Source organism: Xylanibacter ruminicola, assembly GCF_900142525.1.
GTDB lineage: Bacteria > Bacteroidota > Bacteroidia > Bacteroidales > Bacteroidaceae > Prevotella > Prevotella ruminicola_A.
In genome coordinates this window covers 115343-173013 of sequence record NZ_FRBD01000001.1, presented here as the reverse complement: position 1 = coordinate 173013, position 57671 = coordinate 115343, and the positions used below count along the sequence as shown (strand labels likewise).

Below are 57671 nucleotides of genomic sequence, written 5' to 3'. Positions count from 1 at the left end.
AGATGCAGCGTCTTGTCTTACAGGTCAGACTTTAGTTTGTAATAATGGAAAAACTATAAATGCAAGAGTAAAATGAAATATTCTAACGATAAAAACGCCCAGATATTATTGTCTTTGCTGAAGGCACATCATATTCGAAAGGTAATAGCATCGCCAGGCACCACCAATATCGCCATCGTTGGTAGCATGCAACATGACGAATATTTTGAGATGTATTCATCAGTCGATGAGCGTAGTGCTTGTTATATGGCCTGTGGGCTGGCCGCAGAGAGCGGAGAGCCTGTTGCCATCATTTGCACAGAGGCAACAGCATCTCGCAACTATTTCCCTGGTCTTACGGAGGCTTACTATCGAAAACTACCCATATTGGTTATCGCCGGCTCTCATGGTGAACACGCTATAGGTCATTTACATTCACAGGTCATCGACAGGACCCAGTCGCCTAAAGATACCGTAAAATATAGTGCATACGTCAATAAAATCGGTAACGACAAGGACGCACAGCATAATACGACAATCATCAACAGAGCCTTGATAGAACTGTGGCGACATGGAGGCGGACCAGTACTCATCAATATTGATGCGTCACCACGTGGTTTTGATACAGAGGAACTGCCAAGTGTGAAAGCGATAAAATATTATAACATAGAAGCATCCTTTCCCTCTATCGAAGATGTGAGGATAGCTATATTTATTGGTGCACATACCAGCATGTCTGAAGAACTGTCACGGGAAATAGACAAGTTTTGTGCTGTACATGATTCCGTGGCCTTTTGCGACCACACAAGCGGTTATAGGGGGAAATATGAGGTAAACTTTGCTCTGGTATGTTCGCAGAAGAACTATAAAAGCAAATTATTATCTCCAGATTTGTTGATACATATAGGAGAGGTGTCTGGAGATAAATATACAACGCAAGCATTAAAGCCCAAGAAAGTATGGCGTGTAAGCGAGGATGGGGAGATACGGGATTTGTTCCATTCATTGGATAGCGTTTTTGAGGTTGACGAGCTCTCATTTTTTAAGCATTATTCAGCAGGTGAGGGAGATAAAACAACCAATTTAGATAGATGTAAGGCAGAGTATCAGGAATGTCTGTCTGCATTTCCAGAGTTGGGATTTGGAAACATATTCGTTGCCAAACAGCTTTCGTCTTGTCTGCCAGAGAACTCCGTTATCCATTTTGGTATCTTCAATTCCTTGCGTTCGTGGAATTTCTTTGAACTGGATTCTTCCATACAGAGCAGTTGTAACGTTGGAGGGTTTGGTATCGACGGTGCGCTCTCCACGCTGATTGGCGCATCTTTGGCTAATCCACAGAAGTTACACTTTCTGGTAGTAGGTGACTTGGCCTTCTTCTACGACTTGAATGCCTTAGGCAACAGGCATGTGGGTAATAACACCAGAATACTGTTGATAAACAATGGCCGCGGAATAGAATTCAGGAAGAAGGACCACCCTGGCTACCTGTTTGGCGAGTCGGCCGATTTGTATATCGCCGCTGGAGGGCATTTCGGAAACATGTCAAAAACGCTGGTGAAGAGTTTTACCGAGAGTCTGGGCTTTGAATACCTCACCGCCTCTAACAAAGAAGAGTTTGATGCCACGTATGAGCATTTTGTGACCGAAGAATTGACCGAAAAGCCCATGATCTTCGAGATATTTGTGGAAACAAACGATGAGATAAAGAATCTGGATTCTGTCCGTAATATTAAGGCCACCGATGTTCCCATGATGGAGCGGATAACCGACACAGCTAAAGCCGGCGTAAAGGCAATTCTTAAGAAGATAAAGTGAATGGCCCATAAGATTTCTGCCTCTAGCAATAAACGCCTTGCCAAAAACACAATATTGCTGTATATGCGTACCGTTGTGGTGATGATTATTTCCATCTTCACCTCAAGGGTTATATTGCAGTCCTTAGGCATAGATGATTATGGCACTTATCATGTCATTGGCGGCTTTGTCGCCATGTTTTCCATGCTCGGAGGAACGTTGGTCACAGCCACCCAGCGTTTCATCAACGTAGAGTTGGGCAAGAAAGAAGACGGAAATCCTAATGAGGTGTTTTGCACTGCAATGGGCATTCATATTGCCCTGGCTGCTGTGCTGTTATTAGCGTTGGAAACATTTGGCTTGTGGTTCCTTAACTGTAAGATGAACATACCTGAAGGAAGAATGTTTGCTGCCAATGTGGTGTTTCAGTGCTCTATACTTGCATTCCTCCTCAACATTATTTGCATGCCCTATAATGCAATCATCATCGCGTACGAGCGAATGAAAGCCTTTGCCTACATCAGTTTGTATGATGTTATCGTGAAGCTCCTCATCAGTTATGCCCTGTTCATGTTCTTATATGACAGGCTTATCATATATGCAGTATTGTTATTGGTATTGGCTATTTCAGAGCGTTCTATATACAGCATCTATTGCAGGAAGAACTTTCCAGAGGAATCAAAGTTCCGTATTGTCAGAGACAAACAAGCATATATACGACAGACAAGTTTTGCCGGTTATACATTTTTAGGTTCTTTTGCCGCTATTCTATCCAATCATGGGGTAAACATTGTATTGAATCTCTTTTGTGGCGTAGCAGTAAACGCGGCTCATGCTATCTCCATGCAGGTCTTTCATGCTGTTTCAAAATTTGTAAACGATTTTACAGTCGCGTTAAATCCCCAAATAGTAAAAACTTACGCAGCAGGAGAACTAGACAAGTCTATGGAACTGGTATATCGTGGAGCAAAATTCTCCTATTATCTGATGTTCTTATTCTCCGTTCCAATCATATTCCTGACACCGGAAATCCTAAAGTTGTGGTTAGGACATTATCCAGAATACACTATCATATTTGTTCGCCTGACATTAATTTACGGACTTGTGACGGTTTTAAGCAAAACACTGACGACACAAATTCTGGCAACGGGTATAATGCGAACCAATGCCTTCATTATAGGTGGGTTGAGAATATTGATTTTGCCATTAAGCTATTTAGTGTTATGGTTGGGCTATGAAGCGTATATGGTGTATTATGTTATGATAGTTATCGACGGCATTTCTATTTTTACCCGCCTGTTCATCTTGAAAAGTATAACTGGAGTAAGAATCATGGGATATGTAAAGAATGTCTTGCTACCCGTAATGTTCGTATCCATTCCGTCTGTTGTGTCTTGTTACATAGTTTGGAAACTAATGCCCAGTACTATGCTATATGATGCGCTGTTCATTTTTGCCTCTTTAGGAGTGTGTACAATGTTAATTGCTACTATAGGAATGTCATTGGCTGAAAGACAGATGGCAATGTCTGGACTAAGGAAAATCGCAAGAAAGGTCAACTAATATGAAAATAGGTATAGTAACTTATCATCGTACGCTGAATTATGGTGCTGTCATGCAGTCGCTTGCCACCCGTTTCGCCCTCGAGGAAATGGGGCATGAGGTGTATTACGTTGACTATTGGCCAGACTATCATAGGAAAATCTACGAATGTTTTTCATTTCGTAAATTTGTAAAAAACATCTTTAAACTTCATGCCGTCTCCTATTTGAAGATGTCTGTTTGGAAAAAGAGACGGCATGACAATTTCGATGCTTTTTTTAAGCTCTATATTTATCCGTATTGCCGTCCGATTGACGAGAACTATGATGTCGTGATATATGGCAGCGATCAGATTTGGAGAAAACAAAACGCCTTGCGCACATATAACCCTTTCTATTTTGGAAAGAACAACATAAACGCTAAACACCATGTGTCATACGCCGCCAGTATGGGAATCTTACCTGACAATGATACTGACAAAGCAAAAGTAAAAGAACTTATTTCGCATTTAGAAAAGATTTCAGTACGTGAAGATGATTTGAAACGGATGCTCATGGATTTAGGATACGGAAACGTAGCTTTGTCACTCGATCCCACATTGCTGCTTAATAGTGAACAGTGGAACAGACAAGTTCCAACGCCTCCATACGATAAAGAAAAATATGCCCTGCTCTATACCATCAAGACAAATGCTTTTGACTTGAGAGAAGTCAGGAGATTTACAGACAGCAAAGGAATGAAATTGATTATCCTTAATGGTTATGCCACATCGCAAGAGACTGACACTAACCTGACCACTGTAGGACCCTCAGAGTTTCTGCAGTTGTTCAAGAATGCAGACTATGTGTTTAGTTGCTCTTTTCACGGGTTGGCATTCTCTATCATTTACAGGAAACAGTTTTTCGCCTCTTTCGTGAAAAATGCCGGTAGAGCAGAAACTTTGCTGAATTTAGTTGGAGCCTCTCACAGACTACTCGCACCTATGGGAGTCATTCCTCAGGATATTAAGCCGATTGACTTTGAAGATGTTCAGGCCCGGTTGGCAGTGGCAAAGCAAGAATCCCTCAAATTTCTTTCACAATTGCAATGAATAGTAATACAGGAAAGGTAAGTGCTGTCATAACAACGCATAATAGGTTGGGGCTCCTTAAAAGAGCAATAGACAGCGTTCTTTCGCAGACGTATGCGAATATTGAATGTATTGTCGTAAGCGATGCGTCCACAGACGGTACGGATGAATACTGCAAGAGCAGGGACGACATAAGATTTATCTCTATACCAAAGAGCGATAGTCACGGGGGAAACCATGCCAGGAATCTGGGCATCAGGGCTGCAAGCGGTGAATATGTCGCATTCTTGGACGACGACGACGCCTGGTTGCCGACAAAAATAGAGAAGCAGGTTGTCTTGTTGAAGGAAAAGAGCTGCGAATGTGTGTATTGTCTGCGTAAAAAACAAGTCTATATAAATAATAAGCTCATTAAGGTATTTCCAGAAACCACAAAGTATGCCTTTGAGGGAGATTTGTCAAAAAAAGTTTTCCGCCATTTTATTACAAGTACTTCATGTATACTCGCAAAGAAAAGTTTGTTGGAGGAGATTGGCGGTTTTGACGAGAATCTGCTGAAGATTCAAGAATATGAATTACTCATTCGTATAGCTCAAAAGACAGAGATCTATTATCCTCATAACGAGATGCTGGTGCTTTTTACAAAAAACTTATCTGACAAGGCTCGCATATCCAATGACCCGAAGCGTCTGCCTGTCGCAAAGAAATATATAGAGAAAAAGCATAGTGAATTGCTTCGGCAAGCCGGTCTGCTAAATAGATTTTTGCATTATGCCTGGATGTGGAAAGCATTATACATATCCGCACGCATGGCCGGAGACAATCCGAATAGAATAAAGTATGGCGTATATTACCGTTTGGCCTACCCCATAAAATTATTTTTTGAAAAGCTTTCATGAATATATGAAAATTGGTATACTTACATTCCATAACGCGCTGAACTATGGCGCTGTGCTCCAGTGCTATGCGTTACAGCATTACTTGCAAGAGAAAGGTCATGACGTGGAGGTTATCGACTACAGGATTCCGTTCATTGAAGAGCAGAAAAAGCTGTTCAGCAAAACGGAACTGCGCCGTCGAGGCTTTATTGCCTTTTTGAAATTTTTCATCGCCAGACTATTAGCTTGGCCTGCTTGGCGAAAGACCATCCGCGTGTTCTATCATTTTATGGTCAGTCAGTTGCACCTTTCGCCTCGGGCTACGACTGCTGCTGACATTCCTACAGGATATGACTGCATTCTTTTTGGCAGTGACCAGATATGGAGCCCCAAACTGTGCCGGGGCTTCGACCCTGTGTTCTGGGGACAGTTTGAGAAGCATGGCGCACGCTTCGTATCCTACGCAGCCAGTATAGGCGAGACAAGCGAGTTCTTGCCTTGCAAGCGACCAGAGGTCGAGCGGGACAAGCCCGGTTGGCAACAGGTGCAGCAGCGAATCAAGGCTTTCGATGCTATATCGGTGCGCGAAAAGAGTTTCCAGCTGGCACTTCAAGAACATTGTGGGGTATCTGCTTCCGTCTGCCTCGACCCCACGTTGTTGGTGGATGCCTCTGTTTTTGATAAAATTGCCGTCCGTCCGGAAGAGCAGGACTACGTGTTCCTGTTTAACGTCTTAGACGACCCAGCGGCCAGCCGGTTTGCCCGACTACTGGCCAACCGGTTAGGTTCTTCTGTTGTTATCAAGGGTCAAGCCAAACCGCAGCTGAAGAGTCGCCGCGATAAGCTGGTCACCCTCAGGGAATCCATGTCGCCCGAAGAATTTTTAGGTTATATCAAGTATGCCCGTTGCATCGTGGCAAACTCGTTCCATGCCATAGCACTATCATTAGTATTCCAAAAAGAATGCTATGCGCTCAAGTCGCGTCGTTCGGGGAGGGTTGAAGGGTTGTTAGGTTCACTCGGACTGGCCGACCATATCGTCGCCGCCACAGAGCCCGTGGATAATATCAGCAGCATCGACTACAAAGTGGTCAATGAGAGGCTCGCCTCTATGCGACAGGGTTCTGCGCAATTCATAACAAGTCAGATAGGAAAGTAATAGCAAGATGGTAGTGAAAAAGACCGACTTATTGGTATGGGCTTTTAGCTTTATGGCTATGCATACGCTGATAGCCAATTTCTACCTTCTCAAGAGTGAAGGCACTACCACTGTCTTTTTTTTACTGCTTTTGGTCATTTACTTCACGACCCCCAACAAGGGAAGATTGACAATAAAGAAAAGCAAAGAAACTTCCATCTTTTTGGTGGGAATACTTGCTATCTACTCCATTTCCACCTTTTTCAATCTCTGTCCACCTATACTTCTGCAATTTTTCTGCTTGATGTATGCCGTATTATTCCTCAGAATCAGCTATGAGTTGCAAGTTCGCGTTATCAAGTGCTTTGTCTGGGTATTGGCCATCCTTTTGGCGTGTTCTATCGTGGAATTTACCATTTACGGGACAACTGGCTGGGGCATTGTGTTGGGGCAGTCGACACGTGAGACGGCGGCCAGGGAAACACATTTTGTCAATCTTGTATTCAACCTGATAGGTACAGACTATGGAGTGGTACGTTTCCAAAGTATTGCCAATGAACCAGGGCGCATAGGCACATTGTGCGGTATGCTGCTCTTTCTCGCATGGAGGGTACGGTCGCTACGCATTCCTTTCATTGTATTCGTCATCAGTGGCATCATTTCTTTCTCCCTCGCTTTCTTCGTTCTTCTTGGCATATTCCTTATCACGCATGTTCGTGTCAGCCTAAAAAAAATGATCATTGGAATAGCGGTTATGGGGGCAACAATCTATGTGACATACGACCGCTTTCAGGAAAAGATTGTTATGAGAATTATGGCTGATGATGGTGAAATGGAAGACATAGAAACTATTGACAACAGAACGACAGTGGCTTTTGACAAATATTATAATCAAGCGCTTGAAAAGGGACAATTGTGGCTCGGAGTTGGAGCAAACAATCTGCCAAAACAAATCAACATTGAAAGCCGTGGCGGCAGTGCTGGGGCAAAGAAATGGATATTCCAGTATGGATTTGTGGCACTGGCATTCCTGTTCATTACTTTCAATAAGGTCTTTCTGCGCAGATTAAGGAGAAAACCAGACATCAACGATTATGGTTTCTTGATAGCCTATTGGCTGTCTTTCTATCAGCGCAGTGATGTCATGTCACCTTTTTCTGTAATAGCGTTTATGGCCATACCGATCATCGACATTATATCAGCATACGATAACAAAATAACAAAATGGGGAACAAAGAGAAAATAGATTTTGTGGTCACATGGCTCGACAGCAACGACCCTGAGTGGCAACAACAATATAGGCAACTGCGTCCTGGGCCTCATGCTGAGGACAAAGGACGATTCCGCAACTGGGACTTGTTCCGATATTGGTTCCGTGCCGTGGAGATGTATGCCCCGTGGGTGAACAAGGTGTTTCTGGTGACCAACGGTAAGTTTCCAGACTGGATCAACCGCAACCATCCCAAGTTGGTGTTGGTAAGCCATGCCGATTTTATGCCAAAGGAATACCTGCCCACTTTTAACTCATGCGCCATAGAGATATGCTTGGGGCGTATTCCTGGACTGTCGGAGCATTTTGTCTATTTCAACGACGATTTCTATATCAATCAGCCTACAGAGCCGACTTGGTATTTCCGTAACGGTCTGCCCTGCGACTGTAACGCAGAGAAATATGAGACACCCACGTATAATCCACGTGGTCTCTTCAGCAACAAGATTCAGGTGTTTTGCAATGTAGGCGTGTTGAACTATCACTTCAACCGCCAGCGCACCGTCAGGCAGGCACCGTGGAAATGGTACGGTACTCATCTCTGGGGGAAGTTTTTTGTCCCATCACTGTTGTTTTTCGGTAAGCAGCAGTTTGTTGCTTTCGCGCTGCGCCATGTCGAACAGCCCATGCTTCGGTCTGTACTCGATGAGATCTGGGAGCAAGAGTCCGAAATGTGCAAGCGCACCTGCTCTCAATTCCGAGAGGACGTGAGCCTCAACCCCTACATTGTCCGCTACTGGCAGTTTGCCACCAACAGGTTCCATCCCGTGCGCAACAATTTCGGCAAATATATGACCATCAACGTCAAGTCGTTGAAGCAGATTGGTGCTGCACTTCGTTCAAAGAAGATTCACTCCCTCTGTCTGAACGACACAACGCAAGTGCAAGACGAGGACTTCCAAGAGTGCCGCACGTTCCTGCATCGTGCTTTTGATGCGAAGTTCCCCCACAAATCAACATTTGAGTTATGAACGAAGCATTGAAATCTTTTCTGGACACCTTCCATATCGAATATGAGATGGATGTAGCTCTGTCACAAAAGACATGGATCAAAACCGGTGGCACGTGCGGCTGCTGGATTACCCCTCACGACGTTACCCAGCTGACGGAGTTATGCCGATGGCTGTACAAGGAAAAGCTGGAGTTTGAGGTGGTGGGACAGACATCCAACATGTTCTTCCACTCCACCTGCAGCCCCACCGTCGTGGTATGTACCACACGAGTGAACGACTACAGCCAAGAGGGCGACATCGTGACCTGTGGTTGCGGCACGAACGTGATGCGGCTGTCCAAGGACTTGATGGAGCAAGGCTATGCCGGCGTTTGCGGACTGACCTCCCTACCAGGAACGGTGGCATCGGCAGTGGTTGGTAATGCCGGATGCTTCAAATGCAGTATCACAGCCCTGCTGCAGAGCCTCGACTGCCTGTTGCCCGACGGCACCATCAAAACCTACAACTGTAAGGATCTGCTGCTAAGTCAGCGCTCATCGGCCTTCAAGCGTGGCGAACTGGAAGGTGTCATACTCAGAGTGCGCCTGCATCTGGAAAAGGCTGCTGATATGGAAGAGGAGAAGTGCAAGGCCGCACGCTCAACCCAGTGGCGTAAACTCAACCAGGAAGGCCCGGCGAAGAATCTCGGCAGCACCTTTGCCGTGCTGAAAATGCGGAAGAACCTACGCAATATCACCGCTTTTTGCATCGCATACATGGGCAACAAATTGAGGATAGGCTCCTACCGCCGACTGCTGAAGAAAGGGTTGCTGCGCCTCTATGGTTACCACAGGATAGACGCATACGTCTCTGACAAGAATGTAAACACCTTCGTCTGGCGTGACGAACAGGCCGAGCGGATGTTTCCCATTTACAAGGAGATGATGAACAAGATATACAACCACGCCACACTGGAAATAGAGGAAAAAATATGAGAATAGGCATACTGACATATCACCGCGCAGAAAACTATGGCGCTCTCCTGCAGGCATACGCACTGAAGACTTACCTTGCTGGGTTGGGGCATGATGTAGATTTTGTAGATTATTGGCCCGACTATCACCGCCGCTACTTCGAACTGTTCTCGTGGAGGAAATTCCGTGAGAGCAATCTGAAAGGGAAGATGGTGCAGCTCTACTACACCCTTTTCTGGCATCAAGCACGTAGACGACGCCAACAGAACCTACAGGCCTTCATGCACGAAGAGTTGGGGCTACCTTTGGAAGCCAGATACCACGGTGGCGACCATGATGTTGTCAAGGGATTCGACGTGGTGTTCTATGGCAGCGACCAGATATGGCGTCGCCAACGCATGCCGTCGCACCCAGGTTTCGATTTCTGGTATTTCGGCTCTGACAACGTGCAGGCTAGGAAAATAGCATACGCTGCCAGCATGGGGAGCATTGATGTGAAAGAGGGTGAAAAGGAAACCCTGAAAAAGCATCTGTTAGGGTTCGAGACTATCAGCGTCAGGGAAGACTCTTTGAAAGAATGGATCACTTCGCTGGGTATAAAGGCACAGATTGTCTGTGACCCTGTATTTCTGCTGGGGAAGGAAGTCTGGCAATCGTTGGCAAACAAAGCATCAGAACAGCCAGCCTACCAGCACTATATCTTGGTGTATAACCTGTTAGGGCAGACTTCGACTGTGAACTTTGCCGAACGACTAAGCAAAGAGAAGAGCTTGCCCATTGTGGAGGTGAACAAAAAGTATGTCCTCTTCACTAGTGGTCGGCGCTACTGTCGCACGGCAAGGGTGGAATATTTTCTCTCGCTCTTGGCTCATGCTGACTATGTGGTGAGCAATTCTTTCCATGGTGTGGCCCTATCGGTCATCTTCCAGAAGCAGTTCTTCGCCGTGGGTATGGGGCAGAGAGCCGGGCGTGTTACTTCGCTACTAAACAGTCTTTGTATTCCTGAGCGCTACACTGATGTCTGGCGGCATGTACCGCCCGTCGACTATACCGTTGTCAACCCTCTTCTGTCTGACATAGTTAGAAGTTCAAGTGCATTCATCCAAGATTCCATTGAAGATTGAAAATTGAAGAATGAAGAATAGTTTTTTCAAAGTATCCCTGCTCTTAGTTTTGTTGCTGTTGTTTTGCTGTTTCGATACAGCAAGCCCACAGGCAATGGAGTTGACCGTGGCCACCATCAATATTCGCATAGACTCAAAAAAGGACAGTCTGAACCGATGGGGGCAACGCAAGCAGCTCTTGTTCGATTACGTTAGCCAACAGCATTTAGATGTGATTGGCCTGCAAGAAGTCTATCCTCAGGCCATGAAAGACATTCATAAGGGGCTTCCCGAATATGCCATCGTCAGACGGGAGAACAAAGAAAAGCGCGCCGATGCTCCCATATTATTCAGGAAGTCGGCCTTCAAGAAGATAGCGCAAGGCACTTTTTGGCTGTCTGAGTTCCCCGATAGCGTAGGGTTCATCGGATGGGATGGTCGCCATCCACGCTTTGTCAATTGGGCTGTACTTAGAAGCAAAGCAACAGGTAAAGTGTTCTGTGTGGCAAACACTCATCTTGACAATGCTGGTCGGCAGGCACGTGAAGAGGGTATTAAGCTTCTGAAAGAGCGTCTGGCCTCTCTTGCCGCTCAATATCCCATCATCCTCATGGGCGATATGAATAGCAGCGAGGCTGACAGTGCAGTGTACCATCCAGCGTTGCACAACTCCTTCGAGTTGCATGACACCTACTATATGGCCAAGCAGCGCGAAGGCGTGGACTATAGTTTCCATGGTTTTGGGAAAAGAACGATGGCCAAACGCAAGCGAGTAGATTTTATCTTTGTCAGCGACAGCATAGACGTGAACACGTTCAATATACCCCAGGAAAATAGGCAGCAGGGTGTCTATCTTTCTGACCACTGTCCAGTTATTTCGAACATAACTATCAAGTAAGCATGCACATATTAATAATTTCACACGGTTATCCCACAGTCAAGGACCCACAATGGGGATGCTTCGAAAAAGACCAGGCAGAAGCTCTGGTCAGTATGGGGCATCGTGTAACAGTGGCTGTCGTGGACATGCGCTTCCGTCCATTTAATCAGGTTTTTGGTATCAGCCACGTGAACGATGGTGCCATCAGTGCCTACACCTACTTTTTGCTGTCGGGCAAGTTGATGCCAGGCAGGATGCGACAATTGATGCCTGAGCGGATGATGCTACGTCTCTGCCGTAAAATATTTTGTGCAGAAGGATTTCCCGATGTCATTTATGCCCACTATATGTCTTGGATAGCCATGCTCCGGCAAGTCAAACAGAAGTATGCAATTCCTATTGTAGGTATAGAGCATTGGAGCAAGTTGAACGAGTCAACACTATCTCCTCGGATTATGCGGTCAGGGCGGACGGCATACGCACTTACCGACCGTCTTCTGGCAGTTTCGCCCAGTCTGAAGGCACAGATGGAGAGGCATTTCGGTGTGGAAGCCGAAGTGGTTTGTGACATGGTCAGCGACGCTTTCCTGCAACCTGCTATCCCCCGTAAGACCACAAAACCTTTTGTGTGGTTAGCAGTGGGAAGCCTGATTCAGAGAAAGGGCTACGATGTGTTGTTAGAAGCCTTCGCCCAACTCGGGGGCGCGGAACAGCTCATCATCGTTGGTAGTGGATCGGAAAACGGGCATCTACGTACTCAGGCAGAACGGTTAGGCATAGCCGACCGTGTTCGGTTCACGGGTATGCTTGACAAGCAGGCCATCATCAGCTTGATGAACGAGAGCAATGCCTTCGTGCTGCCCTCGCGAGGTGAGACCTTCGGAGTGGCCTATATCGAGGCCATGGCCATGGGACTGCCTGTTATTGCCACGCGCTGTGGAGGCCCGGAGCATTTTGTTAAGCCTGATAATGGCTTGTTGGTAGATATCGACAATGTGGAGCAACTGACGAAAGCCATGAGGCAGATAGAAACAACTATTGACAAGTATCAGCCTGAGGCCATCAGGGCATACGTGAAGAAACGCTTCTCTGCCAAGGCCATTGCAGGACAACTGGTGGAACTCTTTGAAAAAGTAATCAAACAACATAAATAAAGAAAAGATGAAGAACTTGATTATTATAGGAGCTGGTGGCATGGGACGGACGATGTATGATATGGCTTGCGAGAGCACCACGTATGAGAAAGAATATGTGGTGAAGGGATACATTGACGACAATGTTCATGCTTTGGATCATTTTAGTAACTATCCTCCAGTGCTGGGAACAATAGCTGACTATATTCCTGCAGAGGACGATGTGTTTGTCTGCTCCATCGGTGGGGAGTCACGCAAGGCTTGCATGGAGGCCATTATCGCACGTGGCGGAGAGTTCATCACGATGATACACCACACGGCACGCATCGGCACGAACGTACACATAGGCAAGGGATGCTATATCGGGGCTTTTACCACGGTGGCATCTGATGCCTGGATTGATGACTATAACTTCATCCAGTCGTACACCATCGTGGGGCACGATGTCAGGATAGGCCGTTGGAACCGCATTGACTCATACGTGATGTTGGTGGGGGGCGTCGTTGTCGGCGAACATAATATGATTCATACGGCGGCCGTACTGAACCACAATGTGGTGGTGGGCGATGATGCTCATATCGGTTCCTGTTCGTTAGTCATTAATTGTGTGGCATCAGGAACAACGGTATTCGGTAACCCTGCAAGAAGAATTAAATGAAGTATGGAAAGACTATTATATAATAAGGTGTGCATTATCACTGGTGCGGCCCAAGGAATAGGCAAGGGGATTGCTGAGCGTTTTGCTGCTGATGGTGCCATTGTCTATGCTTGCGATTTGCGCGAAGGTAGTATGGATGAATGGGTAAAGGAATGCTCAGAACGAAATAACACCCGTGTCGTCCCAATGTATTTCGATGTGTCGGATGCTACAGCTGTAAAAAGCGCCTTTATGGCTATTTTCAAGGCAGAGAAGCGGATTGACGCATTGGTAAATAATGCCGGCGTCGTGTTTAACAAGAAGATAGGCATGATAGTGCGCCAAGAAACTGAACTGATGTTCCGCATCAATGTGATAGCCGTCATTGAGATGGTCCAGCTCTGTTCACGCCTAATGGCTCGCAATGGAGGTGGTTCTATCGTAAATATCGCCTCTGTGACTGCAGTTCTGGGATCTCCTGGTCAGAGTGCCTATTCTGCCACGAAAGGTGCTATCATTTCGTTCACCAAGTCTGCCGCCAAGGAACTGGCACCACAAGGAATTCGCGTGAATGCAGTGGCTCCGGGAATTGTAAAGACGGAGCGTTTCGCTGAACTCTATGAGAGCGATGGAGCAAAGATTGATCAACGTATTTCGCGTATAGGATTGGGACGTCTTGGTACGCCAGAGGATGTGGCGAATGCCTGTGCCTTCCTGGCTTCCGACAGGGCAAGCTATATATCTGGCGAGATACTGGGGGTGAATGGATGCGCCTCGATTTGAACATTGAACATTGAACATTATTAGAGAATGATTCTTAATCTTGACAAGTGGCTGGGAGAGTCGGTTGCGGCTATTGATGCGCAGGGGAACCAACTTACGTATGGTGAGTTGAGGGACTTTGTGGAAAGGGCAAAACAACAAATGCCAGCTCGCTCGCTGTTGTTCCTATTGGTAGAAAACAATGTGGGTGGCATTGCTTGGACGATTGGTAATATTTGTGCAGGGAATGTGCCATTGATTCTTAATGCCCATTTGGACGATGAACTATACAAGAACTTGTATGATCTTTATATGCCTCCATTCGTATGCGTGCCAGACATTATGGCTGAGAAATTCCCTTATGAGATAATCATAAGCAGTTATGGCTATACGTTGATGAAGACAGGCAATAATGCCTGTCCGATGCATGAAGATCTCTCTCACTTGTTGCCAACATCTGGCAGTACAGGCAGCCCGAAGCTGGTACGGCATAAGTATGAAAACATCGAGGCGGCAGCCCTAAACATTTCGACATTCTTTGAATTGAAGGATAAAGATCGTCCGCTGATGGTGTTGCCTTTGTATTATACTATGGGGCTCTCGATGGTGTTCAGTCATTTTTATGTGGGTGCAACGGTGCTGATTACGAAGCAGAGTATGACAGATCGAGGCTTCTGGCAGTTTATTAAGGAACAGCGGGCAACAAGCTTTACGGGAGTTCCCTATAGCTTTGAGATCCTGAATCTGATGCGCTTCTTCCGTGTGGACTTGCCTGACTTGACTTTGCTTACACAAGGTGGTGGACGAATGCCAAAGGAACTGAACCTGAAGTTTGCAGAGTATTGTCGTGACAACGGAAAAAAGTGGATAGCTACATACGGGCAGTCTGAGTGTACGGCACGTATGGCATGGTTACCACCCAAATGGGCTGTGGAGAAAGTGGGTAGTATCGGCATTGCCGTACCCAATGCAGAACTGTCATTGATAGATATGGACGGTAATCCGATTACGACACCAAATACAGAAGGTGAGATGTGCTATCGAGGCAAGAATGTGACAATGGGCTATGCCCGCAGTCGTGAAGACCTTTTGATGGGTGATGAGCGTCACGGCTTTGTCCGAACAGGTGATTTGGCCTATTTCGACGAAGATGGCTGTTACTATATCGTAGGGCGTAAGGGGCGTTTCCTGAAACTGTTCGGCATGCGAGTGGGTTTGGACGAGAGTGAACGTATCATAAAGGGAAAGTATCCAAACTTGGAATGTGCCTGTGTGGGTACGGACGAGAAAATGTTGGTGTATCTGACAGATGAAAAATATAAGGAACAGGTGAAGGAGGAATTAGTCAGTCGCCTGAAACTCGTTGCTACATCCTTTGAGGTAAGAATTATCAAGGAGATTCCCAAGAATGAGGCAGGTAAAACCCTCTATGCAAAACTCGAGAATAAATAGAACCACGGATTACACGGATTTGACGGATTAATATTATCTGTGGTCATCCGTACAATCTGTGGTCGAAAAAATAATAAAAGTGGAAAATATGGAGAATTTAGAAAAGTACAACAACGCATTTGCGGAAGTATTCGGTGTCAACGTAGAAGAGCTGAACGATGATTTTGGCAAGGATATGGTAGAAGAATGGGATTCTGTTCACCAACTGAGCCTCATATCCCTATTAGAAGAATCCTTCGATATTATGCTCGACCCCGAGGATATTATGGAACTGGTTTCCTACGGAAAGGGAAAGCAACTGCTCAGAAAGTATGGCGTGGAGATTTAATTGAAGAATGAAAGCAGAAACAGGAAAACTGAGTTTGACGTTCCGCTTGCTGCAACGCTTGGGAATGAACTATTCGGAACAGGAATACGGACAGGTGTCGCTATGGGCTGTCATCAAGAAGTTCTTTTTTACCTACAAGTATAGCTTCATGCTTTACTTGATGGACTGTTGGCTGTTTGCACCCTTCGCCCTTCGTAAACTGAGACCGTGGTGTCTGAGGCAGATAGGCTGCCATGTGGGTAAAGGCTGTGCCATCGGTGATCATGTACATGTGGATGCAGGACATGCAGAGCTTATTTTCATAGGAGATCATGTGCAACTCACAGGGGGGTGCCGACTGCTCTGCCACCAACGCGACCTGAGCGGTTACCGTAAGGGTGATGACTGTGCCAAGCTGCCCTATCGCCTTGGTGAGATACACATAGGAAAGGGTGTAATGATTGGAATGCATTCGATGGTGATGCCCGGCGTGACCATAGGCGAAGGAGCTGTAGTAGGTGCTTTTTCGCTTGTGACGAAGGACATCCCGGCATGGACCATCGCCGTAGGCAGACCGGCCAAAGTTATAAAGGAAATACCAAAGAGAAAAGAATGAATATTCTGACATTTGACATTGAGGAATGGTTTCTAGAGCAAAAACTCTACGGCGGACGTCCGCAGCGGTTTCAACAGATAGATGACGTCTTTGCCCGTGTGTTGGAGGCACTGGACGCAAAGGGTATCAAGGGAACGTTCTTCTGCATCGGTCGGATGGCTACAGACTATCCACAGGTTGTGCGGCAGATAGCTGAACACGGTCATGAGGTGGGGTGCCACTCGCATGAGCACACGTGGCTGAACAAAATGGATGCCCATACCCTGCGCGAAGACACCATGACTGCCATCAAGGCTCTGGAAGACGTGGCAGGACAGCAGGTGGTGAGCTACCGGGCACCGGCCTTCTCCATTACCCACGAGAATCCGTGGGCAGTAGAGGTGCTGGCGGCATGCGGCATCAGGAACGATGCCTCCATCTTTCCTACATCCAGGGCCTACGGTGGCTACCAACATTTCCCTCAAGACAAGCCCTGCACCATCGGTTATCACGGAGCGACGCTGAGAGAGTTTCCCATCAGTCTGACCACTGTTCTCGGAAAACGGATAGCCTACAGCGGTGGCGGCTATTTCCGACTGCTGCCTTATTGGTTTGTTTCAAGGACGTTGGACAGGCGTGACTACAACATCTGCTACTTTCATTTGGTGGACCTGATCTCTGGGAAAATCAAACTGAAGAGTCGCAAGGAGTATGAGGACTACTTCCACGAGCCAGGCACGCTGAAAAACCGTCTCGTCAGATATGCCAAGGCCAACGCCACAAGTGGTGATGCCTACGGCAAATTGGTCAAATTGCTGTCTACACATTCTTTCGTTAGCATGGCAGAGGCAGTGAAGCAGACAGACTGGAGCAAAACGAACACCATAGAGCTATAAACTATGTATAAACATTTTTTTAAACGAGCCTTGGACTTCTGTATCAGCCTGACAGCACTGGTGGTGTTGTCACCGCTGCTGCTGTTGGTTGCTCTTTGGCTGCATTTTGCTAACAAAGGAGCAGGCGCCTTTTTCTTTCAGGAGCGACCAGGCAAGGATGCAAAACTGTTCCGAATTGTAAAGTTCAAGACGATGACCGACGAACGTGATTCAAAGGGAAAACTTCTGCCAGATGCCCAGCGATTGACAAAAGTGGGAATGTTCGTGAGATCGACGTCGATTGACGAACTACCTCAGTTGATAAATGTGCTGAAGGGCGATATGGCTCTCATTGGCCCACGCCCGCTGATGCCGAAGTACCTCCCACTCTATTCGCCCGAACAGGCACGGCGGCATGAGGTACGTCCGGGCATCTCAGGCTGGGCACAGTGCCATGGACGCAATAGTATCTCGTGGTCGGAGAAGTTCAAACTGGACGTGTGGTATGTTGACCACTGCACACTATGGACAGACCTGAAGGTAATAGGGATTACTATACAGAAGGTGCTGAAACGTGACGGCATTTCTGGGGAAGGCCAGGCTACAATGGAGGCATTTAACGGGCATAATTAAAATCATAATACTATATCATGTCTAATAGAGTTTATTTGTGTCTTGCTCACATGAGTGAGACGGGCGAGGAGCAGAAGTATATACAAGATGCCTTCGATACCAATTGGGTGGTGCCTCTGGGACCTAATGTGAAAGGGTTTGAGGACGACCTTAAAGCGTATATCGGTGGTAAAGAGGTGGTGGCTTTGTGCTCTGGTACGGCAGCAGTGCATTTGGCCTTGTTGGCTTGTGGTGTGGGGCCTGGAGATGAGGTGTTGACGCAGAGTTTTACGTTCTGTGCCTCTAGCCACCCGATTACTTATCTGGGTGCTACTCCGGTGTTTATTGATTCAGAGCCTGATACATGGAACATGGATCCAAAACTTACCGAGGAGGCTATTAAGGATCGCATTGCCAAGACTGGCAAGAAGCCTAAGGCTATCGTAGTGGCCTATCTCTATGGTATGCCTGGCTATATCGACGAGCTAAAGGAGATAGCTGATCGCTATGAGATACCATTGATAGAGGATGCTGCCGAGGGATTGGGATCTACTTATAAAGGTAAGGTGGTTGGCACATTCGGCCGATATGGCGTGCTGAGCTTTAATGGTAACAAGATGATTACCACCAGCGGTGGTGGTGCCTTGATCTGTCCTAATAAGGAGGCTAAGGAGAAGATTATGTGGTGGGCCACACAGGCTCGCGAGAGTTATCCGTATTATCAGCACGAGGCGATAGGTTATAACTACCGCTTGAGTAATATCTGTGCAGGTATAGGCCGTGGACAGATGACTGTGTTGAATAATCATTTGGCTCATCATCGCCGGATTGCTGAGATATACAAACAGGCATTCGCAAATGTAGAAGGTATTACTTTCCATGATGATATCGAGAATATGGAGAGTAACTTCTGGTTGAGCACGATTCTTCTAGATGAGAACCTGAAGGTTAAGGGCGAGGATATGGCTTATGCCGAGGCAGTGCATGGTGCTGTAGGTGGAGCTGCAGGTGTAGTGCACGAAGGTGGCTCTGTTCATACGGATTGCGAGCCTAACCGTAATGTAGAAGCCATGCGTTTGGCTCTGTTGGTTGAGGGTATCGAGAGCCGTCCTTTGTGGAAACCCATGCACAAGCAACCTGTTTATAAGAACGCGCCTGCATACGTGAATGGCGTAAGCGAAGCGTTGTTTAAACGAGGGTTATGTCTGCCTAGCGGCCCAATGGTTTCGGATGATGATGTTAATCGCATTATAAAAATTATAAAAGAATCGATAGTTCTGTGATAAATACCGCAAAAAGTCGCCAAATCGGCGGCTTTTTGCGGTATTTTTTTGCTTTTAAATTTGGCCGTTTCAAATATTAATCGTACCTTTGCACCCAGAAAAATAAGGAACCGGTTCAAGTTTCTAAGTTTTTTCTGTGAGTTATTACTCTTAAAACAAGCTAATGCGCTGATAATGAGGCTTTTCTGATCAGGTGTTAGGTAGAGAGTTTGTGTGGTTTGAGGTAATTATGCGTTTTTTTGATTATTAATTAATATGTAATGATATGATTGACGACACAAAGTTGTTAGCCGAAGGCAGTGATATGTCTGACCTTCAGGAAGAACAGTCAATGTTCAACTTTCAAAACCTTTTTGCCATGCTGGTGCTTAACTGGCAGTGGTTTTTGCTGTCATTGTTTATCTGCGTGTGTGGCGCACTGATTTATCTGCGTTATGCCACCCCCAGCTATCAGGTATCGGCCAAGATGCTGATTAAGGACGATGATAACCGTCGTCGCAGCTCGGCTAACCAGATGCTGGCCAACATGCAGGACTTTGGCTTTATGAGTAACTCGGCCGGTATCGAGAACGAGATGGAGATTCTGCAGTCCCGTATCCTGGCGCGTGATGCAGTGACCGACCTGAAGCTGTATGTACAGTATTATTCTTTTGGTCGTCTGTCAAAGCAGGTACTTTATGGTGGTCAGGCCGTGAGCGTAGATCTCGACTCTGCCGTGCTTAATCAGTGGGATCGCGAGCTGCTGGAAGGTGCTAAGAGCATCAAACTGGTGCTTACCAAGCTCGAAGACGGCTACGAGGTGAAGGGCGAGACCATGTATCAAGGTAAACCCAAAGGTGAGTTCTCGCAGAACGTTGCCAAGCTGCCTGCTATCGTTAAGACCGAATATGGCGCATTGACTCTGACTCAGAGTGGCAAGAAGGTTATGGAGAATGGTCAGAAATATCTGGTAAATATCCTTCCACCAATGAGCGTGGCCACCGGCTATGCCAAGGCCATCAATGTGGCGCCTACATCAAAGCAGACCTCAATAGCCGAGCTGACACTGACCGACCAGAATACCCGTCGTGGACTGGACTATCTGAATCAGCTGGCCATCTGCTATAACCGCCAGGCTAATGCCGATAAGAACGAGATTGCCCTGAAGACCGAGGAGTTTATCAACTCTCGTCTGGAGAAGATTGATGCTGAGCTGGGCTCAACCGAGGATGCCCTCGAGACCTATAAGAAGCGCAATGCTGTTACCCAGCTGCAGATGGATGCTACCCAGTCGCTCACTCAGAGCACCCAGTACGAGACCAAGTTGGCCGAGATTACTTCTCAGATTCAGCTGATGGACTATCTGCGCGAGTTTGTGGATAACCCATCAAACCAGTATAAGATCATCCCATCGAATGTGGGTATGACCGATCATGCTTCTATAGCCCTGATTACCTCATATAATACGGCTGTACAGGAGCGTAACCGCTACCTGAAGACAGCCAGTTTGCAGGCACCACAGGTGGTACAGCTCACTTCTACACTCGACGATCTACAGACTTCTATCCGTACAGCTCTGCTCCAGGCACGTCGTTCGGCTGATATTCAGCGCCAGAGCCTGCAGCGCCAGTTGGCTAAGTATCAGGGCCGTATCGGTAGCACGCCTGAGCAAGAACGTGTGCTGAACCAGATTGGTCGTCAGCAGGAGGTGAAGTCAGGTTTGTATCTGCTCTTGCTGCAGAAGCGTGAGGAGAACAGCATCTCACTGGCTGCTACAGCTGATAAGGGTAAGCTCATCGATGAGCCACTGGCCATGGGTAAGGTTAGTCCAAAGTCGGCCATCATTCTGCTGGCTGCTATGGTTCTGGGCTTGGGTATACCATTTGGTGTAATTGTGCTGATCCAGCTGTTGAGCTATCGCATTGAGGGCCATGAGGATCTGGCTAAGCTCACCCGTCTGCCTATCGTGGCTGATGTGCCAGTGGCTAGCGATAGCGTGAAAACTGCTGCCGGTATTGTGGTTCAGGCTAATAAGAACAATCAGATTGACGAGATATTCCGCGGTATGCGTACCAATATCCAGTTTATGATGAAGGAGAACGACAAGGTGATTCTGTTTACCTCGAGCACTTCTGGTGAGGGTAAGACCTTCCTGGCAGCCAACCTGGCTGTGTCGTTCGCTCTGCTGGGTAAGAAGGTGGTGCTTGCCGGATTGGATATTCGTAAGCCTGCATTGGGCCGTCTGTTTGGCACCAAGGACCGCACGCAAGGTGTTACTCAGCTGCTGGTGAAGGATTCTGTAACCGAGCCGGATCTGCGCACAGCCATCTGTCCTTCGGGCGTTAACGAGAATCTCGACTTGCTGCTGGCTGGTCCTACACCTCCAAACCCCACCGAGCTGTTAGCTCGCGAGAACCTGGGTCAGGTAATCGATCTGTTGAAGCAGAAGTACGACTATATCATTCTGGATACCGCCCCTGTAGGACTGGTAACCGATACCCTGCAGATAGCCCGTTACGCCAGTGTGAACTGCTACGTAAGCCGTGCCGACTATACACCGAAGGCCAATATTGGTATTTTGAACCAGCTGGTTAGCGAGCAGAAACTCTCTAACTGTTGCCTCATTCTGAATGGCGTTGATATGTCGAAGAAGAAGAACGGCTACTACTATGGCTACGGAGCCTACGGTAAGTATGGTCGTTACGGTTATGGCCGCTATGGCTACGGTAAGTACGGCTATGGCAACTATGGTAGCTACGGTAGCTATGCCGACTCTCGTTATTCCAATAAGGATGATGATTCTATCAAAAAATAATGTTCAATCGTCAATGTTCAATGTTCAATGACTATCGCAGTAGATTTTGACGGTACAATAGTTACCCATCAATACCCTAAGATAGGCGAGGAACTGCCCTTTGCTGTCGACACACTGAAGAAGCTCCGGCAGGATGGCCATAAGCTCATTCTGTGGTCGGTGCGTGAGGGCAAATTGCTCGATGAGGCAGTAGTGTGGTGTCGCGAGCGCGGACTGGAGTTCTACGCCATCAACCGCGACTATCCCGAGGAGACCACTGATAATAATCCCCACTTCTCGCGCAAACTGAAGGTAGATCTGTTTATCGACGACCGCAACATTGGCGGTCTGCCAGACTGGGGTACTATTTATCGCATGATTAAGCATCGCCATAAGTGGGACGATGTGATCGATGATATCGTTTCGCATTCGCCCAATAGTCATCCCGCCCCCCCCAAGAAAAAACACTGGTGGAACTTCTAGTGGCATCGTGGTAATGTCCCTTTAACTTCCCTTTCACTTCCTTTTAAAATCCCTTTAACTCCCTTTTAAAAATGAAAAAAATCTATTTTTTTGCATTTTTGCTTTTCGCAACTCTGTTGCTAACTGGTTGCGGAAGCACCAAGAATGTTGCTTATTTCCAGAATAGCGACAGTATTAATTTCGATAACTCTCGTTTCCTGTATGATGCCCGCATCATGCCTAAGGATCAGATTACCGTATCGGTAAATACCACTACCCCAGAGGTGTCACTCCCATTCAATCTGCTGTTGCAGAATGCATATACACAAGGTAGATCTGTGTCTTATAGTGGCGGTACGCTGATGCCTTATCTGGTAGATAACGATGGCTATATCAACATGCCGATTATCGGCAGAATCAAGGTGGGTGGCCTCACCAAATCAGAGGCCGAGAAGCTGGTAACTGAGAAGGTGCGCCCTTATATGGCTGAGACTGAGAACCCTGTGGTTACCGTGACTATGGCCAGCTACTCAGTATCAGTACTGGGTGAAGTAGCACGTCCTGGTAGCTTCCAGGTGTCGCGCGAGAAGATTACCATCCTCGAGGCACTGGCACAGGCTGGCGACCTGACTATCTATGGTGTGCGCGACCGCGTGAAACTGATTCGCGAGGACGCTACCGGTAAGAAGTCGATGGTGACACTGAATCTGAACGATGCCAACATCGTGAACTCACCTTATTATTATCTGCAGCAGAACGATGTGGTGTATGTAGAGCCCAACAAGGTAAAGGCTCAGAACTCAACGGTAGGTCAAACCACCACCCTCTGGTTCTCCGCCACCAGCATCCTGATCTCTTTGACCTCGCTGTTGTATAACATCCTGAAATAACCCCCCGCTCGCCGAGGCTCGCTCCCAACCCGCCCTCGCTCTTTGGGGGCTAACGCCAAATCGCATCCAGCTACGCGTAGATGCTACGAACACGCCAGACCTTTGATGGTCTGAGCGTACCTTAATGAAAGAGCGACAGGAGGAGCGGTTACATCCTTCCCATATAGGGGAAGGCTTGGTTAGGGTGGATGCTTCTTTTAGTTCTTTTCTTCGCGCCGAAGAAAAGGACAGAATAAAATAAAAATGACGTATAAATAATATTTTTTATGTCTGAACATCATCATCATCATCATCATAAGGATGGCGCCAGCGAGTTCAAACAGAAAAGCCTGGCTGCCATAAAACGTAGGAAACTGCTTGAGAAGATTCTCAAGATCAGCTTGATCATTGTAGCTATCATCATGGCTATTGCCGTGGTATTTGTCTATACAGTAGGCTAAAGTCGGAAACCATGAAATCTAAAACCTTAACCATCGTTGCATTAGTTCTGCTAATGGCAATGTGCTCGTGCGAGAAACCCATGATCCCCGATGTGGGGGTAGAGGGTAACTTAGAGGTGAGAATCGCCACCATCGAGCAGGTGGATTTTCCGGCATTCGCCACCCGCGCCACTCTAGAGGATGTCTGCACCCGACTGAACTTTCTGGTGTACGATTCGCTCGGCAATCGCGTGGCTTACGACAATCAGACATCCGATCAAAAAGGCTTTGGAACGGCCGACTTCCAGTTGTCGCCTGGCAAGTATCAGGTGGTGGTAGTGGCCCAGAGCAGTCAGGGTAACCCTACATCTACCAAGAGTAACAAGATACAGTTTACCAAGGCCACAGGCTTTAGCGACACCTTTTATAGTAATAACTATGTGGTGGTGAGCGACGATGCGGTGACGGTAGATGCCAAGCTGAGTCGCAATGTGTCGCTCTGTCGCGTGCAGTTTAACGATACTATTCCGCAGAACATCAGCAAGATGCGATTTGAGTATAGTGGAGGTTCAGGCTCATTTGATGCCGCTACGGGATTGGGCGTAAAGACCACCACCAAACAGGAGATGACCTTCGCGGTGGAGGCGGGGAGCGATTCAGCCGTTTTCGACCTGTACACCTTCCTGCCCGAAGATGCAGAGTCCATCCACCTGAAGGCCGAGGCCTATGCATCAGACAACAAGCTGGTTTGCTCTCGCGAGTTCGATATCCCCATGAAACCTCGCCAGATCACCAAGTTCAGCGGGTCTTTCTTCTCAGGTTCATCCGGTTCATCCATCACTATCATCATCGGCATCAACACCGACTGGGATGGCGAACAAGAGGTGAATTTCTAGTTTTTTACAAAACATACATTTTCAGTTAATCTGTGCGGGATTAACCGAAAATAGAAAAATATGAATCATGTTAGACAAACAAAGTAAGATATACGTAGCAGGCCACAATGGACTTGTGGGGTCTGCTATGAAATAATGTCATGAGGCAGTATATAAAGAATCGATGAATGGGGCGGGCTCTTATCAGGGTCTCTCATAAAAAGAAAAAGGTTCAATAACCTGATAATCTTGCCCCACTTTTTAAACACAATGAAGGATATTCAATTTACGGTAATAGATAAAGGTGCTGAACTTGTAAGCATCCAGAGAGATGGCAGGGAGTATCTATGGAGTGGTGACCCGAAGTAATGGGGACGCAGGGCACCTATACTATTCCCTATTGTAGGAAGACTTGCTAATGACACTCTTCGCATTAATGGACGGGAGTACACCATGAAGCAGCATGGCTTTGCCAGAGATACTGAGTTCTTAAGAGAAGGGTTCAAACCGTCTTTACTGGGAGGCAACATTGATATGCAGACCCCTAATGGCCCAGTGTTTTTTAAGATGTATCAAAATGGAAGTCCTCTCAATTATCCTTATTCGTTCGACCTTAAAGTCCTTTATGGGACAATTGACAATTCAGTTTTGTGCTCTTGGATCGTAAAGAATCTGGGTAATGAGGAAATGCATTTTCAGATTGGGGCTCATCCTGCATTTAATTTGCCAGATTATAATCCTCATGATGAGGTTCATGGATATTTCAAGTTCTACGATGCAGAGGGTAATGGTGTGTCGCCAATTATTACTTCTTATTTAGAGGATGGATTACGTCATACTTATGGAGATCCTAAAGTATTACCCAATAGGCAGACTATATGCCCAATAAAGAGTGAAACATTTTCAAAAGATGCACTTCTGATTGAAGATAGTCAAGTAGCGATAGTCGCATTGTTAGATAAAGAGCAAAGAGAGGTCTTGCGCGTTATTTGTCCTCAGGCGGAAACTTTTGGTCTTTGGGCACCCAATAAACCTGGTTGTCCCTTTGTGTGTATTGAACCATGGTGTGGTATAGCTGACCATTATGATTTCAACGGGGATATATTAGAACGAAAATATGATCATAGTCTACGCGAAGGTGAAAGTTATGTGTTTAATTATATGATACAAATTGCATAAACAATGAGAAATAACCACATAGTAATAATGGCTGGTGGAGTAGGCAGCCGTTTCTGGCCGCTGAGCACCCCGGAATATCCTAAACAGTTCATTGATATATTGGGCTGTGGACGTACTTTAATACAACTAACAGTTGACCGCTTTAAAGGCATATGCCCTATGCAGAACTTTTGGGTAGTCACCAATGCCAAGTATGTAGATATTGTAAAGCAGCAGCTACCTGAAATACCTGCAGAACATATCCTTGCGGAACCTGCTGCTCGTAACACAGCACCTTGCATAGCATGGGCTTGCTGGAGTATCAAGAAAGAAGACCCCACTGCCAATGTGGTGGTTACACCTGCCGATGCAGTAGTGATGAACCCAGAGGAATTCCGCAGGGTAATTAGCAATGCACTTACATTTACGGATAATAAGAATGCCATTGTAACCATTGGCATTAAACCCTCACGACCGGAGACAGGTTATGGCTACGTTGAAGCCAAAGATGCTGTAGAAGGTGAAATCTGTGGTGTGGAAGCTTTCAAAGAGAAACCAGACCATGAAACGGCAGAGAAATACTTAAAGGCCGGCAATTATCTATGGAACGCAGGCATCTTTGTTTGGAACATAGATACTATCACTGATTGTATTACTAAATACAAGCCCAATATAGCTACAGATATGGATAAGATTGCTATAACAGGCGATGTGGCAACAATCTTCCCTCAGTGCGAGAAGATATCTATAGACTTTGCTGTAATGGAACCTGCTAGTGCAGATAATCTGGTTTATACCCATCCTGCAGATTTTGGTTGGAGTGATTTAGGTAACTGGGCTTCTTTGCATGACAAACTGCAGAAAGATGATAACAACAATGGCGTAGTAGGCAACATAAAATTATACGAATGCACTAACTGTGTTGTTCATGCAGAAGATGCAAAAAAAGTGGTTCTTCAGGGGCTTGATGGCTACATCATGAGCGAGAAGAATGGGCAGATACTTATTTGCAAACGTAGTGAAGAACAACGTATCAGAGAATTTTCAGCAGAATAAAAGAAATAATAGATAACAGTTTTCCCAGCTAATGTGAACTTCCGCATAACAGCCTGATACACAACGTAAAACGAAACCACCATTTCCTGTTTCATCAGACATTCATCAGACATCCGGGAAATTGAGCCTTTCCAGCTCATTTCTATACAAAAGTACTACTTTTCTAGCAAATACGCAAGAGCGTTAAGATTTCTTATCCCTTGAGAGTGAAGAAATGTTAATTTTGAGAAGGCTGGTTGAGGTGACTGAAGGGGTGTTTGAGAGGAAAATGAGAGAAAATCGAGAAAAATCAGGGTTCGGTCAGTTTTGATAAAATCCGAGAGAAGTTGAAAAGACCGTTGTTTAACTAGAAAACAAAAATAAACATATTGAAAGACTATTTAACTAAAAGGATAATCAACCCAATTATTTCACAGTGTGATACAAATCAAAAATAAGAGTTTTGTAATTTCCCCTTTAAAAGAGCATTTCTTACAAGGAGGATGCATATACGAATGAAGAAATAAAATAGAAATTAGAATAATGAAAACAGCATTAATTACTGGTGTTACTGGTCAGGATGGTAGTTATCTGGCCGAGTTCTTGTTAGAAAAAGGATATGATGTACACGGAATCATCCGTCGTTCGTCAGTAGATTTCCGTGAGCGCATAGCTCATCTCGAAGGTCAACCACACTTCCATTTGCACTATGGTGACATGGGTGACTCCATGGGCCTGGTACAGGTGGTGGATAAGGTACAGCCTGATGAGATATACAATTTGGCAGCACAGAGCCATGTACAGGTCAGCTTTGACTCACCTGAATTCACGGCTGATGTCGATGCCACTGGAGTCCTGCGTATTTTGGAGGCAGTTCGTGCCTGCCACTTGGAGAAGACCTGCCGTATTTATCAGGCATCAACATCTGAACTTTATGGCAAGGTAGAAGAGGTTCCTCAGAACGAGAACACCCCCTTCCACCCTTATAGCCCTTACGCTGTAGCCAAACAGTATGGTTTCTGGATTGTCAAGGAGTATCGTGAGGCTTACAATATGTATTGCTGCTCAGGTATCTTGTTCAACCACGAATCAGAGCGTCGTGGTGAAACATTTGTAACTCGTAAGATTACCCTTGCTGCAGCGCGTATCTCTCAGGGAGTACAAGATTGTCTGTACCTTGGTAACATGGAATCTCTGCGTGACTGGGGCTATGCCAAAGATTATGTGGAATGCATGTGGCTTATCCTTCAGCAGGACAAACCTGAGGACTTCGTAATCGCTACAGGCGTTCAGCACTCTGTCCGTGAGTTCACGGAACTTGCTTTCAAACATGCAGGTATTGAATTGAAGTTCGAGGGCGAAGGCATCAACGAAAAGGGTATTGTAGTTAAAGGCCCAGAAAACCTGATTGGTAAGACTGTTGTCGCTGTTAGTGAGGACTTCTATCGTCCTACCGATGTAGTCAACCTCTGGGGTGATCCTACTAAGGCTAAAGCTAAGTTGGGCTGGAATCCTAACAAGACCAGCTTTGAGGACTTAGTGAAGATTATGGTTGAACATGATATAGCTAAGGTAGCCGCTGAGGGAGCTGCTGCCAAGGTTCGCACTAACCTTGCCGAGTACTTAGAAAAAGGTATTGTTAAGTAAAAAAACTTTAAAACGTGATACGCCATCTTGCTGACATAACTCCTGTCACTACTTCACATGGAGTTGGACAGAAGCGAGTTCTTCTATCCAGCAATGAGTCCGGTTGCTCTCTCACACAGATAGCAGTAACAGAACTTAAAGCAGGTGAGATTGCTGCTGCCCATGTGCATCCAGATATGCAAGAGAGTTTCTATGTCCTTGATGGTGAGTTGGAGGTTTATCTTGATGGTAAAAAGACTATTTGTAATAGGGATACCTTTGTATATGTAGAGAAATGCACTAGTCACGAAATGCTAGCTCTTACGAATAGTCGTATCATGACAATCGGATGCGTTATAGAGGCCAGTCGCAACAAACTTTATCCTATGCTCTTCAAGCAGAATCGCAAGACGCTGGTATGGGGAACAGAAGACTGGACTGTCTCAGGTGTACCTAATTCTGAGTCAGAGGTAGAAAATGGTACGTGGGCGCGTTACAACCTGACGGAGGTCATATCACGCAGACCAGAAGAAATCCTTGGACGGCAGACTGCACTCAAATACAATAACCAGTTGCCGCTTCTGGCAAAAATCATTGATGCCCATCAGGATCTTTCCATACAGGTACATCCTAATGATGAGATGGCCAAGCGTGAGCATAACAAGTATGGCAAATCTGAAATGTGGTATATCCTTGATGCTGAACCTGGAGCATACCTCTATGCAGGGTTTAAAGAACAGATTACGCCGGAGCAGTATAAAGAGCGAGTCGCTAATGGCACCATAACAGATGTCCTCGCAAAGCATGAGGTACACAAAGGAGATGTGTTCTATCTCCCTTCTGGTCGTGTTCACGCCATCTGCGGAGGTATTAAATTGGCAGAGATACAGCAGTCATCTGATGTCACCTATCGCATCTTTGACTATAACCGTCCAGGACTTGATGGCAAACCACGAGAGTTGCATACCGAACTGGCGGCAAAGGCTATCGACTATACTGTCTATCCGGAATATAAGACACAGCATGAAGAGAATATTGGCGAAGCCAATGAAGTTCTGAATACCCCATTTTTCAGCATCAAGATAGTGGAGACCAATGAGCCCTTTCATAGGAATATGATAAAATACGACTCTTTCATTATCATTATGAATATTGGGGAACCGTTCACCATCCGAGTGCGTGCCACAGGGGATGAAGTGCTTGTGCCTGCCGAGTCATCTTGTCTCATACCAGCAGCAATTGCTGATTATGAACTAATTCCTGCCCATGGCTCTGCAAAGATCATGGAGGCATTCATTAACAACAAGAAGTCTATTGGAAAAACCGTAAAGGACTTCTTCCATCTTTTTTCAAATTAATATTTATATGTTGGACAAATCATCTAAAATATATGTAGCAGGCCACAACGGCCTTGTTGGTTCTGCTATTTGGAACAACCTGCTGCAGCGTGGTTACACCAACCTTGTTGGCCGCAGCCACAAGGAGCTGGACTTGACAGACCAGTATGCTGTCAAGAAGTTCTTTGATGAGGAGCTGCCCGATGCAGTGGTGCTGGCCGCTGCCTTTGTGGGTGGCATTATGGCAAATTCACTGTATCGTGCAGACTTCATCATGATGAATATGAAGATTCAGTGCAACGTGATCAGTGAATCCTACGCCCATGGCGTGAAGAAACTGCTCTTCCTGGGCAGCACCTGCATCTATCCCAAGAATGCACCCCAGCCTATGAAGGAGGACTGCCTCTTGACCAGCCCGCTGGAGTACACCAACGAGGAGTATGCCATTGCTAAGATAGCAGGCCTGAAGATGTGTGAGAGTTACAACCTGCAGTACGGCACCAACTACATTGCCGTGATGCCCACCAACCTATACGGCCCCAATGATAACTTCCATCTGGAGAACAGTCATGTGATGCCTGCTATGATGCGCAAGGTGTATCTGGCAAAGCTCATCCATGATAGTGCCTGGGATAAAATTGCTATCGACCTGAATAAACGACCAGTAGAAGGCGTTAATGGCGATGCATCTAAGGAAGACATACTAAAGGTACTTACAAAGTACGGTATTGAGGACAATAAGGTAACCCTCTGGGGTACAGGAACACCGCTTCGTGAATTCCTGTGGAGTGAAGATATGGCTGATGCATCTGTTCATGTGCTACTGAATGTTGATTTCAAAGATGTCATTGGCATTGAGAAATACAGTTCTGTACATTATGGAGCTAGTACGGATGGCGCAGTGGATAGAAACCATAGCGCAGGTCGTGGAGGGGCCATTCCCAGCCTGGGCGAGATCCGCAACTGCCACATCAACGTGGGCACCGGCAAGGAACTCACCATCCGTGAGCTCTCCCAGCTCGTTGTCAAGGCCGTAGGCTTTGATGGTGAAGTAGCCTTTGATGCCAGCAAGCCTGATGGTACTATGCGCAAACTGATTGATGTATCCAAGTTGCACTCTCTGGGTTGGACGCATAAGGTGGAAATCGAAGACGGTGTGGCAAAGCTTTTCGAATGGTACAAACAAAGTTTGGAGGGTGCGAGCTAAAAACAATTAAGAGATGTCGCGAGACACTATATAAAAAATCGTTATGAAAGGGGCAGGCTCTTGTCAGGGTCTCTCATAAGACAAAAGGTTCAATAACTTGATAATCTTGCCCCGCTTTTATAAATAATAGAATTGCAAAATATAATGAGCAATAACCACATAGTAATTATGGCCGGTGGAGTTGGTAGTCGTTTCTGGCCACTGAGCACTCCTGAATATCCGAAGCAGTTCATTGATATATTGGGCTGTGGACGTACTTTGATACAACTAACAGTTGACCGCTTTAAAGGCATTTGTCCAATGCAAAACTTCTGGGTTGTAACCAATGCCAAGTATGTAGATATTGTAAAGCAGCAGTTGCCCGACATACCTGCTGAGCATATTCTTGCAGAACCCGCTGCTCGCAATACCGCTCCTTGCATAGCCTGGGCTTGCTGGAGCATCAAGAAGGAAGATCCTACTGCTAATGTGGTGGTAACACCAGCTGATGCTGTGGTAATGAATCCAGAAGAGTTCCGCAGGGTGATAAAGAATGCGCTTGCATTTACCGAAAGAAAGAATGCTATTGTAACCATCGGCATTAAGCCCTCACGACCCGAAACAGGATATGGCTACGTTGAAGCCAAAGATGCTGTTGAAGGTGAAATCTGTGATGTGGAAGCTTTCAAGGAAAAACCAGATCACGAAACGGCAGAAAAATACCTAAAAGCCGGCAATTATCTATGGAATGCAGGCATTTTCGTATGGAATATTGATACCATTACTGACTGCATAAAGAAATATAAACCACTGATTGCATCTCAGATGGATGAAATCGTGTCATCGGAACTTCCCATTGACTCTCAACTTTCAACTTTCAACTCTCAACTCAACGAAGTTTTCCCACAGTGCGAAAAGATTTCTATCGACTATGCTGTTATGGAGCCGGCATCCAGGGAAGGTTTGGTTTATACTCATCCTGCCGATTTTGGTTGGAGTGACCTTGGCAATTGGGCATCACTTCACGATAAGCTTACTAAAGATGCTAATAATAATGGTGTAGTAGGCAATATCAAACTCTATGAATGTAGCAATTGCGTTGTTCATGCTGAAGATGCAAAGAAAGTGGTCCTTCAGGGGCTTGATGGCTACATCTTCAGTGAGAAGAATGGTCAAATACTTCTTTGCAAACGTAGCGAAGAACAAAGAATAAGAGATTTTTCTTCTGATTAATTATTAATTACAACTTATATATGAAAGTAGTACTTTTAGCCGGTGGTTTCGGTTCCCGTATTTCGGAAGAATCCGTTTTTAAACCCAAACCGATGATTGAAATCGGTGGTATGCCCATCCTGTGGCATATTATGAAAGAATATGCTCACTATGGGCACAATGAGTTTATCATCTGTGCGGGCTATAAACAAGAATATATCAAGGAGTGGTTTGCTAATTACTTTATTCACAACTCTGATATCAGCTTTGATTTCCGAGACGGAAAAAACGAAATGACAGTCCATCACAGTCATTTGGAGCCTTGGAAGGTTACAGTGGTCGATACAGGTTACAATACTATGACCGGTGGTCGTATCAAGCGTATTCAGGAATACGTTGGCAATGAGGCTTTCTTCATGACCTATGGCGATGGTGTTTGCGATGTGGACATCAATAAACTCCTTGAGTTCCATAAGAGACATGGCAAGATAGCAACTTTAACGGCTGTGAAGATGGCTCAGGAAAAGGGCGTTCTAGATATTGGTGGAGATAATGCGGTTAAAGCATTTCGTGAAAAGAACGCCAACGACGGTGCGCCCATCAATGCGGGATATATGGTACTTGAACCTGCAATCTTTGATTTATTAGACGGTGATAGTTGCGTATTTGAACGCAAGCCTTTGGAAACCTTGGCTAAAAAGGGAGAACTGATGTCCTATATTCATGAAGGTTTCTGGCAGTGCATGGATAATATCCGTGAAAAGGCTTTACTGGAGAATTTGCTTAAGGAAAACAAAGCACCATGGAAGAAGTGGGATAGAGTAATACCTAACGTACCTGATTATAGTAAATATTAAGAAAAATAGATATGGCAAGAAAAGAAGAATTGAAAGCTCAAATTTTAGAGCTGACACGTGAGTATTATAAAGAAGTTCATGCCCAGAAAAAGGAGTTTGAACCGGGTAAGTCATTTGTTCACTATGGTGGTCGTTTCTTCAATGATGAAGAAATGGTAAACCTTGTGGATTCATCCCTCGATTTCTGGCTGACGCAAGGTCCTTGGACGCACAAGTTTGAGCGTCGTTTGGCTGATTGGTTGGGAGTGAAGTTCTGTGCAGTTACCAACTCTGGTTCCAGTGCCAACCTTCTGGCATTCTATACGCTGACCTCTCATAAGTTGGGTGACCGTAGAATCAAGAAAGGTGATGAGGTGATTACTGTAGCCGCAGGATTCCCCACCACTGTTACACCTATCATCCAGTATGGCGCTATCCCTGTGTTTGTGGATGTGGCTCTGCCTGGATTTGATATTGATGTGAACCAGTTGGAGGAAGCCTACAGCCCCAAAACCAAGGCAGTGATGATGGCTCATTCATTGGGCAATCCCTTCAATTTGAAGGCTGTGCTTGCATTCTGTGAGAAGCATAATCTTTGGCTGATTGAGGACAACTGTGATGCTCTTGGTTCTGAATATACCATTGATGGCGTAACTAAGAAAACTGGCACCTGGGGCCATATTGGTACCAGCAGCTTCTATCCTCCTCACCACATGACTATGGGTGAAGGTGGTGCTGTTTATACCAACGACCCCGAACTGAACAAGATTACCCTTTCATTCCGTGACTGGGGACGTGACTGCTGGTGCGCTTCTGGTGTGGATAACACCTGCCGTATGCGTTTCACTGGCCAGTTTGGTGAACTTCCTCAGGGTTACGACCACAAGTATGTGTACAGCCACTTTGGTTTCAACCTGAAGATTACTGATATGCAGGCAGCAGTTGGTTGCGCTCAGTTGGATAAGCTGGATCAGATTGTTGCCGCCCGTCGTGCTAACTATCAGATGCTGTATGATGGTTTGAAAGATGTCCCTGGACTGATTCTTCCTGTAGCTGAGGCAAACAGCGATCCTTCTTGGTTCGGATTCCTGATTGCCGTGAAGGAAGATGCAGGCTTTACCCGCAATGAACTGACTGGTTATCTGGAACAGAATAAGATTCAGACCCGTAACCTCTTTGCTGGTAATTTGACTAAACATCCTTGCTTCGATGAGATGCGAGCAACAGGCGAGGGCTACCGTATTGTAGGTGAGCTGAAGAATACCGACTTCGTGATGACCAATGGTTTCTGGATAGGTGTGTTCCCAGGAATGACCAAGGAGATGAACCAATGGATGATTAAATGCATACGTGAGTTTTGCATTTCACATGCAAAATAAGTTTCAGGTTTCATGATTCAAGTTTCAAGAGCATGAACATTGACGTTTTCAATAATTTCTATAAAGGCAAGAAGGTCCTTGTAACCGGCCACACTGGTTTCAAAGGATCATGGCTCAGCATCTGGCTTCATGAGTTAGGTGCAGAGGTGGTGGGTGTAGGTCTGGAACCCTATAGCGAGAAAGACAACTTTGTCCTTTCTGGTATCGGTAAGAAAATCAAGGCAGACATCCGTGCAGATATTCGTGACGGAAAGAAGATGAAGAAAATCTTCCAGCAGTATCAACCAGAGATTGTCTTCCACCTTGCCGCACAACCGTTAGTGCGTCTCAGTTACGAAATCCCTGTTGAGACCTACCAGACCAACGTGATGGGAACCATCAACATTATGGAGGCTATCCGTGCTACGGAAAGTGTGAAAGTTGGTGTGATGATAACCACCGACAAGTGCTATGACAATAAGGAGCAGATGCGAGGCTATAAGGAGGATGACCCCTTTGGTGGTTATGATCCCTATAGTAGCAGTAAGGGCGCTTGTGAGATAGCTATCCAGAGCTGGCGTAGGAGTTTCTTTAATCCAGAGGATTATGGCAAGAAACATCACGTAAGTCTTGCCAGTGTACGTGCCGGTAATGTGATTGGTGGTGGCGACTGGGCGAAAGACCGCATTATTCCTGACTGCATCCGTGCTTTGGAGGCTGGAAACCCCATTGAGATACGCAGCCCGAAGGCAGTGCGCCCGTGGGAGCATGTGCTGGAACCGCTGAGCGGTTATATGCTGCTGGCTCAGAAAATGTGGGAGAAGCCCACAGAGTATTGCGAGGGTTGGAACTTCGGGCCAGAGGCTGATTCTATCTCAACGGTATGGGAGGTAGCAACTGAACTTGTAAACAATTTCGGAAAAGGAGAACTGAAGGATATTTCAGACCCCAACGCACTGCATGAGGCCAATCTTCTGATGCTGAATATTGAGAAAGCAAAGAGCCGTCTTGGATGGAAACCGACGCTTGACTCCAAACAGACTATGACATTGGTTGCCGACTGGTATAAGAAGTACCGAGATGAAGATGTTTATGGACTGTGCGTCAGTGAGATTCAACAATTCATAAGAAGATGAAAGAGCGTTTGTTCTTAATTGGTGGTGGTGGTTTCATTGGAAAGAATCTGGTGAGATATCTCAGAGGGAAGTATACTATCAGTGTTTTTGATAAATACATTGATGATGTATATTTTGCCCAGTATCCTGAGGTAAAGAAAACCTTGATGGAACTTGACAAAGAGCAGATTTCTGCTGACGTGGAATCTCCGGATTATATCATCAATCTGGCATCTATTGTCACAGCAGAACGTGATTTGGGACTGTTCGACAGTATGATTGCGTCCAACCTAAAAGTATTGCTTAATCTGTATGACCGCTTCAAGGATGACAAACGACTGAAACTGTTTGTCCAGTTTGGTAGCTCTGAAGAGTACGGGAATGATGGCTCGCCATTTGCCGAAACAATGCGAGAAGAGCCTAATTCACCGTATGCGCTGGTGAAGCAACTCACCACTAATACGGCTATGATGCTGTATAGAAACTACAAATTTCCTATAATGGTTGTGAGACCAGGCAACTTGTTTGGACCGCTGCAAGGCAAAGCTAAATTCATCCCTTATGTTATTGATAGTTTAAAGAAGGGCGAGGCACTTAATGTGACACCATGTGAACAGAAACGCGACTTCATATATGCAGATGATTTTGCATGGGCTATTGGTAAATTGCTGGAGCATTACACTAAGGCAGTGGGCGAGATTGTGAACGTGAGTAGCGGAGAAAGCATTTCACTTAAAGACATTATTGAGGATTGCAGGAAAGCAACTGATTCAGAATCTCAGGTTAATTATGGAGCGTTACCATACCGTGAAAACGAAATAATGGATTTGAGGTGTTCGGTAGCGAAACTGGAGAATATAATAAGGAAAGAGATAAAATTTGATACAAGAATGAGACTTAAAGAAATGGTAGCCATCCAGAATGGGGGGGGGTAAATTTGCATTGTTTAATCCGTCTGTCGCATTTGCGGGCAGCATAAATATAGCGGCATGATGGAAATTATAAAGACACCATTTGAAGGATTGCTCGTGTTACAGACAGTGAACTTCCAAGACAACCGAGGAGGGTTCCAGAAACTTTTCAATTTTGATTTCTTCAAAGAGAATGGTCTGGATTGCGACTTCAAGGAGTTATATTATTCCGTGAATAAAAAGGATGTAGTAAGGGGAATGCATTTCCAAACACCGCCTTTTGACCATACGAAAGTTGTTTATGTGAGTAAGGGGCGCATTAATGATGTGGTTGTTGATATTAGAAAAGACAGCCCCACATACCGTAAGTGCTTCTCTATTGAGTTGGATGACCAAAAGGGGCAGTATCTTTATATCCCCAAAGGCTTCGCACATGGATTTGTTTCGCTTGAGGATGGAAGTATAGTGAACTATGTCCAAACAACCTGCTATGCAAAAGACAATGACTGCGGTATAGATGCCACATCCATTGGATATAATTGGGGGGTGGAGAATCCAATCCGTTCCGGAAGAGATTTGACATTTGAGAAACTTGCCACTTTTGTTTCACCATTTTGAAAATGAAAAGTGTAATAATAACAGGTGCCAATGGATTTCTTGGCAGTACTCTCATAAAAAAACTGGTTGAGAGAAATGTAAAAGTAGTTGCAATAGATGTGACTTTCCAACCATGCAACTTACCGGACGTAAGTCTGATAACTAAAGTGGAAACCTATATCACGGACGCGGACGATTTAGCAGCTAAAATACCGGCAGATGATTATGATGCGTTTTATCATTTTGCCTGGGCAGGAGTGAACGGTGCAGTCAAAGCTAACCCTGTAGCGCAGATAAAGAATATTGAGATGGCTGCCATCTGCATGACGGTATGTAATAAAATAGGCTGTAAAAAAATCCTATGTGCAGGAACCATTGCAGAACAGTCGGTTAAGAGTCTACCATTCTTGGAGAAGACCAGCGGTGGGATGATGTATGGAATTGCAAAACATTGCACCCATCTGATGTTGGAAAACTATAGTAAGAACATTGGACAACCATTTGTATGGATGCAATTATCCAATATTTATGGGCCGGGAAACTTAACAGGTAATCTCGTAAGCTATACTCTGAGTGAACTGTTTGAAGGTAATAATCCTTGTTTTGGACCTGCTGACCAACCTTATGATTTTGTAAGTGTCGATGACACTATTGAGGCTATTATACGATTAGGAGAAAACGAAACACCCCAAAATACTTATTATATTGGATCAGGAAAGCCCCGCTTGTTGAAAGACTATTTGATATGCATTGGAGAGATAATGGGCTACCCGGAAAGGATTGGTATAGGAAAACGACCAGACGATGGTATCAAATACACAGTAGAGATGTTTGATGCGACTGACACCAAGTCAGATATAGGTGAGTATATAACAAAATCATTTGAGGAAGGTATTAAAGAGACCATATCCTGGATGAGAAACAGACAATAAAAGTGATTAAAACAGGAAATCTTATATTGGGAGCCGGCATTGCTGGTTTGGGCGCTTCTTATACTTTATGGCAAAGAGGAGAAAAAAGTGTTATTTTAGAAAAAGATAATACTTATGGAGGGCTGTGTTCAAGTTTTGAGATAAACGGCTTCCGCTTTGACCGTTTTATCCATCTTTCATTTTCTAAGATAGCGCAGGTGAATGACATATTCTCGAAAGTGGAAGGGGGTATATATCGTCATGCACCGAATCCATCAAACATCTATAAGGGAAAATGGATAAAGCATCCTGCACAGAATAATTTATACGTGCTTGATGAAGACGAGAAAAACGCTATTATAGAAGACTTCAAGAGACGCCCAGATGCTTCAACGGCTAAGGTAAACAACTATGAGGATTGGCTTCGGTTGCAATTCGGTAATTATTTCGCTGAACATTTCCCTATGGTCTATACTCGTAAGTATTGGATGAAGGAGGCAAGCGAGTTAAGGACTGAATGGGCTGGAAAAAGAATATACCAGCCATCATTGGATGAAGTGATAGCTGGTAGCAAAGCAGAGGACGAAAGAATAACTTATTATGCTAAAGAGATGAGGTATCCAAAGAAAGGAGGATACCAGCATTTCTTAAGCATCATGGCAGAAGAAGCAGATATAAGATACAGGTCTGAAGTAAGACATATTAATCCTTTAGAACGGATAGTTAGAACTACTGACGGCCAAGTATATTCATACAACAGACTTATCTCGTCGTTACCATTACCAGAAATTGTCTCGATGATAGACTATGTACCGGATGAAGTTGGGAAGGCCGTTTCGAAGTTGGAGGCAACATGCGGCTACCATGTGTCTATTGCTTTAAAGACAAAGAATATCCCTCCTTATTTGTGGTGGTATATATATGATGAAGATAACCTTGCCTCACGTGTTTATTCGCCATCGTTAAAATCTCCTGATAATGCTCCAGAAGGTTGTAGCAGTCTACAGATGGAAGTGTATTGTAAAGAGGATGAATATTCTGAGCAAGAATTGTTAGACAAAACGGTGGGCAAACTTGTTGAGATTGGTATCATAAAACAAGAAGATATTTTGTTCACCCACCTAGGTTTTGAAAAGCATGCAAATATTATTTTTACGGAACCTATCTATGAAGCAAGAAAAATAGTACGAGATTATCTCATATCAAATGGTATTCAAACAATCGGACGTTTTGGAGAGTGGGACTATTTGTGGAGCGATCAAAGTTTAATGAGTGGGTTAGGAATTTTGTAGTATTATGTCCAATATAATTAAAATAGAAAAAAAAGATATTATTGGGAATTATTTTGCCATATTTTTTAATATGTGCACTGGCGTTCTTGTACTTCCTTTAATTTTACATTATCTAAATGCTGAAGAAATTGGATTATACTATCTTATGTTAACTATTTCTTCAATGGTAGCTTTGATGGATTTTGGCTTTGCCCCTCAAATCGGCCGTAATATAACATATGCGTTAAGTGGATCAAAACATATAGAACGGGAAGGACTACATGGAATACCAAACTTGGAACCAAATTATCGGTTACTCGCAACTGTTATTGAAGCAGCTAAATTTATTTATAAACGATTGTCAATACTTATACTGATACTAATGCTCACATTTGGAACATACTACATTGATTATGTTACAAATGGTTTCGATGATGTTGATAACTCCTTATGGATATGGTTGTTGTTTTCCCTCTCAAATTATCTTAATATATATTTTATATATTATAGAAGCCTATTGACAGGAAGTGGAAAAATATTTGAATCGTCTGTTTCTATTATACTTTCTAAACTTACATATATAATTATTTGTGTTATTTTCATAAGTTCAGGATTCGGACTAATATCCATCGTAATAGCTAATATGGTTTCACCTTTGGTGTTGTTTGTATATAGCCATTTTATATTTTTTACAAAGGAAATAAGGAAATCTCTTCCAACTGATATTAAGTCTGAAGAAAAAAAGGAAGCAATTTCGAGTATATGGTTTAATGCAAAAAAACTAGGCATAAATCAACTCGGCACTTTCGCAATCCTTAAATTAAACTTGTTTTTAATAGGTTTATTCCTTCCTTTGTCAGTAGTGGGCTCTTTTGGAATTTTGACTCAAGTAGTTCCTGCGTTGAGCGCTGTGGCTACATCACTATTTAATTCTTTTTTACCTCAGATAGCAAGTCTTCAGGTTGCTCACAATTTTAAGGAAATAACAAAAAAGTTATCTATAACAGTTTTGATTTTTTGGATGATTATGATTATTGGTGGCATTGCTATAGTTATTTGCTTACCATGGATTATGGATGTAATATCATCTAACACAAAATTGCCTCCAACGATTGTTACTGTTCTCTATTTGATAGTTATGGCTTTAGAGGGTAATCATACAATGTTCTCAACAGTGATAGTAACTTCAAATAAAGTTCCGTTTGTGGCTGCAGGTTTGGTGTCTGGTTTTTTTATCGGTGTTTTGACGTTTATATCATTGCGTTTTACGACTTTAGGACTTGTTGGAGTTGTGTTAGCTCAGGGCATTATACAACTTTTGTACAATAATTGGCGTTGGCCAAAATATGTATTAGATGAATTTAATATTAAACCAATAGATTTCATTAGAATGGGATATATGGGATTTTGCAAAATACGAAAAAATAATTTAATATAATAATTATGATTAATAATAAGACAGACTGGTTTGGATATGTCGACAATTTTAAAAAAATTGAACATATAGATACTCTATGTATTTTTGAAAACAGAATTAAAGATGCATTAGTTACAATTGGAATCCCGACTTTTAAAAGGAGTAAAACCATTATTGATACCATTGAAAGTGCGATTAAACAAGAATGTCATTTCCCTTATGAAATTATTATTTTAGATAATAACCCTGAACGTAATGATGAGACAGAGAACGTTGTGAGCCAGTATATTAATACGCATAATATTTCATATTATAAAAATGAGGAGAATGTGGGAATGGCTGGCAATTGGAACAGATTATTCACACTTTCTCAAGCTAAATGGGTCACATTATTACATGACGATGATATGATATCACCATCATTTTTAGAAGATATGGTGTCTGTAGCAAATGATTTTAACGCAGATGTGGTAAATAGTGGTTTTCTTTTTTGGAATGAGAAAAAAGAATGTAAACCAGAATTTAAACATTATAAAAATGATAAAATATTCAAGTCTACGCTTTCTTTGAATTTTTATGGGCATCAAGCTGGAATGCCAACTGGTATTATTTATAAGAGAGAGATGTTCATAGCAGAGGGCGGTTTTAATCAAGATTTTTTTCCTTCATTGGATTATGTATGTCATGCAAAACTTTCCTATAAGCATAATTTTTTCCTGTATTCAAAAAAGTTAACTTTATATCGCTTTTCTCAAAATGAATCTTCAAAGATTACAACAAAAGAAAAATATATTGCTCTAAATTACGCTTTTCAATCTTTTATAGGAAAAATGTTGAATTATCCAAAATGGTATGTTAACTTGTATATAAGATTGGTAGCAGGGTATGGTATAAAAAAAATCGACAAAGATTTCCTTTATATAGACAACAAAAAAATTTCTAAAGTAAATTACATTGGAAAGCTCCTCCGGTTTCTAATTCCAAAATTGGCACTATTATATATCTATCGTAAAAATCTCGTAACTCGTTATAAATAGTTGTATGTTGGTTATTGCTGTTTATTCGCCTGACATACCTTGTCGATAGAGTTCGTATAAGAAAACTATGAAATTTGTATGATAAATTTTATTGTATTTTTTATTAGTTTTTCATTGGTGTTAAATAGTATATACTATGATTTAGTGGGTATTGATATTGTCATATCCATATTATCAGCTATACTGTCTATCATTTATCTATTGAAAATAAGATGGATTGATCATCTACCATCTTTAGTAATACTTCTTTATTGCTATTTGTCAACTTCTTTTTTGTCCTTTTCCCACATGGTTCCACCAATATGGACAGATTTGGATTTAAAACGAATCGCAGAGTTTGGAAATAGGATTTATTTTGTTGCGATTTTTTCGATCCTGATTTCAAATGTTTTCCGTGAAAGGTTTAACATCGGTTATGCGAAATGGTTTAACACATATTCAATTAAAGATAATCAGGTAAGGTTTTTTTTCAGATTGTCATATGCTTTATCAATAATATCTTATGCACTTGGTGTAAGTGTTATGGGTGCAGAATCAACTGTTTTGCCCTTTCATCTATCTGGAATATTACATGACTATAGAACGATGTTTGCACCTCTATTTTTTATGCTTATAATAGAAAATAGAATTTTAAATAAAAAAAGAATTCCGCGCCAATGGTATGTTTTATTCATAATATGGTGTCTATTCGAGGCTTTCTTGAGAATAAGTAAATCTTTTCTTGTATATGGTATGATGCCAATTGGTTTATTTTTATTTTTATACTATAAACCGACCTTTAAAAAATTAGTTATATATTTAGCACCGTTTACGATAGTAGCCTTATTTATATATGCCGTTATGGGTACTATGCGTGGTGCGACAAGTGCGACATTTTCGGGTTTAATAGAAGCACAAAAAATGCAATCGAAGAGTGAAACGAGTGAAGAGTGGGGTAATCCATTAGTTGGTTCTTTTAATCGAATGTTTATGACTGGAATGGCATATAGAATAGACTATAACGATTTCAATCATACAGCTCTTTTTGATTTTAATCACTCACCAGGCATTTTTTTATTAGGTGGTACAGCAAGGTATAGAACATATGTATTACATGGGCAACAGGAAGGTAGGTATAATTCAGATGGAACAACAGGCATTGTAGACCCATTATTATGGGGTGGTTTTGGCTTTTGTTATTTAGTGATTTCCATACTTATTTTCATCGCAATATTTACTGAGAATCGTGTAAAGGGAAGGGTAGGCTTATTGGTTTCATATACTCTTCTGTTTTTTTCATTTATATCAGAAGGAACTATTTCATGGATATTGAGTCAAAATGAATTTTCTCTTTATGTTACAAGATTCGTTATTATTTATTTATTGATAAGACTAAACTATAATTATAAGTCAAAGAGAATCGAACATAAAATCATATGACTTAAAAAGGAACTTAGACTTATACTAATAAATAAAATAGGCTTAAAGCGAGAAATATAATTAAATATACATATATGAAAACAATTTGCATATATTCACATGATGTCAAGGCTACTGGCATTAAGGTGATTATTAAGAATATTCAGAAGAATCTCGAAGGCGTTGATATTCAAGTTGAAAGTGACATCAACAAAGCCCTTGAATATGATGTTATTCTTCCATATGGTGTTTTAGCATCTTATGATGTTTATAAAAGAGATAAATCAAAATGTTCACTTTCATTGATGGTTGACGCTGAGTCTTTAACGAATATTTCAAAATTTCACTATTTAGTTAATAAATCACGGGTCGTACCATTTAAGGAACGTTACAAGGAATTGTTGCGGTACTTTCTTCATCTATATATGGAACATAGGATTTTTAAAAGTTACGAAAAAATCTTGCTTGTTTCATATTATGATAAGACATATTTTGAGAAGAACATTTTAACAAAATATTATGCAGATAAGATCGTTGTTGTTCCTAATGGAGTTATTATTCCAGCCAAGAAGAAAAATCAAAGGGAAAAGGATAATTTCATTGTACTCGGTTTTTTGTCTGAATGGTGGAATGCCAATAATGATCTTACCTATGAACGTAAATGTTTCCTTGAATATGTGTGGAAAGACGCAGTTAAGGCAAATCCAAAATTAAAACTTGTTATGTGTGGTAGAGGAATGTCTGAAAAACAAAAGGAAATATTTAAAAAATATCCGAATGTTGAAGGAATAGGAGAAGTTGACGATTTAAATGAGTTTTACAATCAAATAGATGCTTCAATTATTATAAATGTCAAACATGCTGGTATTTTGAATAAGGCTCTTGATAGTTTTGCTTATAGATGCCCTTTAATAGGAGAAAAACATAATTTTTGGGCATTTAAGAACATACCAGATTGTTTTTATACATATTCTGATGGGAATAGTTTGGCAGAGAGTGCAAAGATAATAGTAGAGAACGAGAAGGAGGTTAGTGAGAAGGTGGAAAAAGCATATTGTTACATTAAAGATTACCATAATTGGGATAATAATTATAAACCTTTAGTTAATATTATTAGACAATTGTTAGTAGATTAATAAATGTTAGTTTATGAAAGATATAAAACTCTCTCCTTATATTTCTAAGATTTTTGAGACTCCTGGCAAGTATTGTGAATGGTTCGGATATTATAACTACGATACTCTTAATTATGACCAAACTAAACTGTTGTGTAATAGGGCAGATTTTGATGGTGTTGAGATAAAAAAGGGGATGAAAATAGAGTTGGGCTATTATGATATTACAGATGGAACATGGCATCATATAGGCACGTCCGATTCTTTTAACTGGCAACAAGGAGCAATGATGCAATGGCTGCTTGGTGAAGGGAATCATAATAAAGTAATATATAATTGCTCAAAGAATGGGCGATTAATATCAACTATACATGATGTTGTGTCTGGTGAAAGCCGAGATTTAAATTGGCCTATTTATGGAATTACACCTGATGGAAAGAAATCTATTTCGCTAAACCTAGAACGTTCGTATTGGTGTAGAGCATATCACTATCAGTCTGTAGCAAATCCCAAATATAACGTAAGGGTTGCCGAAGATGATGGTATATTTGAAATCGATTTAGAAAAGAATAGAATAAAAAAAATAATAGCAATTCAAGATGTTATAAAGCTCCAAAACGATTCCAATAGTGACAAGCAAAAACATTGGTTAGAGCATATAATGATAAGCAGGGATGGTAAAAAGATAGTTTTTCTTCATCGATATTCTCCAGAGTTTGATACTTACCAATATCAGACGATAATGTGTCTTGCAGATATTGATGGTAAAAACTTACAGGTGATAACTGATGAAGGTAAATTTGATTGGTCTCATTTTGGCTGGCAGGGTGATGATGGGTTTGTAATGTATACTGTTGAAAACAATAAATTAGGAAGTACATATAAAAACATAGGTAAAAGTACGAGTGACAAAAAATCATTAAAAACAATAGTTTTCTCGTATGCCGTTAAGTTTAAAAATTTATTACCCGTGTCAGTCCGTCAGAAACTTAAAGGAGGAAAATCTTATTACCAGTATTATGATTTACAAGATGGATTGTTTAGATTGAAGGAAAAATGGGATCAGCCATATTTTAATATCGACGGACATCCTTCTTTTACAAACGATGGAAGATATATGATAACTGACTCATACCCAGATAGTCATAATATGCAAAGACTGATTGTTTTTGATACTGTAACAAAAAAAGGGATGATTATTGGCGAGTTTAATGCTGGACTTAGTAAAAATCCTGCTAGTTGTGACCTTCATCCAAAATTGTGTAATGATAATGATTATTTAGTTATTGATACAGCATATACAGGTAAACACCGTATGATTGTTTATAAAATTGATTGGTCTAAAATAAAAGAAAAATTATCTTGAAATGACAAAAATCGTACTAATAAACCACTCTTTTCAGTCGGATTATTATTCTAGAAGATGGCGTCTTTTTGCTCAAAAGTACAAGGATGTCGATATTACCCTCTTAACGCCAGAAGTGTTTGATTGGTATTACCAGAAAAGTTATACCTATAAGGGGGCTGTTCGTATGGAGGGGCATGAAGAAGATTGTGAGAACTTTCATATTCGTACTTTTAAGAAAAAATACAGATATAGTTTGATATCTGACGACTTTAAGAGGTTACTTTTAGAGATAAAACCTGATGTGGTTTATCATATCGGTATGCATACTCAATTATCTTTAGTCCAGATAGGGCGTATCGTTAAGAAATACTTACCTAAGACAAAGATAATTCTATTTAGCATGAGAGGGCCAGCTATGGATAATGTGTGGCCTCGGAGATTTAATACTCTGAAACAATATTTGAAGGATGTCTATTTGTATTTTTACAAAAAACCAGTCCTTAGATATGTTAATTCACATTATGATGCCATATTCTGCCATTATCCTGAAGCTGTAGATTGTTTTAGAAGAGAAGGGTACAAAGGACGTATTTATATGCAAACCCAGGTCGGTGTTAATCCTGAGTGGTTTCATCCTGATGAAGTCTCACGCAAAGAGATTAGGGAAAAGTACAATTTAGGAGATTCTTTTGTGTTTGGAAGTGCAACAAGATTTACCGACGATAAAGGTTTGGAGGAAATTATTGAAGCCTTGCCACAATCAGGGAACTGGAAATTTTTAATGATGGGTACTGGTAGTGATGCATATATATTAAAGATTAAAGAAAAGATAAAGTCAAGAGGTCTTGAAGATAAGATTATTTTGCCAGGTTTTATTAATTCATTTGAAATTGCTAAATACTGGAATGCAATAGATTGTGCTGTGCATGTACCCCAAACAACTCCATTTTGGGTCGAAACTTTCTCTCTTTCGGTTGTCCAACCAATGATTACGTCAAAGCCTATCATTGGCAATACATCAGGATCGGTGCCGTATCAAATAGGGCCTGAAGGTATGATTGTGCCAGAAGGTAATATAAAATTACTTTCTGAAAAAATGAAGTGGGTTCTTGACAATCCCCAAAAAGCAAAGTTGATTGGCGAAAGAATGCGTGACCGCGCTATTAAATGTTTCAGTGTACCTCAACTAAACGAATTATTCTATAAGACGATAAAAGAGGATATTTTAACTGGTGGTTATGACGAGAAGAAGAGTGATATGACTAAATGGTCTGAATTATAATGAAAAAAAAACTTTTACAGATTAATAATTTAGCTAATTCTGGGTCAACAGGGAAGATTGCAGAAGGTTTAGGTAAAGTTGCCATGAAGAATGGCTGGGATAGTTTCATTGCTTACGGAAGATGGTGTAATTCTTCTGAATCAAATTTGATTAGGATTGGTTCTAATTTTGGCAATAGCTTACATGGCCTCAAAGCAAGGTTGTTTGATGCAGAGGGGCTGGGATCTAAGATTGCAACCAGGAAATTGGTTTCAACTATTCAGAAGATAAAACCAGACATAATTCAGATTCAGGTCACTCATGCATATTACCTGAATTATCCGATTTTGTTTGATTATCTTAACAAGACAGATATTCCTGTTTTTTGGACATTCCATGATAGTTGGGCTTTTACTGGTCATTGTCCACATTTCGCGTTTGTCGGTTGTGAAAAATGGAAGACGGGTTGCTATGATTGTCAATTAAAAAAAGCATATCCTTCAAGTTGGTTTTTAGATAGATCAAAAGAAAACTACCTAAAGAAAAAGTACTATTTTTCAAGCAATCCCAAACTAACAATTATCACAGTGTCAGACTGGATAGGAAATATGGTCAAACAGTCATTCTTAAAGGATAAGGATATTATTACAATACATAACGGGATTAATATTGACAGGTTCAAACCAAGCAGCAACACTGCGTCTATTATGGATAAATACGGTGTTCGAGGGAAAAAAATATTACTTGCTGTTTCAAGTAAATGGGGTATAAAAAAGGGTTTAAATGATATTATTGAGCTTCGAAAGGTATTGGATGACTCATTTGCAATAATAATGGTTGGATGTCAAAAGGAAGTAATTCAACAGTTACCTTCTGGGATTATTGGAGTAGAACATACGGAAAGTGTATCTGAGTTGTGCGACATGTACTCGGCTGCTGATGTTTTTATTAATCCTACCCATGAAGATAGTTTTCCCACTGTTAATTTAGAGGCAATAGCCTGTGGCACACCTATCGTCACATACGACACGGGAGGTTGTTCTGAAAGTATCGGGTACGATAAGAGATTTGGTATCGTGACAAGAGAAAACACTCCAATAGCTATGTCTCAGGCTATTATGGAAATAACAAGCAAAGGAAAAAAAGCTTATGCTGATAATTGCCGTGCTCATGCTGTCAATAATTTTGATGAGATGATTCAATATCAAAAGTATATAGATCTTTATGATAAGATACTCTCAGCGCATTAGGATATAAATACATGCAAGAAAAGAATTATAGTAAGATTACTCTCAGTCGGGCAAGTAAAATATACCGTCTGTTATGGGCATTAGTATGGTGTTTGTTAATACGTCCTTTACCAAGAACGTTGGGCCAATGCTGGATACATTTTGTTTATAGGTTATTTGGAGCTACTATAGGCAAAAAGGTGTTGTTATATCCTTCTGCATTCGTTTATGATCCAAGAAATCTAGTGATGAAAGATTATTCTGAAATTGGCCCGAAGGCAGACATATATAATGTGGATTTGATAGTTTTAGAAGAATATTCTATTATATCTCAACGTGTTTATTTATGTACAGCTTCTCATGATATTAATAATTCTGATTTTCACCTAGTAACACAACCTATTACTATATGTAGTAGAGCTTGGGTGGCTGCAGATGCATTTGTTGGAATGGGAGTAATTATCGGTGAAGGCGCTGTGGTCGGTGCGCGAGCCTCCGTGTTTAAAAATGTTGACTCGTGGACTGTCGTTGGTGGCAATCCTGCAAAAGTCATAAAGAAGCGAGAGATGATGGACGTTACTAATAAATAATAATAATATTGTTATATATGATAATAGTAATCGGAGCAACAAGTTTTATCGGTGTACATACCGTCACCGAATTGGTCAATCAAGGGTGTGAAGTCCTTGTGACTGGACGTAAAAACCGTTTCAAAGAGCACTACGATGCTCTTGGGGTAAAGTATGTAAATCTTGACCTTGATAATGAAGCTGATTTTGATCAGCTCCCTAAAACGGATGTAGAAGGTGTTATACTCCTCGCAGGTCTTTTGCCTGCTAATGCCCCTGTGAATTTGGACGAGGACGAGAATGCGGCAGACTATTTCCGCATCAATGTGATTGGTACTATAAACTGCCTGGAGTATTGCCGCAAGAACGGGATCAAACGAGTAATCTCCACTTGCTCTTATGCAGATGTGCGTGGTGCCTGGAGTGCAACAAAACGCATCACGGAGGAAGAACCTCGCGACTTCATATATACTGGCGATCATGCTGTGTATGTGATTTCCAAGAATGCGGCCAACGATGTGATGGAGTATTACAATCAGCAGCATGGAATGAAGAACGCAGTGTTCAGATTCCCTACTGTTTTTGGTGTTACACCACACATGTCACTGTTTGTGAACGGGGAGATGAAAAAATCTGGTTTTCAAATTTTCATGGAGAAGGCAGAGAAGGCAGAAGACATTACAGTATTTGGTAATCCCAAGATGATTCGAGATGTGGGCTATGTGAAGGATATTGCTCATGCTTTCTATTTGGCTATCAAGAGCGAGAATACATACGGGCTTTACAATATGACAGCAGGAAATGGCGTAACACTCCAGGAGCAAGCAGAGGTGATGCGTGATGTGTTTGGCCCAGCAGATGGTCGCAGAAGCAAGATTCTCTATAAGCCTGAAGTGCAGAATAACACGCCTTCATATCTCTTTTCTATGGAAAAGGCCAAAAGAGACTTTGGCTTCGAACCCAAGTTCAAGACATACCGCCAGATGATGGAGGACTTCAAGAAGGACTGGGATAACAACTTGTATCGTGATTTGTTTAAGTATTGATAGACGAACACGAATCTCACGGATTAAACGAATATAATTTATGTATAAGCATTTCTTTAAGAGGCTGATAGATTTCATCATTGCTTTAATTGCATTTCCATTCGTGCTTTTATTGAGTATTTTTGTGTGGGTTGCAATCAAATTGGATGATGGTGGCCCTTTATTCCACATGGCTTCACGAATTGGAAAGAACGGACGCATCTTTAAGATGTTTAAGTTCCGTTCTATGATAGTGAATGCACCAGATTTAAGGATGGAAGACGGCAGTACCTATAATGCAGAAGATGATCCTCGTGTAACAAAGGTTGGAAAATTCTTGCGTAAGACCAGTTTGGATGAAATCCCGCAGTTACTGAATGTACTGATAGGAGATATGGCGTTGATTGGTCCAAGACCTGATTCCGCATTTTATTTGGAACATTATACACCAGAGGAACGAGTTATTCTAACAGTACGCCCTGGTATCACTGGTTGGAATCAGGCGATAAATAGAAATAGTGTGGGAACCAAAGAGAAACTACAGGCAGATATTTATTATGTGGAGCATCTTTCTTTTTTGTTTGACTGCAAAGTGATTTGGCTGACTGTTAAGACGGTGTTGTCACATAAAGACGTATATCGTGCATAGCGCGAACGATAACGTTAACCTTAACGAAAACTAAGGTGAATATATAGATGAAGAAACTAATGGTACTGGCAGCTGGTCTGCTACAAATACCTGTGATTAAGAAAGCCCGTGAGATGGGCTACTACGTAATTGCGGTGGATGATGACCCCAATGCACCGGGAATGGCATTTGCTGATAAAGCCATTGACCCGGGGGGGCTGATGAACGAAGAGAAGTTGGTGGCCATTGCTAAAGAAGAGCAGATAGATGGTGTGATACATCCTTGTTCGGAAGTGGCAATGAATGTGATGGGACGCATCAATGATGAGTTGCACCTGTGTGGCATATCCAAAGAGATTGCTATCAGGGCTACCAATAAATACCTGATGCGTGAGGCTTTTGAGGCATACGGAGCACCTAGTCCTAAATCCATCTTAACGAAGGATGAAGAGGATGCATGGAATACGTTCTGCAATGAGTTCGATACGAATGCTATATTGAAGCCCTCTCGTAATAGTGGTTCTCGTGGTATAGCCAAGGTGGAGAAGGGAATTAGCAAAGAAGCGTTTGTGAGTCTCTATCAGAGGGCATTAAATGAAAGCCGTGACCATCAAGTTTTGATAGAGCAGTTTATAGAAGGACCGGAGTTCTCAGTTGAGGTAATTGTTTGGAAGGGAGAACCGCACGTGTTGGCTGTAACAGACAAAAAAACTACGGAGGCTCCATATTTTGTTGAGTTAGGTCACAATCAACCTTCTGTTTATCCAATAGAGATTCAGGAGAAATTAAAAGCAGGTGCTATAGCAGGATGCAAAGCTTTAGGTTTGACCTATTGTGCTGCACACTGTGAACTGAAAGTGCAGAATGGTGAGGCATACCTGATGGAGATTGGTGCCAGAATGGGAGGAGACTTTATATCTACTGAATTGACTCACTTGAGCAGTGGTATAGATATGGTGGCTGCTACAATTAATGTGGTGTTGGGTGTAGAACCTAACTTGAATCCTGTGGAGGAGAAACATGGGGTATGCATTCGCTATTTCACGCCAAAGCCAGGTAGGTTAATATCATTTACAGGCTTTGAACCCTTTAGTGATCCTCATATCTATCAGATGGAACTATATCACAGACCTGGCGATATTATTCCGGAAGTAAAATCTAGTCTTGATAGATCTGGACATGTTATTGTTATTGCACCAACAGCACAAGAGGCAATCTGCAAGGCTGATAAAATAATTGAGGAAGTAAAGTTTGTTACAAAATGAGGATTTTACAATTAGCTGGCTATTTCTTCCCGGAGAAAGCTGCAAGTATCTATTTGGAGGAGAATAGATATGAGGCTTTTTCTAATGCTGGTTTCAAAACAATAGTTTATGCTGCAAGACCACAGCGTGGACTGACGGAGGAAGAATACAAAGAATATAAGAATAAGAAACTGGAAATGATGTATAACGGCGGTGTGGAAGTGCATCGCTTTGCTATGTATCGTGAAGGGAAGAATGCCGTATTAAGAGCATTTCGCTATTTCTTGATTAGCGTTGTTCAGTTGTGGAAAGGCATTTGGGCAAAAGATATTGACCTCATCTATGTTGCCAGTACTCCTCCTACACAAGGTGCTCTGGCTGCTTTGGTGAAGAAGTGCAAAAAGGTGCCGTTCGTTTATAACCTACAGGATATTTTCCCGGATTCACTTGCTGGTACTGGATTGGCAAAGAAGGGCGGATTACTTTGGAAAATTGGTCGCGCTATTGAGAACTTCACTTATAGAAATGCAGACAAGATAATAGTTATCTCTCAGGACTTCAAGAAGAATATCATGGCCAAGGGCGTTCCTGAAGATAAGATTGTTGTGGTGTATAACTGGGTGGATCAAAATTCAGTAAAGGATATACCTCGTTCTGAGAACAAGCTTTTTGCCATGTACGGTCTCGATCCGTCCAAGTTCTACGTTACCTATAATGGGAACATTGGGCTGACGCAGAATATGGATATGCTACTTGAAGTAGCCAAAGCTCTGGAGGCCAATGAGGGCATTCATTTCGTTCTCGTAGGCAATGGCGCATATCTGGAGCAGGTGAAACAGATTGTGGCAGATAGAAACATATCTAATGTTCATCTGTTACCCTTCCAGCCATACGAAGATATTTCGCACGTGTTTTCTTTGGGTGATGTAAGTTTGGTTATATCTAAACCTGGAGTTGGTGAGAACTCAGTGCCTTCAAAGACTTGGAGTATAATGAGCGCTTCAAGACCAGTGTTGGCTAACTTTGATGAGAATGAGTTGAAGACTATCATTGAGAAGAATAACTGTGGTATCTTTACTAAGGCTGGTGATAAGGTTGCGTTTACGGATGCAATTCTGAAATTGTATAATGACCGTGAGCTTTGCAAAGAGTTTGGCCGTAATGGCCGCCAGTTTGTGATGGATAATCTTACTAAAGAGGTTGGTACGCAGAAATATGTTGATGTGATTAAGAGCGTAGCTTCTCAACTCCAACGCTAACCTTAACGCTAACGAAAACTGTTTTGAAGCTTTAATCGGTGGTACATTCTGATTTAAAGGAACTGTTTCTCGCACTGGTGAGACTTGGAATTGGGCATCAGCTAGTTTCAAGTTTAACGTTTCAAGTCTCAAGTGAAGTGGATTGGGTACAGTTGAAGGCCCGTGCAGACCAGCATGGACTTTCTGCGGTTGTGCTAGACGGATTAAATGAGGTCTCAAAATCAAACTCTCAACTCTCAACTCTCAACTCTCAACTCAAATTATCGTGGATTGGTGAGGTGATGCAGAACTATGAGCAGAGGTACGTGCAGTATGAGAATGCAATAGGAAGTCTTGCGGGATGGTATAACCAGCACGGGTACAAGATGATGGTGCTGAAAGGTTATGCATGTTGTCTGGACTGGCCTAGGCCTGAACATCGACCCTGTGGGGATATTGACATCTGGTTGTTCGGTCAGCAACGTGAAGCTGATGCTACCCTCGGTTCATGGTTCAAGGTTCATGATTCTGAAAAGAAAATCGATAACTCGCATCATCACCATACGGTATTTGAGTGGCAGGGATTTACAGTGGAAAATCATTACGACTTCTTGAATGTGCATCATCACAAATCGAATGTGGAGTTAGAGGCAATTCTAAAGGATCTAGGAAAGGATGCTTCATATTTTGTGGAGATGAAGGGAGAGAAGGTGTATCTGCCATCTGCTAATCTCCACGCTTTATTCTTGCTGAGACATTCGATGAGCAATTTTGCCTCTACGGGTTTTCAACTGAGGCAGTTGCTTGATTGGGCGTTCTTTGTAGAGAAACACGGTGAGGAGATTGATTGGGAGTGGTTGGAAAGTCAGTTAGAACACTTTGGCATGAAGAAACTTTATGATGTGTTCAACGCCATTTGTGTAGACGATTTGGGCTTCGATGTGAAGCTATTCCCGCAGGTGCAATTTCAGCCGCAATTAAAAAAACGTGTACTCAATGATATATTGACTCCCGAGTTCTCAGAAAAGGAGTCAGGCGGTTTTTTGTCCCGTGCCGTGTTCAAATACCGCAGATGGAAAGCCAATGCATGGAAACACGAATTGTGTTTCAATGACAGTCTGTGGAGCGCCTTCTGGAGTGGAGTCTGGGGGCATCTGATGAAGCCAGGGATGATATAACTCTTTGCAGTTAAGAGTTGAAAGATAAAAGTTAATAGTGACCAATGAAAATCATAGATGATACTCTTTTGGACGAAGTTTCTGCACAGGCAAAAGTCTCACCAAGACTTCGGATGAATTATAACTTTCATCAGTCGCTGGATGATAAATGTCATCGATTCTTGAATGCCGTGGAGCCAGGAACGAAGGTTGAGATACATCGCCATCCGACGAAAGACGAGTCGTTTGTGTTACTTCGTGGTAGAGTGAGGGTGAATACCTACAATGATGATGGTACTGAGATAGAGAGTGTAGTGCTCTGCCCAGAGGAAGGACTCTATGGAGTAGATATACCCAAGAATGTATGGCATAATGTGGAGTCGTTAGAGTCTGGAAGTGTCTTCTTTGAATGTAAAGAAGGGCCGTTTGTGCCGCATGAGGAAGAAGGCGTTTTGCACCTTCAACGATAACGTTAACCTTGACGCTAATTTATGGATATAGTTGATAGATTAAGAGAGTTTCTTGAAAACGAAGCACGGAGTTGCAGTATGGACTTCGGATGTGTTACTCCTGAATATGTATCTCGCTTTTGGGGCGGGAGTGTTGCTATTGATGAGATAGCAACAGGACTCACGGAACTGCGGAAACAAGGAGTCCCTGAACTGGGAATATGAAGAAACCTATATTATTGAATTTGAATAATAAAAATCATAGAGTTGTAGAATTATGAACATGAAACTTAGGAATATTCCTTTCTCTCCGCCGGATATGACGGAGGCAGAGGCTAAAGAGGTGCGTGAGGCTATTCTCTCAGGTTGGATTACTACAGGTCCTCGTACAAAGAAGTTGGAAGCACAGATCTCGGAATATGTGCATACGGACAAGACGGTGTGTCTGAACTCGGCAACGGCAGCACTGGAGATGGTGCTGCACCTGCTGGATATTCAGCCTGATGATGAGGTGATAGTACCGGCATATACCTATACCGCAACGGCTTCTGTTACACAGCATGTGGGCTGCAAGCTGGTGCTAGTGGATAGCCAGAAGGACAATGTGGAGATGGATTACGACAAGCTGGCTGCTGCCATTACAGAGAAGACAAAGGTAATTGCACCTGTGGATCTGGGTGGCATTGTGGCTGACTATGACCGTGTGTTTGAGATTGTGGAGGCAAAGAAGGGTTTGTTTAAGCCTAATAATGCTTTGCAGGCGAAGATAGGTAGGATTGTGGTGTCTGCTGACTGTGCGCACTCGTTTGGCGCTTCGCAGAAGGGCAAGATGGCTGGTGAGATTGCTGACTTTTCATCGTTCAGTTTCCATGCCGTGAAGAACTTCACGACTGCTGAAGGTGGAGCCTTGACCTGGCATCTTCCCTTCGGGAATGAGCCGGTGTTGGTTAATGGTTCAGGGTTAATGGTTCAGGGTTTGGACTATTTGCCTAACGTGCCTAAGAAGGAAGGGGAGACTTGGAATGAGTTGTTGTATCGTCTGAGTCAGCTCTTCTCTCTACATGGACAGAATAAGGATGCGCTGGCAAAGACCAAACTGGGTGCTTGGGAGTACGACATCATCGGCCCGTGGTACAAGTGCAACATGACGGACATCATGGCGGCACTGGGTTTGGTTCAGATGGAAAGGTATGAGGGCTTGCTGAAACGTCGTCAGGAGATTGTGGCTAGGTTTAATGAAGCTCTGAAGGATCTGCCCGTGGCTGTTTTGAATCATAAGGATGCAGACCATTGCAGCTCACATCACTTGTATCTGGTGCGCTTACTTGGCAAGACTCGTGAGGATGCCAATACGGTGATTGAGCAGATGGCAGAACGTGGCATTGCCTGCAACGTGCACTACAAGCCACTGCCAATGATGACAGCATATAAGGCACTTGGATTTGACATCAAGGATTATCCCAATGCTTATCATCTCTTTGAGAATGAGGTGACGTTGCCGTTGCATACAAAGCTCACGGATGAGGATGTGGAGTATGTAATAACGAACTTTGTGGAAATAGTCAAAAGTCTCTGATTTGTGGTATGAATTACCTAAAAGCCATCTGGCAGTTCTTTTCGTACCTCTTTTGGCCTCAATGGGGAAGCAAACGATGTAAGGAGTAAGATGTATGATGTAAGAAATAATGTTTATGAAGAATTTCCAATATCATATTTTTAGCCCGTATAGGGTTTGCCCATTGGGGGCACACGTTGATCACCAACATGGCTTGGTGACAGGTTTTGCTATCGATAAAGGCGTTGATTTGTGGTTCAACATAAGAGAAGATAGTACCGTCAAATTGTCATCAAAGACATTCGAAGGTGACGTGGAGTTTCATGTTAATACTCCATCCCAAGTAAAGGAAAAACATTGGGGAGATTATGCCCGTGGTGCAAAATATGCCCTTCGTAAGCGATTTGAGTTAAGCCATGGCATAGAGGGAGTCATTCAAGGCTCGCTGCCTGTAGGTGGTCTGTCTTCATCTGCAGCAGTGCTTATTGCCTACGTAATGGCGTTTGCCAAGGCGAATGATATTACTCTCCAGCCATTTGAGGTGGTTAAGATTGCATCAGAGGCAGAACGTGAGTATATTGGACTGAACAATGGACTGCTTGACCAGGCTTGTATCGCCCTCGGTAAGAAAGATGGACTTTTGTTCCTCGATTGTGATTCAAATGATTGGCGCATCATCAAGCGTAATCCTGAAATGCCAGAGTTTGAAATTGGTATTTTCTTTTCGGGCCTGACTCGTTCGCTTGTGAACTCAGACTATAACCTTCGTGTGTACGAATGCAAGACTGCTGCATGGAATATGCTTGCCTATACGGACCAGCCACTGAAGACGTTTGATAAGACATTCCTTCGCGATATTCCCAAGGCAACATTTGATAAGACGCGTATTGCTATGCCTGCGAGGTTTGCTCGTCGTGCAGAGCATTTCTATAGTGAGTACCGCCGTGTGCGTCAGGGTGTGACCGCTTGGGAAACAGGCAATATGAAATTATTCGGCAAGTTGTCGTTTGACTCCTGCGAGAGTAGTATCCACAACTATGAGTGTGGTAGTCCTGAGCTCATAGCTATCTATGAGATAATGCGCCAGTTACCTGGAGTGTATGGTGGTCGCTTTTCTGGAGCTGGCTTCAAGGGGGCTTGTATTGCCCTCGTAGATCCAGCCTATAAGGAGGAAATTCAGAAGGTGCTCACAGAGCGGTATCTGGAGCAGTTCCCGGAATACGAAAAGACATTCCAAGTGTTCTGGGTGAAACCAGATGACGGGGCAAGATTTATATAAGGTATGAAGAATATAGTTATTGCAGCAGGGTATGCAACGAGATTGGGAGAGTTGACGAAGAACTTTCCGAAGCCATTGTTGAAGATTGGAGATAATACCATCTTGGGAAGAATGTTGGATGATATCGACAGAATTCCTGAGATAGATGAACATATTATTATTACCAACCATAAGTTTGCTAGTATTTTCGAGGACTGGAAGAAGGACTTGCATTATAGCAAGCCTATTACCATTGTTGATGATGGTACTGAGACTAATGACACTCGGCTTGGTGCCGTATGCGACTTGCTGTATGCAATGGATATGCTCCACATCGTTGATGATATGTTGGTTGTGGCAGCAGATAATCTGCTGTTCTTTTCATTCCAGGAGTTTGTGGACTTTGCAAAAGAGAAGCAAACGAGTTGCATAATGTGTCATGAACAGCCATCGATAGATAAACTGCAAAGGACAGGAGTGGTTGAACTGGATGCCAACAACAAGGTACTTGGTATGGAAGAGAAACCACAGGTGCCTAAGAGTCATTGGGCTG

55 protein-coding genes (2 of these 55 running past the window's edge) are annotated in these 57671 nt (G+C 43.1%); all 55 read left to right on the top strand.

The genetic code is table 11. The features are described from left to right. Positions 1-76: the 3' end of an SDR family NAD(P)-dependent oxidoreductase gene (locus tag BUB86_RS00800; protein ID WP_073203826.1), read on the top strand. 752 nt of this gene lie to the left of the window's left edge; only the last 76 of its 828 coding nucleotides appear in the window; its start codon lies off the left edge, out of view; its stop codon occupies positions 74-76. Beyond that, positions 73-1797 carry a thiamine pyrophosphate-binding protein gene (locus BUB86_RS00795; protein ID WP_073203823.1) on the top strand — a complete coding sequence of 575 codons (1725 nt, stop codon included), beginning with the start codon at positions 73-75 and terminating at the stop codon, positions 1795-1797. Before BUB86_RS00800 ends, BUB86_RS00795 begins: the two co-directional genes overlap by 4 nt. Beyond that, positions 1798-3339, top strand: a complete 1542-nt coding sequence (locus BUB86_RS00790) for a lipopolysaccharide biosynthesis protein (RefSeq protein ID WP_073203820.1) — start codon at positions 1798-1800, stop codon at positions 3337-3339. Position 3340: 1 nt separating this feature from the next. Next, on the top strand, positions 3341-4408 hold the full coding sequence (locus tag BUB86_RS00785) for a polysaccharide pyruvyl transferase family protein (protein ID WP_073203817.1): 1068 nt from the start codon (positions 3341-3343) through the stop codon (positions 4406-4408). Next, positions 4405-5286 (top strand): glycosyltransferase family 2 protein, encoded by an 882-nt coding sequence (locus BUB86_RS00780; protein ID WP_073203813.1) that lies wholly within the window; start codon positions 4405-4407, stop codon positions 5284-5286. Before BUB86_RS00785 ends, BUB86_RS00780 begins: the two co-directional genes overlap by 4 nt. 4 nt (positions 5287-5290) lie before the next feature. After that, on the top strand, positions 5291-6424 hold the full coding sequence (locus BUB86_RS00775; RefSeq protein WP_073203810.1) for a polysaccharide pyruvyl transferase family protein: 1134 nt from the start codon (positions 5291-5293) through the stop codon (positions 6422-6424). A gap of 7 nt (positions 6425-6431) precedes the next feature. Further along, a complete protein-coding gene (locus tag BUB86_RS00770; protein WP_073203805.1) occupies positions 6432-7649 on the top strand; it encodes a hypothetical protein in 1218 nt (405 codons plus the stop codon). After that, complete coding sequence (locus BUB86_RS00765) at positions 7628-8644, top strand: Stealth CR1 domain-containing protein (RefSeq protein WP_073203802.1); 1017 nt, start codon at positions 7628-7630, stop codon at positions 8642-8644. The genes BUB86_RS00770 and BUB86_RS00765 overlap by 22 nt, the downstream gene beginning before the upstream one ends. Then, complete coding sequence (locus tag BUB86_RS00760; RefSeq protein WP_073203798.1) at positions 8641-9600, top strand: FAD-binding protein; 960 nt, start codon at positions 8641-8643, stop codon at positions 9598-9600. Before BUB86_RS00765 ends, BUB86_RS00760 begins: the two co-directional genes overlap by 4 nt. After that, positions 9597-10703, top strand: coding sequence for a polysaccharide pyruvyl transferase family protein (locus BUB86_RS00755; RefSeq protein ID WP_073203795.1), 1107 nt, complete (start codon positions 9597-9599; stop codon positions 10701-10703). The genes BUB86_RS00760 and BUB86_RS00755 overlap by 4 nt, the downstream gene beginning before the upstream one ends. A gap of 10 nt (positions 10704-10713) precedes the next feature. Beyond that, positions 10714-11580 carry an endonuclease/exonuclease/phosphatase family protein gene (locus BUB86_RS00750; protein WP_073203791.1) on the top strand — a complete coding sequence of 289 codons (867 nt, stop codon included), beginning with the start codon at positions 10714-10716 and terminating at the stop codon, positions 11578-11580. A gap of 2 nt (positions 11581-11582) precedes the next feature. After that, complete coding sequence (locus tag BUB86_RS00745; protein WP_073203788.1) at positions 11583-12716, top strand: glycosyltransferase; 1134 nt, start codon at positions 11583-11585, stop codon at positions 12714-12716. A 7-nt stretch (positions 12717-12723) separates the two neighbouring features. After that, positions 12724-13353 (top strand): sialic acid O-acetyltransferase, encoded by a 630-nt coding sequence (locus BUB86_RS00740; RefSeq protein ID WP_073203785.1) that lies wholly within the window; start codon positions 12724-12726, stop codon positions 13351-13353. Between the two features lie 3 nt (positions 13354-13356). Beyond that, positions 13357-14115 (top strand): SDR family NAD(P)-dependent oxidoreductase, encoded by a 759-nt coding sequence (locus BUB86_RS00735; protein ID WP_073203782.1) that lies wholly within the window; start codon positions 13357-13359, stop codon positions 14113-14115. 27 nt (positions 14116-14142) lie between these two features. Further along, positions 14143-15546 carry an AMP-binding protein gene (locus tag BUB86_RS00730; RefSeq protein WP_073203779.1) on the top strand — a complete coding sequence of 468 codons (1404 nt, stop codon included), beginning with the start codon at positions 14143-14145 and terminating at the stop codon, positions 15544-15546. Positions 15547-15634: 88 nt separating this feature from the next. Then, the gene (locus tag BUB86_RS00725; RefSeq protein WP_073204083.1) at positions 15635-15874 is read left to right on the top strand and encodes an acyl carrier protein; all 240 of its coding nucleotides are present in this window, start codon (positions 15635-15637) and stop codon (positions 15872-15874) included. A gap of 7 nt (positions 15875-15881) precedes the next feature. Then, a complete protein-coding gene (locus tag BUB86_RS00720) occupies positions 15882-16469 on the top strand; it encodes an acyltransferase (RefSeq protein ID WP_073203776.1) in 588 nt (195 codons plus the stop codon). Further along, positions 16466-17344 (top strand): polysaccharide deacetylase family protein, encoded by an 879-nt coding sequence (locus BUB86_RS00715; protein WP_175549366.1) that lies wholly within the window; start codon positions 16466-16468, stop codon positions 17342-17344. Before BUB86_RS00720 ends, BUB86_RS00715 begins: the two co-directional genes overlap by 4 nt. 3 nt (positions 17345-17347) lie before the next feature. Continuing rightward, positions 17348-17956: a sugar transferase gene (locus BUB86_RS00710; protein ID WP_073203771.1), complete on the top strand. Its 609-nt coding sequence runs from the start codon at positions 17348-17350 to the stop codon at positions 17954-17956. Positions 17957-17973: 17 nt separating this feature from the next. Then, a complete protein-coding gene (locus BUB86_RS00705) occupies positions 17974-19218 on the top strand; it encodes a DegT/DnrJ/EryC1/StrS family aminotransferase (protein ID WP_073203768.1) in 1245 nt (414 codons plus the stop codon). 265 nt (positions 19219-19483) lie between these two features. Next, on the top strand, positions 19484-22012 hold the full coding sequence (locus BUB86_RS00700) for a GumC family protein (protein WP_081373010.1): 2529 nt from the start codon (positions 19484-19486) through the stop codon (positions 22010-22012). A gap of 27 nt (positions 22013-22039) precedes the next feature. Next, positions 22040-22474 (top strand): BT0820 family HAD-type phosphatase, encoded by a 435-nt coding sequence (locus BUB86_RS00695; protein WP_073203765.1) that lies wholly within the window; start codon positions 22040-22042, stop codon positions 22472-22474. Between the two features lie 71 nt (positions 22475-22545). Beyond that, positions 22546-23343: a polysaccharide biosynthesis/export family protein gene (locus tag BUB86_RS00690; protein WP_073203762.1), complete on the top strand. Its 798-nt coding sequence runs from the start codon at positions 22546-22548 to the stop codon at positions 23341-23343. A 266-nt stretch (positions 23344-23609) separates the two neighbouring features. After that, the gene (locus BUB86_RS17420) at positions 23610-23783 is read left to right on the top strand and encodes a hypothetical protein (RefSeq protein WP_175549365.1); all 174 of its coding nucleotides are present in this window, start codon (positions 23610-23612) and stop codon (positions 23781-23783) included. An 11-nt stretch (positions 23784-23794) separates the two neighbouring features. After that, positions 23795-24658, top strand: coding sequence for a FimB/Mfa2 family fimbrial subunit (locus BUB86_RS00685; RefSeq protein WP_081373009.1), 864 nt, complete (start codon positions 23795-23797; stop codon positions 24656-24658). 366 nt (positions 24659-25024) lie between these two features. Further along, positions 25025-25816: a hypothetical protein gene (locus BUB86_RS00680; protein WP_081373008.1), complete on the top strand. Its 792-nt coding sequence runs from the start codon at positions 25025-25027 to the stop codon at positions 25814-25816. Between the two features lie 3 nt (positions 25817-25819). After that, positions 25820-26851, top strand: coding sequence for a mannose-1-phosphate guanylyltransferase (locus BUB86_RS00675; RefSeq protein ID WP_073203753.1), 1032 nt, complete (start codon positions 25820-25822; stop codon positions 26849-26851). A gap of 522 nt (positions 26852-27373) precedes the next feature. After that, entirely contained in the window at positions 27374-28477 is a 1104-nt protein-coding gene (gmd, locus tag BUB86_RS00670; protein ID WP_073203751.1) for a GDP-mannose 4,6-dehydratase, read from the top strand. 14 nt (positions 28478-28491) lie between these two features. Further along, positions 28492-29814 carry a type I phosphomannose isomerase catalytic subunit gene (locus BUB86_RS00660; RefSeq protein WP_081373007.1) on the top strand — a complete coding sequence of 441 codons (1323 nt, stop codon included), beginning with the start codon at positions 28492-28494 and terminating at the stop codon, positions 29812-29814. Positions 29815-29821: 7 nt separating this feature from the next. Then, positions 29822-31000, top strand: coding sequence for a GDP-L-fucose synthase family protein (locus BUB86_RS00655; protein ID WP_073203748.1), 1179 nt, complete (start codon positions 29822-29824; stop codon positions 30998-31000). A gap of 168 nt (positions 31001-31168) precedes the next feature. Continuing rightward, positions 31169-32212: a mannose-1-phosphate guanylyltransferase gene (locus tag BUB86_RS00650; RefSeq protein ID WP_254795057.1), complete on the top strand. Its 1044-nt coding sequence runs from the start codon at positions 31169-31171 to the stop codon at positions 32210-32212. A 20-nt stretch (positions 32213-32232) separates the two neighbouring features. Beyond that, positions 32233-33048 (top strand): glucose-1-phosphate cytidylyltransferase, encoded by an 816-nt coding sequence (rfbF, locus tag BUB86_RS00645; RefSeq protein WP_073203742.1) that lies wholly within the window; start codon positions 32233-32235, stop codon positions 33046-33048. 11 nt (positions 33049-33059) lie between these two features. Beyond that, positions 33060-34406 (top strand): lipopolysaccharide biosynthesis protein RfbH, encoded by a 1347-nt coding sequence (gene rfbH, locus BUB86_RS00640; RefSeq protein WP_073203738.1) that lies wholly within the window; start codon positions 33060-33062, stop codon positions 34404-34406. Between the two features lie 32 nt (positions 34407-34438). Beyond that, on the top strand, positions 34439-35521 hold the full coding sequence (gene rfbG / locus BUB86_RS00635; RefSeq protein ID WP_073203736.1) for a CDP-glucose 4,6-dehydratase: 1083 nt from the start codon (positions 34439-34441) through the stop codon (positions 35519-35521). After that, positions 35518-36435, top strand: coding sequence for an NAD-dependent epimerase/dehydratase family protein (locus BUB86_RS00630; RefSeq protein ID WP_073203733.1), 918 nt, complete (start codon positions 35518-35520; stop codon positions 36433-36435). Before rfbG ends, BUB86_RS00630 begins: the two co-directional genes overlap by 4 nt. A gap of 54 nt (positions 36436-36489) precedes the next feature. Beyond that, on the top strand, positions 36490-37029 hold the full coding sequence (locus BUB86_RS00625) for a dTDP-4-dehydrorhamnose 3,5-epimerase family protein (protein WP_254795056.1): 540 nt from the start codon (positions 36490-36492) through the stop codon (positions 37027-37029). A gap of 2 nt (positions 37030-37031) precedes the next feature. Next, on the top strand, positions 37032-37940 hold the full coding sequence (locus tag BUB86_RS00620) for an NAD-dependent epimerase/dehydratase family protein (protein ID WP_073203728.1): 909 nt from the start codon (positions 37032-37034) through the stop codon (positions 37938-37940). A gap of 5 nt (positions 37941-37945) precedes the next feature. Continuing rightward, entirely contained in the window at positions 37946-39211 is a 1266-nt protein-coding gene (locus tag BUB86_RS00615) for a protoporphyrinogen/coproporphyrinogen oxidase (RefSeq protein ID WP_073204069.1), read from the top strand. A 4-nt stretch (positions 39212-39215) separates the two neighbouring features. Beyond that, the gene (gene wzx / locus BUB86_RS00610; RefSeq protein ID WP_081373006.1) at positions 39216-40628 is read left to right on the top strand and encodes an O-unit flippase-like protein; all 1413 of its coding nucleotides are present in this window, start codon (positions 39216-39218) and stop codon (positions 40626-40628) included. A 5-nt stretch (positions 40629-40633) separates the two neighbouring features. Beyond that, the gene (locus BUB86_RS00605; RefSeq protein WP_073203726.1) at positions 40634-41644 is read left to right on the top strand and encodes a glycosyltransferase family 2 protein; all 1011 of its coding nucleotides are present in this window, start codon (positions 40634-40636) and stop codon (positions 41642-41644) included. 78 nt (positions 41645-41722) lie between these two features. After that, entirely contained in the window at positions 41723-43063 is a 1341-nt protein-coding gene (locus tag BUB86_RS00600) for a hypothetical protein (protein ID WP_139261256.1), read from the top strand. Between the two features lie 74 nt (positions 43064-43137). Continuing rightward, on the top strand, positions 43138-44178 hold the full coding sequence (locus BUB86_RS00595) for a glycosyltransferase (RefSeq protein WP_073203718.1): 1041 nt from the start codon (positions 43138-43140) through the stop codon (positions 44176-44178). A gap of 13 nt (positions 44179-44191) precedes the next feature. Beyond that, the gene (locus BUB86_RS00590; protein WP_073203715.1) at positions 44192-45523 is read left to right on the top strand and encodes a hypothetical protein; all 1332 of its coding nucleotides are present in this window, start codon (positions 44192-44194) and stop codon (positions 45521-45523) included. Between the two features lies 1 nt (position 45524). Then, positions 45525-46787 carry a glycosyltransferase family 4 protein gene (locus BUB86_RS00585; protein WP_073203711.1) on the top strand — a complete coding sequence of 421 codons (1263 nt, stop codon included), beginning with the start codon at positions 45525-45527 and terminating at the stop codon, positions 46785-46787. Then, complete coding sequence (locus BUB86_RS00580) at positions 46787-48016, top strand: glycosyltransferase (protein WP_073203708.1); 1230 nt, start codon at positions 46787-46789, stop codon at positions 48014-48016. The genes BUB86_RS00585 and BUB86_RS00580 overlap by 1 nt, the downstream gene beginning before the upstream one ends. Positions 48017-48027: 11 nt before the next feature. Next, entirely contained in the window at positions 48028-48585 is a 558-nt protein-coding gene (locus BUB86_RS00575) for a putative colanic acid biosynthesis acetyltransferase (protein WP_073203705.1), read from the top strand. 17 nt (positions 48586-48602) lie between these two features. Beyond that, positions 48603-49610, top strand: a complete 1008-nt coding sequence (locus BUB86_RS00570; protein WP_073203701.1) for an NAD-dependent epimerase/dehydratase family protein — start codon at positions 48603-48605, stop codon at positions 49608-49610. A 40-nt stretch (positions 49611-49650) separates the two neighbouring features. Beyond that, positions 49651-50238 (top strand): sugar transferase, encoded by a 588-nt coding sequence (locus BUB86_RS00565; protein WP_073203698.1) that lies wholly within the window; start codon positions 49651-49653, stop codon positions 50236-50238. A 47-nt stretch (positions 50239-50285) separates the two neighbouring features. After that, positions 50286-51482 carry an ATP-grasp domain-containing protein gene (locus tag BUB86_RS00560; protein WP_073203695.1) on the top strand — a complete coding sequence of 399 codons (1197 nt, stop codon included), beginning with the start codon at positions 50286-50288 and terminating at the stop codon, positions 51480-51482. Next, entirely contained in the window at positions 51479-52720 is a 1242-nt protein-coding gene (locus BUB86_RS00555; RefSeq protein ID WP_073203692.1) for a glycosyltransferase family 4 protein, read from the top strand. The genes BUB86_RS00560 and BUB86_RS00555 overlap by 4 nt, the downstream gene beginning before the upstream one ends. 137 nt (positions 52721-52857) lie before the next feature. Beyond that, a complete protein-coding gene (locus BUB86_RS00550; protein WP_175549363.1) occupies positions 52858-53877 on the top strand; it encodes a nucleotidyltransferase family protein in 1020 nt (339 codons plus the stop codon). 44 nt (positions 53878-53921) lie between these two features. Next, positions 53922-54326 (top strand): WbuC family cupin fold metalloprotein, encoded by a 405-nt coding sequence (locus BUB86_RS00545; protein WP_073203686.1) that lies wholly within the window; start codon positions 53922-53924, stop codon positions 54324-54326. A gap of 256 nt (positions 54327-54582) precedes the next feature. Continuing rightward, complete coding sequence (locus tag BUB86_RS00535) at positions 54583-55881, top strand: DegT/DnrJ/EryC1/StrS family aminotransferase (RefSeq protein WP_073203680.1); 1299 nt, start codon at positions 54583-54585, stop codon at positions 55879-55881. Positions 55882-55996: 115 nt separating this feature from the next. Next, positions 55997-57139, top strand: coding sequence for a galactokinase (locus BUB86_RS00530; protein ID WP_254795055.1), 1143 nt, complete (start codon positions 55997-55999; stop codon positions 57137-57139). Positions 57140-57142: 3 nt separating this feature from the next. Beyond that, a protein-coding gene (locus tag BUB86_RS00525; protein WP_073203674.1) for a nucleotidyltransferase family protein crosses the window boundary here: on the top strand, positions 57143-57671 show its 5' portion. It continues 206 nt past the right edge of the window; the window shows 529 of its 735 coding nt (coding positions 1-529); the start codon lies at positions 57143-57145; its stop codon lies off the right edge, out of view.

Excerpts from the sequence above, each read along its gene's own strand:
- BUB86_RS00735 (WP_073203782.1), top strand. The coding sequence starts at position 13,357 with ATGGAAAGACTATTATATAATAAGGTGTGCATTATCACTGGTGCGGCC.
- BUB86_RS00745 (WP_073203788.1), top strand. The coding sequence starts at position 11,583 with ATGCACATATTAATAATTTCACACGGTTATCCCACAGTCAAGGACCCA.
- gmd (WP_073203751.1), top strand. The coding sequence starts at position 27,374 with ATGAAAACAGCATTAATTACTGGTGTTACTGGTCAGGATGGTAGTTAT.
- BUB86_RS17420 (WP_175549365.1), top strand. The coding sequence starts at position 23,610 with ATGTCTGAACATCATCATCATCATCATCATAAGGATGGCGCCAGCGAG.
- BUB86_RS00775 (WP_073203810.1), top strand. The coding sequence starts at position 5,291 with ATGAAAATTGGTATACTTACATTCCATAACGCGCTGAACTATGGCGCT.
- BUB86_RS00560 (WP_073203695.1), top strand. The coding sequence starts at position 50,286 with ATGAAGAAACTAATGGTACTGGCAGCTGGTCTGCTACAAATACCTGTG.
- BUB86_RS00755 (WP_073203795.1), top strand. The coding sequence starts at position 9,597 with ATGAGAATAGGCATACTGACATATCACCGCGCAGAAAACTATGGCGCT.
- BUB86_RS00795 (WP_073203823.1), top strand. The coding sequence starts at position 73 with ATGAAATATTCTAACGATAAAAACGCCCAGATATTATTGTCTTTGCTG.
- rfbG (WP_073203736.1), top strand. The coding sequence starts at position 34,439 with ATGAACATTGACGTTTTCAATAATTTCTATAAAGGCAAGAAGGTCCTT.
- BUB86_RS00690 (WP_073203762.1), top strand. The coding sequence starts at position 22,546 with ATGAAAAAAATCTATTTTTTTGCATTTTTGCTTTTCGCAACTCTGTTG.
- BUB86_RS00685 (WP_081373009.1), top strand. The coding sequence starts at position 23,795 with ATGAAATCTAAAACCTTAACCATCGTTGCATTAGTTCTGCTAATGGCA.
- BUB86_RS00605 (WP_073203726.1), top strand. The coding sequence starts at position 40,634 with ATGATTAATAATAAGACAGACTGGTTTGGATATGTCGACAATTTTAAA.
- BUB86_RS00580 (WP_073203708.1), top strand. The coding sequence starts at position 46,787 with ATGAAAAAAAAACTTTTACAGATTAATAATTTAGCTAATTCTGGGTCA.
- BUB86_RS00750 (WP_073203791.1), top strand. The coding sequence starts at position 10,714 with ATGAAGAATAGTTTTTTCAAAGTATCCCTGCTCTTAGTTTTGTTGCTG.
- BUB86_RS00700 (WP_081373010.1), top strand. The coding sequence starts at position 19,484 with ATGATTGACGACACAAAGTTGTTAGCCGAAGGCAGTGATATGTCTGAC.
- BUB86_RS00650 (WP_254795057.1), top strand. The coding sequence starts at position 31,169 with ATGGCCGGTGGAGTTGGTAGTCGTTTCTGGCCACTGAGCACTCCTGAA.
- rfbF (WP_073203742.1), top strand. The coding sequence starts at position 32,233 with ATGAAAGTAGTACTTTTAGCCGGTGGTTTCGGTTCCCGTATTTCGGAA.
- BUB86_RS00695 (WP_073203765.1), top strand. The coding sequence starts at position 22,040 with ATGACTATCGCAGTAGATTTTGACGGTACAATAGTTACCCATCAATAC.
- BUB86_RS00655 (WP_073203748.1), top strand. The coding sequence starts at position 29,822 with ATGTTGGACAAATCATCTAAAATATATGTAGCAGGCCACAACGGCCTT.
- BUB86_RS00705 (WP_073203768.1), top strand. The coding sequence starts at position 17,974 with ATGTCTAATAGAGTTTATTTGTGTCTTGCTCACATGAGTGAGACGGGC.
- BUB86_RS00720 (WP_073203776.1), top strand. The coding sequence starts at position 15,882 with ATGAAAGCAGAAACAGGAAAACTGAGTTTGACGTTCCGCTTGCTGCAA.
- BUB86_RS00715 (WP_175549366.1), top strand. The coding sequence starts at position 16,466 with ATGAATATTCTGACATTTGACATTGAGGAATGGTTTCTAGAGCAAAAA.
- rfbH (WP_073203738.1), top strand. The coding sequence starts at position 33,060 with ATGGCAAGAAAAGAAGAATTGAAAGCTCAAATTTTAGAGCTGACACGT.
- BUB86_RS00535 (WP_073203680.1), top strand. The coding sequence starts at position 54,583 with ATGAACATGAAACTTAGGAATATTCCTTTCTCTCCGCCGGATATGACG.
- BUB86_RS00590 (WP_073203715.1), top strand. The coding sequence starts at position 44,192 with ATGAAAGATATAAAACTCTCTCCTTATATTTCTAAGATTTTTGAGACT.
- BUB86_RS00710 (WP_073203771.1), top strand. The coding sequence starts at position 17,348 with ATGTATAAACATTTTTTTAAACGAGCCTTGGACTTCTGTATCAGCCTG.
- BUB86_RS00790 (WP_073203820.1), top strand. The coding sequence starts at position 1,798 with ATGGCCCATAAGATTTCTGCCTCTAGCAATAAACGCCTTGCCAAAAAC.
- BUB86_RS00630 (WP_073203733.1), top strand. The coding sequence starts at position 35,518 with ATGAAAGAGCGTTTGTTCTTAATTGGTGGTGGTGGTTTCATTGGAAAG.
- BUB86_RS00600 (WP_139261256.1), top strand. The coding sequence starts at position 41,723 with ATGATAAATTTTATTGTATTTTTTATTAGTTTTTCATTGGTGTTAAAT.
- BUB86_RS00785 (WP_073203817.1), top strand. The coding sequence starts at position 3,341 with ATGAAAATAGGTATAGTAACTTATCATCGTACGCTGAATTATGGTGCT.
- BUB86_RS00725 (WP_073204083.1), top strand. The coding sequence starts at position 15,635 with ATGGAGAATTTAGAAAAGTACAACAACGCATTTGCGGAAGTATTCGGT.
- BUB86_RS00585 (WP_073203711.1), top strand. The coding sequence starts at position 45,525 with ATGACAAAAATCGTACTAATAAACCACTCTTTTCAGTCGGATTATTAT.
- BUB86_RS00575 (WP_073203705.1), top strand. The coding sequence starts at position 48,028 with ATGCAAGAAAAGAATTATAGTAAGATTACTCTCAGTCGGGCAAGTAAA.
- BUB86_RS00625 (WP_254795056.1), top strand. The coding sequence starts at position 36,490 with ATGATGGAAATTATAAAGACACCATTTGAAGGATTGCTCGTGTTACAG.
- BUB86_RS00730 (WP_073203779.1), top strand. The coding sequence starts at position 14,143 with ATGATTCTTAATCTTGACAAGTGGCTGGGAGAGTCGGTTGCGGCTATT.
- BUB86_RS00620 (WP_073203728.1), top strand. The coding sequence starts at position 37,032 with ATGAAAAGTGTAATAATAACAGGTGCCAATGGATTTCTTGGCAGTACT.
- BUB86_RS00780 (WP_073203813.1), top strand. The coding sequence starts at position 4,405 with ATGAATAGTAATACAGGAAAGGTAAGTGCTGTCATAACAACGCATAAT.
- BUB86_RS00760 (WP_073203798.1), top strand. The coding sequence starts at position 8,641 with ATGAACGAAGCATTGAAATCTTTTCTGGACACCTTCCATATCGAATAT.
- BUB86_RS00565 (WP_073203698.1), top strand. The coding sequence starts at position 49,651 with ATGTATAAGCATTTCTTTAAGAGGCTGATAGATTTCATCATTGCTTTA.
- BUB86_RS00595 (WP_073203718.1), top strand. The coding sequence starts at position 43,138 with ATGAAAACAATTTGCATATATTCACATGATGTCAAGGCTACTGGCATT.
- BUB86_RS00740 (WP_073203785.1), top strand. The coding sequence starts at position 12,724 with ATGAAGAACTTGATTATTATAGGAGCTGGTGGCATGGGACGGACGATG.
- BUB86_RS00545 (WP_073203686.1), top strand. The coding sequence starts at position 53,922 with ATGAAAATCATAGATGATACTCTTTTGGACGAAGTTTCTGCACAGGCA.
- BUB86_RS00675 (WP_073203753.1), top strand. The coding sequence starts at position 25,820 with ATGAGAAATAACCACATAGTAATAATGGCTGGTGGAGTAGGCAGCCGT.
- wzx (WP_081373006.1), top strand. The coding sequence starts at position 39,216 with ATGTCCAATATAATTAAAATAGAAAAAAAAGATATTATTGGGAATTAT.
- BUB86_RS00765 (WP_073203802.1), top strand. The coding sequence starts at position 7,628 with ATGGGGAACAAAGAGAAAATAGATTTTGTGGTCACATGGCTCGACAGC.
- BUB86_RS00530 (WP_254795055.1), top strand. The coding sequence starts at position 55,997 with ATGAAGAATTTCCAATATCATATTTTTAGCCCGTATAGGGTTTGCCCA.
- BUB86_RS00570 (WP_073203701.1), top strand. The coding sequence starts at position 48,603 with ATGATAATAGTAATCGGAGCAACAAGTTTTATCGGTGTACATACCGTC.
- BUB86_RS00770 (WP_073203805.1), top strand. The coding sequence starts at position 6,432 with ATGGTAGTGAAAAAGACCGACTTATTGGTATGGGCTTTTAGCTTTATG.
- BUB86_RS00555 (WP_073203692.1), top strand. The coding sequence starts at position 51,479 with ATGAGGATTTTACAATTAGCTGGCTATTTCTTCCCGGAGAAAGCTGCA.